The sequence below is a fragment of the Psychrobacter vallis genome (genome assembly GCF_904846715.1).
GTDB classification, from domain to species: Bacteria; Pseudomonadota; Gammaproteobacteria; order Pseudomonadales; family Moraxellaceae; genus Psychrobacter; species Psychrobacter vallis.
The window spans coordinates 1-57,671 of the sequence record NZ_CAJHBU010000015.1 but is presented as its reverse complement, the minus strand read 5'-3'; the positions used below and the strand labels follow the sequence as shown (position 1 = coordinate 57,671).

The window sequence follows — 57,671 nt, the reverse complement described above, 5'->3', positions numbered from 1 at the left end:
ATTCTTATAACTCTGCTCTTTAACTTTTATGATTAATTCAACTGCAACGATCCTTTCGCGTTCATCAGCAGCTCAACCACATCATCACCGCTAATCACCTCAAAGCGCTTGTCGATGGCAGACTCTTCTACGCCATTGTGCTTCATACACGCGCCGCAGACCAATACTTGTCCGCCTTTTTCGATAAAGGCTTCTAACAATTTACCAGCAGGTTCAAATGGCGCGCCAATATCGACATTAGCTAGCGCATTCGGCAGTGCTAAATGTACCGCATCTACCATTAAAATCACAGTAGCAGAATGACCTTTTTTAAGCGCCACGCCAGCCATGGTAAAGGCTAGGGTGATTTTGCTTGGGTTTGATTCACTGTTATCAAATAACGTACCGACATAATCTGTCGTGTTAGCCATATTATTCTCCTTATAAGACTATATTTAGTTGAGTCGAATATGATACTCACTAATATACTAACATTTATTATATATATTTATATAATGACTTGTTATGAAATAGTAGCTATAAGGTTACTTGCTTGTGGCGCGTCTTGAATGAGTGCAAGTCAGTAATGCTTTTAAGCTAAGCGGTTTGATTATCACTCCGTTGGCGGCCACGGACGATCAGCATCACTTACAATCCATTCTGCCACATAGCCAGTTAGCGGTAGTTTCCAATCAGATTGACCTAACGCCGTCAGCACACGTGACGTGTCGATGACTCTGCCGCCTTCGGTGACGCCAGTACGTAGTAGGGCAGAAGAGCACGGCTTACCCTTGACCCACATCGACTGCTCGATATACATCCAGCGCGCATCGATACCGACGATTTTAGTCTTTAGCGTGACTTTTTCAAAGGCACGAATACGCTTGCGGTATTGGATGGTACTGCCAGCGACGACCAACCCCCAACGCTGTTTTAATAGCTGTTTGCCAAGCCCCGTACGTACCGCAAAGTCCATACGTCCCAAATCATATAGCGTAAACACGCGACCATTATTCATCTCCAAGAAATTATCGATATCCGTCAGGCGGCAGCGAAACTTAATTTCACTGGTCTCTTTTAGCGTTAAGGTATTGCCCTTTTTTACTTGCAGCGCGGCGTGAGCGATGGTGCTGGCATAGCGGATAAATGGATACATAGTCGGTCTCTAAATGAAAAAGTAGGGCAGAGGCGAAGGGGGATAAATAACTTATGCAGAGGCCGCTGAGTCATCATCGGTCTTGGTTGCTTCTACAAAAAAACGCATCGCCGTACTCGGTAGCCAACCCAAATCAAATTTACGATTGCGGTAATTGATAAACCCAATATGACCGCCATGCTTGGTATCAATCAAAGTCACATGCTCAGACACGTCGCCACGTGTGGCCGTCGCGCCCAAAAACGGATCATCCTTGGCACTGATGATCAAGGTCGGCTTGGTAATGTGAATCAGATGCGGTAAGGCTGATGCTTGATAGTAATAGTCGTTTTTGGAGCGAAAGCCATGACGCGGCGCGGTGAAAATATCGTCGAACTCGCTGATGCGGTTGGTGGCCTTAATAGCTTTGATTTCATCTTCGGTCAAGTTGTTTTTGATGGCTTTGCTGACAATGGGGTTTAGCAGGTAAGGCGTATAAATACGTCGACCCAAAAACCGCTCCATCGCCTGTGAGGATGAGATCAGATCGACAGGAGCGGACGCTACCACAGCAGCTTGACAAAGCGCCGCCTCACCGTATTCACTCATGTATTTTGCTAGGGCATTGCCGCCTAAAGACACGCCAATACTATAGACCGTTTGGTATTGCTTGTTTAAATATTGCAGTGCGTGTTCAACTTCAATGGTATCGCCCGCTTGATAGAACACTTGCCCTTTGACAGGGACACCGCCGCAGCTGCGAAAATGTACCACCACAAAGTGCCAGCCATTGTGCTGTACGGCATGAGCGAGCGTACGCGCATAGTGGCTGTCGCTACTGCCTTCCATACCGTGGAATAAGACGACTAGGGGCTTTTGGTGTTTTTCCTCAGCCGTCTGCGTCTCGTCAGCATCATAAAAGTCATAAGCAATCTCACTCTCATCGAGTGAGTCTTTGAGCAGTTCGCGCCGATACTCAGGGGCTTTCGCCGCAATAAATCTCGGCAAAATCGTTTGTAGATGCGCATTGGTCAGCCAAAATGGCGGCTTAAAAGGGGCGGGAGAGAAATCTTTGGTCGGTTTCAAAGTGGACATAGCGGGATCTTATTTAATTATCGTTAAAAAGCAATGCCTTATCATAACGTCAGCAATGGTGAAAGCCAACGGTTTTCAGTGAACGCTTGGTTACTCAAATAACGACTACTCAAATAACGAATATTCAAAAAACCCTCTTATGCCTATCTTTTACGTGATTCGACACCAATCCAATTGAAGTACGCACTAACCGTTTCAGGTATCCAATTGATATCAAATCTTGATTTTTTATAAAGATGAGGTGATTTGTCTTTATCAGAGCGATAACGCAAATAACCAATGTGACCACCGTGAGCCGTATCGAGAATGGTGACGCTGTCAGAGACATCATTTGGCGTGGCGGTAAAACCGATAAACGGATCGTCTTTGGCGCTAATGAGCAATAAAGGCTTTGTCACTTTTATCAAATAGGGAAGGGCTGATGAGGCTTGATAGTAGTGATTGTTAGAGCGGTAGCCGTGACGCGGCGCGGTAAAGATATCATCAAAGTCACTGATACGATTGACGGCTTTGATCGAGTCGATCTCATCTTGAGTAATGTCATTGGCTAAGGCTTTTTTGATAATCGGATTGAGCAGGTACGGCGTATAAATTCGATGGCTTAAAAAGTTGTGCATGGTAATGGCCGCCGATGACATATCAACAGGTGCAGAAATCACCACTGCGCCAGCGCATAACGCCTTATCCGCATATTCACCCATATATTTTGCCAGCGCATTGCCGCCAAGTGACACCCCAACTGCATAAATATTGGTGTATTGCTGACTTAAATTTTGTAGCGCATGATGTACTTCATCAGTATCACCCGCATTATAAAAAACTCTACCATTAGCAGGAATGCCGCCACAACTGCGAAAGTGCGCCACGACGAAGTGCCAGCCTTGCGCATGCATCTGATACGCTAAAGCACGGGCATAGTGGCTATCGCTACTGCCTTCCATTCCATGAAACAATACGATAAGGGGCGTTTGTTCCCGTTCACCATTGGCTGCTGTTTCTACTGGATGCGCATCATAAAAATCATAAGCGATATCGCTTTCTTCCAAAGAGTCTTTTTCGACCACACGGCGATAAGTGGGTGCTTTGGGCGCAAAAAACTTGGGCAAAATACTTTGTAGATGCGGATTGGTTAGCCAAAATGGCGGTTTAAAAGGCGTGGGGGAGAAAGGTTTGGTTGAGGTTGACATATTTTGGTCTTATTTAATTTAATCAGTCGGTTTATTTATGACGCAAGTAGATAGTTCTTAACGGCATATAACTTAATCAAACTTAATAGGTACCAAATAAGTTTGGCCATTTTTGTTTTTTGCAAATTGCTCTAAAAGAACATAACATTTTTCACGGTTTGAACTACCAGTTATACGATAGTCAGTATTGGCTCTAGGTATAAACTCCCCTTTTACACTACAATTTGTTTGCGTCGAACCATTATTGCCGCCCATGTTGTATTTAATTTGGATTTGTTCATTAGAATTAATATATCTTTCAACTACATTATAGTGTTCTTTTTCAATGGATTTAGGTTTTGGCATACCTAAGTCCATTGAACTGATTTTCTGTTTATCTTGTTTATTAAATAGTGGATTGGCAAATCTAGTCGCAATTACGCCCTCGGTTTGGCCACTAATTTTCGTATTTTTAGTGTCAGGTGACCCTATAAACATGCCAGAATAATCATTAATGACAAACTGAACCCTAGTTGAACTTTTTTCAGGTAGTTCAGCAACATTGAGTGTGCCACCCACAAAACCATTCAGTAAGCTTTTTGAGGTTTGGCAGCCTGACAAACTAATGACAGAAAGAATGGTTACGCCTAATAAATGTGATGACTTCATAACTTAATCCTAATGTTTAATTCACAGATTTTAAAAAGTTCATTGACACGGTTAGCATCTAGCTAGAGTCAAACCTATTGTCTTTAAACGGCCTAAAGCTAATTTGCTCGCCGTGCTTTGTCTGGAATGGTACTACACTGTCTAATACATCGCCAGATAGTGGAAGGATACCAATAAAGGATCACCCAAAACCGTGATGATTAAAATAGGCTTAGTAATACCATGCAAATGCTGTAGGGCAGAGACTTTAATATATTAGATTACGCTCACAGCACATCTTGTTAGCAACATGATACCGACTACGTAAAACAAAACCTAGAGAATTAGTGTTCAAATAATGACACGCCTTAATCAACATTTAATGCTGATCTAATACCCGCCCAGCCATCGCCAGCCGCTCTTTTAAGCCCTCGATATCTGCCTCAGCCAGCGTCACGGTCAGAGTCACTTGCTTACTATAAGCAACATCATCAATCTTGCCATTTAGACTCTCGACCACATAGCGGCACTGTGCTTCGGTCGCAAACTCCGCCAGTATCTGTACCTGTGTCATCGGTACATAAGGACTTAACGTCATTTCATCGACGGCCGCTTGCGCCGAGCCAGCATAGGCACGAGTGAGACCTCCAGCACCTAATTTGATACCGCCAAAATAACGCACCACGACGATAATGACATTGCCGATAGATTTGTGCTGCAAGACATTCAATATCGGCTTGCCTGCCGTCCCGTTTGGCTCACCGTCATCGTCAAAGCCAGCACTGGTGGTATTATTGGGATCGCCAATGATGTATGCCCAGCAATGATGGCGCGCATCGGCATACTGTTCGCGTAGTTGTTCCACGTGAAACATAGCGTCTTCCCGTGACGCCACGGGATAAGCATAAGCAATGAAATCGGATTTTTTGATTGCTAAGCGCGCGGTGACAGCACGTTTTAACGTTTGATAGCTCATATTTCTTCAGGTCTAGGTTGGATATGGTAAACTGGTCCCACTTTCACTGCCTGCCGTATTTGGCGCAGTGTTCATTTTATTTTTTATTATAGTACCACTTCTCATCTGCAAATATAGCGAACAAGATATGTGCGAGTGCTTGCGACGTTAGACTTTGCAGTAGAGTCGGTATCATAAAACGGATGGTAATAAATAGTATGCGTCTAGATAAATTTATTAGTAAAGCCACTGAGCTGTCGCGCAAAGAATCGAAAAAGATTATGCACGCGGGCGAAGTGACAGTGAACGATCAAGTCATCAAAGATCCCGGCCTACATGTCGATATCGTCAACGATGAGGTGATGTGGGCAGGCGAGCCATTATCGGTTGCGACGGGCAATCGTTATATCTTGCTGCATAAGCCGGAAGGGTTCGAATGTACGTTAAAGGCCAAAGAATACCCCATCGTTACCGAGCTGATAGCCGTACCAGAGCTCGGTAGCTTGCGTATTGCAGGGCGACTCGATGTCGACACCACTGGCGCGCTCCTCATCAGCGATGATGGCGGCTGGCTACACCGTGTCACCAGTCCCAAGCATGAGCATGCCAAAGTCTATGAGCTGACCTTAGCCGATGCAATGGACAGCGATGCCCAAGCAAATGCGGTCAAAGAAGTGGCTGAAGGGATTTTATTAGAAGGCGATCATGAAGAAACCAAGCCCGCGATACTTGAATTCATCGATGACACCCATGCCCGTCTAACTTTGGAGCAAGGTAAGTATCATCAAGTAAAACGCATGATGGGTTACTTTGGTAATAGAGTGACTGAGCTGCATCGCGCCAGTATTGGTCATATCAACTTGGATGGTTTGGATAAAGGCGACAGTCGCTTTTTGACGGCCGATGAAGTCGCCAAGTTTTAAGGCTGCCAATATTTAAATAAGACAGTGTTCAAAATGTCTTAAAGAACTGTCTCAAAACGATCAGCAGCGCCCTTTTAGGGCGCTGCTTTTTATTGCCGAGTATTTCTACTATAGTCAGTTCACGATAAACTCAATACAGTGCCGCTAGAATAATATTTTTGTAGCCTCTGTCTGCGAAGGCACAGCAAGCAAGAAAATATTATTCTAGCAGAACATTAGGGCGTGTCCTCATTTTGAAAATGGTTATAAAAATGAGGTAAATTGAAGCCAAACAAGGAAAATAGTGCTGATAATATCGGGATATTAACCAGCTATTTGACGCAGTTTGGCGAATATTTAGCCATTTTTAACCCATTTAGTCGCTATCGTTCAGATTGAGGACACGCCCTAATAATGGTCGCACCTCTTTCATTTAGAATTAACTATATGGCTATTATTTCTACGGACTATCTGTGTTGCCTGTCTCTTAAAGCTGCGTGGCGATTTTGCAAAGTTGTGCCTTTATTATTCTGCAATATTCAGTCTCATGCTACAGTCTGTTTGTCTTTTTACTCTACATATTTACATAATATTTTTGTTGATATTACAAACCAGATAGGACTGTCTCTGTGAAACTACCCATATTAAAGCCTGCCAGCCTGATCGGCATTTTGCTATTGGCAACCACCGCCTGTGCACAGCCCAATGCTACTGATGCGACGCAAAAAACAATCGGTCAAGCTAGCAAAAGCCCGCAAACCGCTGACACGATAAGCCAGTCTGTTGACCAGCGGTTGCGCCAAGTTTTAGAACAAGCCGGCATAAAAACGCAAATCACCTCTATTGTGCCCTCAAACTTGCCCAATATGTATCAAGTCAGCTTGGCAGGGCAGTTGCCTTTGCACATCACTGCCGACGGAAAATATGTCATTCAAGGGGAGCTACAAAAGAACCCAAGCAAGCGTGTCGTGACTGAAACGCTGCCACGCAGTAACAGCGAGCAAGTAGGTAAGCCAGTCAGTGCGACGGTCAAATCAGCTATGCTGGCCAACATGGGCGCGCTCAAAAACATGAGTACCAAAACACCGTTCTTTTATACCGCCGTACCGGGTGTTATTTGGGGAGCCACCTTAGAAGGTGTACCTTTCTTGCTATCGGACGATGCCCAGTACATCACCGATGGTGAGATATCCGTGATCGAAAATGGTCAGTTTATGGGTCTCGATACAAACTTTGAAAAACGCAAAAACCAGTCTGTATTGGCGACGTTAGATGAGCAGCAACTGATTAATTACCCAGCAACCACTACAGAGATGGCAGTTATTTACGTGGCTGACGATGTGAACTGTACTTATTGTCGTCGCTTGCACCAACAACTACCCATGCTCAATGCAAAAGGTGTGACGGTAAAAGTGATTGGCTATCCGATATATGAGCAGTCACCCGCGCAAATGCGTGGTATTTGGTGTCAAGCCGATACAAGCAGTCGTCGCCAAGCGTTTGACAAAGCCATGTTGCAAGGAGAGATGACGCCCGCACCTGCCAGCTGTAATGTTGACCGTGTCACGCCTAATCGCGAAAAAGCCGCTGGTCTGGCAGTGATGGCGACACCAGCTATCTATCGTGAAGATGGCGTGCTATATCAAGCAAGTTTTGAGAGTCCTGAATTTTTAGAGTTCTTGGGAGTCGAGTAGTCTTATTAACGCATATCAGCATTATTAGATTCAGTAACCAAAAAACCGCTTTATGAACATGGCTCATAAAGCGGTTTTTTATTCAGGTTGATAAAGATTGATAGCAAGGCTTTTACTATTAAAAGCAGATGTTAAGGCAGCACAATATTCACGATTTTCCAGTTAATCAGACCGTCACGCTGCATCTCTATAGTGATAGGATAACCCTTAACTTGACCACTGATATTGAAGCAGTTGATACCGCAATAGCTCAGCTTTGGTTTGTCGCTATCGGTGCCTTGCGCCGCCTGTTGTTCGAGTTCCGCTGCTTGCTTTTGCATGATTTGCTGCATTTGACTTTGCACCACAGCATTCACATCGCCGCGCTGGATGATTAAATTTTGAATCAAGTTTTTTAAGTCAACTTGATTACTGGCGATTGCCCATGCGGCGGCCAACTCTTTGGTTGCTGTATTGGCTTGACCTTGTGTATCGATGACTTTTTCGATGTTTTGTGGCGTAATCGCTCCATCGACTGCCTGTGTTATAAAGCTATTAGCCGCTTGCGTCAATGGCTCGCCGCCCAGTTCAGCGACCAATGGGTACTGAGCCATCGTTGCTGTAAACTGAGTGGTCAATTGGTTTTGGATACTGGGCCTGACTTGGTCATAGTCAATAGCCGCTGCGATAGTAGCGCCATCTTTGGCCTCATAAGCATTTTTGAGCTGATAAGCGCTGTAATAAGGCGAGCCTGCATAGACGGTCACGGCAATGACAATCAATAAAACAATCAGCTTTTTCATAAAAATCGATACCTTATTGCAAACTGAATAACTGTGAATATAAATAGTAATGAAAATATTGGAATACGGCGATAAATATTAGCATGATGGACAATTATTAAGGTATGAAAACCTTTGTCTCTTCCTTAATAAAACCTTTTTTATGCGTACATAACATCGCTTGATTGCCACTTTACCTACCTCGGCGCTTGATAAATCCCTATGCCATCTCCATAAATAGCGCAAACTTTTAATAATTGATTTGGCTAAGCAGCATCCCGCCGTATTCGCTAGTCAGACTTATACAGTCATCTTCTCTTTTTACTTATCATTCGCTTATGTTTCATGTGAAACTTTTGATGGCGATGGCAATAGTATTAAGAGCGTGGTTGACTGGATGTATAAATCGACTGGCCGGTGGACTGTAAAGACGATAGGAGAGCCCATGAGTAAGCGCGATTTTTACGAAGTATTAGGTGTCAGTAAGACCGCTGACAGCAAAGAGATTAAGCGAGCTTACCGCAAGCTGGCGATGAAATACCATCCAGACCGTAACTCTGATGACCCTGATGCTGAAGATAAATTTAAAGAAGCGTCGATGGCTTATGAGGTATTGAGTGATGAAGACAAACGCTCAGCCTATGACCGTATGGGTCACTCTGCCTTTGAAAATGGCATGGGTGGTGGTGGTTTTGGCGGTGCAGGCGGCGGCAACTTCCAAGATATCTTTGGCGATATTTTTGGTAACTTTGGTGATATTTTTGGTCAATCGCGCGGTGGCGGTGGTGGACGTTCGCGCCGTGGTTCAGACCTCCGTTATGTGATTGAACTAACTTTAGAAGAAGCGGTTCGTGGCTGCAAAAAAGAAATCAGCTTTACGGCTCCTGCGCCTTGTGACACTTGTGATGGTAAAGGTGCAAAAAACGCCTCTGATGTTGTGACGTGTCAGATGTGTCATGGTCAAGGCCAAGTGCGTATGCAACAAGGCTTTTTTGCTGTGCAGCAAGCGTGTCCGCAGTGCGGCGGCACTGGTAAACAAATCAAAAACCCTTGTCCTGACTGCCACGGTCATGGCGTTAAAGACAAGTCACGTACCTTAGAAGTGTCTATCCCAGCGGGTGTCGATGATGGTGATCGCGTTCGCTTGGCGGGTGAAGGTGAAGCGGGCGGTGCTGGTGTACAAAACGGTGATTTGTACGTTGAAGTACGGGTCAAAACGCACAATGTTTTCACGCGCCAAGGTGCTGATCTTTATATGGATGTGCCGGTTAGCATTACGGACGCCGCTCTTGGTAAAGAAGTTGAAATTCCAACGCTAGATGGTAAAGTAAAAATCAAAGTAGCGGAAGGCACGCAAAGCGGCAAGTTGCTACGTGTGCGCGGCAAAGGCGTGACGCCAGTACGTACGACGATGAAAGGCGATTTGATCTGCCGTGTCGTTATCGAGACGCCAGTGAACCTAACTCGCGAGCAAAAAGACCTGTTACGTCAGTTCCAAGATACTTTGGATGGTGATAGTAAGCATCAACAGTCGCCTCATAAAAAATCATTCTTCAAAAAGATTGGTGACTTATTTGATTAGGCGTAAGCGTTAATAAAAGCGTACTCTTAATCATATCTAGCCCAACAGTTTCACGTGAAACTGTTGGGCTTTTTATTGGCTGGATAAAAAACCATTCATAGGTGGATATTTGCTAAACTTACGCTAAACGATATCCAAAAATAACTATAGTCGATACTAGATAAAACTGATACACGACATTATAACGAGGGACTGGCAAAAATTTTTCTGGCTTGCTGTGCCTACGCCGACAGAGGCTGCGAAACTTCTCGTTTAAAGATAAGCACACCAGTCCCTCTATATCGTTTTTATACTAAACTAAATATACATCAACTATAAAGCACTTAGGACAAAAATATGAGTCAGCAAGTAAGTAAAAAAATTATCAATGTCGGGGTTATCGGTGCAGGCGGACGCATGGGTCGTATGCTCATTGAAGCGGTCAAAGCCAATCCGCAAACGACGCTCAATGCCGCCATTGAACGTCAAGGATCAAGCCTCGTCGGTGCGGATGCTGGCGAAGTTGCCGCCATCGGACGTTTAGATGTACAAATCGTTGACGAGCTAGAAGCTGTGATTAATGACATCGATGTACTGATTGACTTTAGCTTGCCTGATGCCACTGAGCAAAATATGCAAATTTGCGCTGCAAACAATGTCGCGATGGTTATTGGTACGACAGGTTTTAATGAGCAGCAAGAGCAAGTATTGGCAAAAGCTAGCGAGAAAATAGCAATTGTCTATGCCGGTAACTATTCAACAGGCGTTAATCTGTCATTAAAGTTGCTCGGCATGGCTGCCAAAGCTTTTGGGGCGGAGGCAGATGTAGAAGTCATCGAAGCCCATCACAAACATAAAATCGATGCACCATCAGGCACAGCGTATATGATGGCAGAAGCCGTCGCAGAAGCACGTGGACAGAATCTAAAAGACGTTGCCGTTTATGGCCGTGAAGGACAGACGGGTGAGCGTGAAGCGGGAACCATTGGCATTCATGCGATTCGTGGCGGTGAAATCATTGGCGATCATACCGTCATGTTTATCGCGGATGGTGAAGTGGTTGAGATTACTCATCGAGCACGAGCACGTATGACGTTTGCTGCGGGTGCCGTACGCGCGGCGACTTGGGTGATTGAGCAGCCAACGGGACAGTATAATATGCAAGATGTGCTGGGTTTAAACGATTAAGATTCGAATAGTTAAGGGTTATTGTTAGGAGCGGTGTGGTATGAATTGTTGATAGAGCAGAATTACTTTAGGAGTCGAGTATGGATAAGCTTGTAGATAATTTAATAGTAAGATATCGTCATGCGATGGCTATTATCAAAAGTCAGCACTATGCCTACCAAACAGCGTTTGCCCTAAGCCTCACAATTTTGCCAGTAACGGTGCAAGCGGTTACCTATCAGAATAGCCAGCAGCGCAGTTATGACACCTACGTCATTCATACCTATGGCGGTGATTCATTATTACCGGCTGTGCGCCAGCAACTGAATAACAGTCGTGATGGCGGTACGGTCACTACTTATCAAGATAAGTTAGTCCTATACACAACAGCTGCCAATTATCAAGCAGTGCAGCAGTTATTGACTCAGATTGACCGTCAACCACAAGCGCTAACGGTCGCGGTACGTGTCGGCAATAATAGCAGCGCTCAAGGCAATATCCAGCAAGGGCAGCTCATTATTACCAACCGTGGTATCCAAGGATCAGGAGTCATCAATCAGCGCAGCAGTCAGCAGCAAGGCAGTAGCTTGTATCAAGTTCAAACCTTATCTGGCAGTGCGGCAAGTATTGGTACAAGTACATTGTGGTCATTGGCTCAAAGCTATTATCCCATCACCTCAACATATTCTCGCCCGATAGCACAAATCGTCATTCAGCAGCAGGTATTACTACCAACGACTCAAGGTATTAGCGTGACCCCAAGATTACTACCGAACGGTCAAATCGAAGTGACATTATCACAAGTTGAAGAGAGATTGGTGCGATCCAATTCGTCCTACAATCGACAAAGTATCAGCAATAACCGCATTCAAGGTCAAAGCCTCAATAGCACCATTATTATTCCACGTGGACAGTGGGTGACCATTGGACAAATCTCCCAAAATAGCCAAAACCAACGCTCAAATTATGGTAATTATAATGCCAGTAATAGTACTAACAGCACACCAATTTGGATAATGGTGCAGTAGCATTACATTGATATATAGTTGAAAAACTTTAAAAAGGTTACCGTTTTGCTGGTATGAATTTTTGGCATAAAAAAGCGCGGCACTGTGATTAATATGTGATCAACAGTGCCGCGCTTTTTGAATAATAGGCTATTGCAAATTAGTCAACGTAGATCACTTCTAATGGCGGGAAACCATTGAACTCAACCGACGAATAAGAGTTGGTATAAGCGCCAGTGGTGAGCCAATATATCTTATCACCAATCTCCAGCTCTTCTGGCAACTGATAACCTGCTTCTTCGTACATGATGTCTGTTGAATCACAGGTTGGACCTGCCAATACCACTGTACCTTCGCTGGTAGACGTTTCCATCTTCGGTGTATAAACAGGATATTTGATGGCTTCACCCAAAGTCTCAATTAAGCCTTGGAACAATCCCACATCGGTATATACCCAGCGCGTCAAATCCGTATTTGATTTACGAGAAATCAAGACCACATCACTGACTAGCACGCCTGAACCGCCGACCAATGAGCGCCCTGGCTCAAGAATAATCTCAGGCATGTCTTCGGCATTATAATCATCGGTCAAGTAACGGTTGATCTCTTCTGCATAGACTTTTATGGGGTTGACTTCACTGATATAGTTGGCTGGAAAACCGCCACCCAAATTAATCATTTGCAGTTTAATGCCTTCTTCGTTCTTCATCCAGTCAAACATGTATTTGACCTTGGCCAACGCATCATCCCACGCTGCGACATCTTTTTGCTGACTGCCGACATGGAACGAGATGCCATAAGGCACCAAACCTAACGCTCGCGCTTGAATCAATAACTCAATCGCCATGTCAGGGTGACAACCAAATTTGCGAGACAGTGGCCATTCTGCTGTTTCTGATCCTTGAACTAAGATACGTACAAATATTTTTGAACCTGGGGCGTGCTCAGCAATATTTTTTAAATCGGCTGCTGAGTCGGTTGCATACAAGTCAACGCCTTGATCAAAGGCATATTTGACATGTTCGGCTTTTTTGATGGTGTTGCCATATGAGATGCGTGAAGCCTCTACGCCGCAATCAAGCACGCGATCAAGCTCGTAAATCGATGCGCAGTCAAAGTTTGAACCAAGATCCGCCAATAGATGAATCACTTCGACCGCAGGACTGGCCTTCATTGCATAATGAATTTTGGCATTAGGGAAAAAACCGACCATTTCATGAAACTTTGTTTTGATGCGGTTAAGGTCTACCACCAAGAGTGGCGTTTCACGACCTTCAGCGGCTTTGGTGAATTTCTGCCAACCGGCAGGGTCAAAATATTGGTCGATTTTGATCATGGTCATGGTAGAAAACCTTTAATGGAAAAAATATATAGTAGAGAATCAATAGTGTTATAGCGTTATTGTAGCGTCACATCATTACCCTAGTGAGTCATACAGTGATAAACAGGTAGCTTATTCAACGGTTGGCTTAGAAGGTAAATCAGTAGAACAAGAATCAGTGAATCAGGAGTTGGTCAGCTGTGGTTGCTTATCCGCTGCTTGTTCGCCTTGTTTTTCACGTATTTTGATGATTTTTCGTACTTTGTCACGAGCGCGTGTTTGTTTCAAACGTGATAGATAATCGACGAATATCACACCATTTAAGTGATCCATTTCGTGTTGAATGCACACTGCTAGTAAGCCTTCAACGATTTCATCGATTTTTTCACCATTCTCATCCAAGGCTTCAATACGTACTTTGTTAGGACGCTCAACCTTATCATAGACATCAGGCACCGACAAACACCCTTCTTCGTACGGTTGTTTTTCTTCTACTAGTGGAGTTACCTTTGGATTAATAAACACCCGAGGGTTGTTTTTATCTTCAGATAAATCCATGACGATGAGTTGGATGTGTTGATCAACTTGGCTGGCAGCCAGACCAATACCTTGGGCATCATACATGGTCTCAATCATATCAGCGATTAAGGTTTTGATTTCAGCAGTCACTTCCTTGACAGGCTTTGCAAGGGTGCGCAAACGCGGGTCTGGATAATTTAGGATAGGGAGTAATGCCATAACGCTCACCTCAATGATAAGGACAAAATAGGGTTGATATTATAAGATAAATGGGGACAAAAGTAATGCTTATCAATACTTTCTCCTCTATATCACGCTTTATGATTCAAAAAAACGAAGATGACGAATTTTGGCAGAACCATAAAAAAAGCCCTGCTACTCGCAAGGCTTTCTGTTATCAGTTAGCTAAGACATCGCAAAAATTATACGCGACGTTTGCTCACGATCATCTCATATAAGAAGAGCAATATGATTGCACCAATGACTGAGAATATCAGACCAGTAAAGCCACCATCAGCATCGATACCGATGAGTCCAGCGATAAAACCACCAAGCAAAGCACCGACAATACCCAACACGATGGTCATGATCCAGCCCATAGGGTCACTGCCGGGCTTGATAGCACGTGCCAATAAACCAGCGACTAGACCTACGATAATCATCCAAATAAAGCTCATTTTATTCTCCTAATTTTATTGTGATTCATAATAATTTGCTAATCTTGATAAATACATTGTATGCACTGCATAGGAGTAAAGGTAAGCACAAAATGTTACCAGTGTATGAGCTATGTGAGAAAAACCATCGATTTGCTAATATGCAGGTAGGATAAGTAAATGAAAGGTTACAAAGGTAGCAACAGTTACAAAGCCACTAGTGTAATAAGTTATTTGTGTTTGTATCGGCTTGAGATCGGAGCATGTTGAAACTAATGACAGATATCTGAAGACAAAAAAGCGTGGCTTGTCTATAACAAAGCCACGCTCTCATCTACAATAAGAAAGTTACGTTCTGATTGAAAATATGGTTTAGATCCGTTTTTATTGATGGTTGACGGTATTACGTTGTAGTGCTACTAATAAGCGCTGATGAATACCTTCAAAGCCGCCATTAGACATAATCACAATGGCATCACCTGCATGTGCCTGTGTGCAGACATGCTCGATAATCGCATCGACACTCGACATGACTTGCTGGTTACCGATATTACTATTTGCGGCATTGGCTTGTTCGATGACTTCTTTTAGACCCCATTCTAGAACAGTAGGCTCGTACCATAGCGTATAATCCGCGAGGGCGGCAGACTCAGCTAGGCTGTCTTGGTGAATGCCCATTTTCATGGTATTACTACGTGGTTCAATGATCGCCCAAATGCGTCTGCCCGCCAGTTTCTTTTTGGCCCCATCTAGAGTCGTCATAATGGCAGTCGGATGATGAGCAAAATCATCAAATACTAAAATATCATGTACATTACCGATCAGCTCCATTCGACGTTTTATACCAGCGAAAGCGGATAGCGCTGCACAAGCCGTAGCGACACTGACCCCAACATTATAAGCTGCTGCTACCGCAACCAAGGCATTATTGACGTTATGAGTGCCACTCATCGACCAATCTACAACGGCCGACTCCTCTTTATCAGCAAACACGACTTTGAACTGACCGCCATCTTGACTGATTAGTTCAGCCTGCCAGTCGCTAGGATTGGTTGGATTTTCATTCTGTGTGCTAACGTTGGTCACAGCCGAATCGACAACGGCTGTCCGCCAAATGGGCGTCCAAACCCCTTTTGCCAAGGTATCTTCTAAACTGATGGTCGCGGCTGGCATGATGATTTTGCCCGTACTGGGAATCATACGTACCATGTGATGAAACTGGGTCTGAATCGCGTCGAGATCTGCAAAAATATCAGCGTGATCAAATTCGAGGTTGTTTAAGATAGCGGTACGCGGACGGTAGTGAACGAACTTTGAGCGTTTATCAAAAAATGCAGAGTCGTACTCATCCGCTTCAATGACAAAATAACCAGACGTTGAGCTGTCGGCACTATTTTTTTCTGCGCCTAAATAACTGCTGTGTGCAAAGACTTGCTGAAGATGCTCATCAGTAGTATCCACCAATGGGACACCACCAATCAAAAATCCCGTATCGATACCCGCATAATGCAGTATCCAAGCCAGCATGGTTGTTGTCGTCGTTTTACCGTGAGTGCCGGCTACAGCTATGACATGCCGCGATTGTAGGACTTGCTCAGACAGAAACTGTGGCCCTGAGGTATAGCGTAGGCCAGTATCTAGCATGTATTCGATGACGTCCATGCCACGCTTCATCGCATTGCCAACGACAACCAAATCTGGTGCTGGCTGCAAATGCGATACCAGATAACCTTCTTCGATAGTGACACCGGCATTCTCAAGTTGGGTAGACATGGGTGGATAAACATTGGCATCAGAACCTGTGACCGTATGCCCAAGCGCCCGCGCCAGTAATGCCAGCGAGCCCATAAAAGTACCACAAATACCAAGAATATGAATATGCATAGACGTTCCGTACGAGCTTCAATTAAAAGAATAAAAAATATTATGATGTGTAATTGGTACAATTTTTTTGCTTGTTGTATCTTCGCAGACAGAGGCGACAAAAAATTTATCTCAGTCCCACTGACTTTTTATATTGACTTGACTATATCAGCGTGGCAAATAGGCGTTCATTGTAAAGTAAACACTGTTAGATAACCAATAAAAAACGCCCAACAAAGAGGCGTTTTTTCGCGAATCCAACAGACTGGTATGATTGAATTTTAGCAAAAGTATTTATAAGTTCACTTGCTCAGTATTTTTTGATGAATAAAGTTGGAGGCGCGTCTGATCGTTGGTGTGCTTAGTTATTTACGCGCCAAGATATAGTCATTATCGGGGTTTTTGTGTTCATCCATCAAGATAAGATGATTGTCTTGGATATGATACGTTTCAATGTTTTTTGCCTCATAGACAATCGTGATGGTATTGTTGTCTTGGCGATAAATGCCAGATTCTACCAGTGGTGCCTGCGGTTTTTCAGGCTGATTATAAATGTTGGTTTTTAGTACCGAGCCGTCAGCAAATAAATTTAAGGTGACATCAATATTGTCACAAGATTTACAAGGCACCATACCACCATAATCGCCCATCAAAGTGGCTTGTAGTGCGCTACTACTAGGCGACTCTGAGTTTAACAGCGATTGGCGCGTGTGTAAGTCATTGGTTGATTGAGCGGCGGCAATGAGCGATTGCCCTTCTGCTATGGTATCAAGCTCACTGTCAGGGTTTGATTGAAGGCCACTGTTGTCTTGGAAGTTTCCTGCAAGATTTTGTAAATCGGCATCTGGCAGAGCATCAGCAGGCGCGACCTCGATACGTGCCTCTTCATTATCACTGGATAAGGCGCTGTCACAACCAATCAGTAGCATACACAGCGGCACCATTAGTAAATAGCGACTAAAGCGTCTGACAACAGTAGATGTAGGAGTGCAAGCAGGTGCAAAAGATGTCATGGTCACCTCAAGTAACAAGTTATCAAATAATGCTGCTAAAAAATGTCTATAGTATCGGCAACTTGTTACGATTGTCAAAAGCGAAAGAGAATCATTCTAAAAATAAAAGATGGCAATTATAATTGCCTTGTTTGAAGTTTTTGGGCGAGGGTATAGTGTCAATAACCTGTAGCTTATTGGCGGTCATAAATGAGTGATGCCAAGATCCTATCGGCCAATCAAAAAATCAAATAAACTGTGTCAAGATATCAAAAGTTTAGAATATCTCTGTGGACTTTTTGTTATAGGTGGGATATCTAAAAGATAAACATTGAGGTTTGAGTCGCGATGGACTGGACGATTAATAAAGGTTGTTAGAAGTGTTTGACAGTAGCATAGATCTGCACAGATATGAGGTAACGGACACTCATACCTGTTTAAAGAAAGCTAAAATGAAAAATAACGGCTAAGATAGCCAGCGACTAAGCAAGATTTTTTTGAGCGATAGGTCGGACGATGCGCCATAATATCAGACCATGTACCACGAGCAGTACACTGAATAAAATCAAAGATTGCTCAGGAATACTTAGACCCATAAACGTCCAATCAATAGTAGCACACTCACCAGAACCTGCAAAAACTTCTTTGAACACCTGTAGCATAGGAAGCGTATCTAGCCAATAGTCCAACCCTGGACCACAAGAAGGTACTTGATCGGCAGGCAAGTGCTGTAGCCACACATGACGCGCTGCCACCGCAGTGGCCCAACCAATACCAGCTAAGCTACCAAGCCATAGCAGCAACCTTACCGCCATAGGCTTTGGGTTAAACAGCGCAGCTATCAGAGCAAAACCGCCCATTATCATTAAGCCAATACGCTGAAAAATACAAAGTGGACAAGGTGTAAGGCCTAAATGGCGCTGCAAAAAAAACAGCGCAAAACTCATACCTATCACAGTCATGAGTACTAGAAATATTTGCAAATTACGGTAAGTGGTCAGTTGTAGCATAGGGCCATTACTCTTATAAAGTAGTTATCTATAATGCTAAATAGTCAAAATCTAGCGATACTGTTGCAAGAATTCCATGAAATCGGCCGTTTCTGCTTTTTCGATATCCGCTTGCTGTAGTATCGATTTTTCTGCCAACACTTCATACTGAGCTTGGGTGTTTGGGCTCAACGTCTGTTGCAATAAAGACTTGCGATGCTGCTGTGCCAAGGTAAAGCCGAGCTGCCATAGGCTGCCCAAACGCTTACTATCTGAGTTTACTTGTGCTGAGATGGTCGATTCAGAATGTCCCGCTTTGCCTTGCATCAAAGCAACCGCCGCACGGTAATCGTTGCCGCCATAATGAGCATCCAGCAAAGCAGCAAGTGGCTGCATACGCTCTAAATGCATCAGCATCCAACTTTCGAGTAATTGCTCCTCACCATTATTTATGATGTGTAAGCCTTCACGGCGACCTTCGTTGACCACACGCTCAAGATTGATAGCAAGCGCTTCTTCTTCATCAGGTAGCAAGTCGGGTGAGTCGCTCAGCAAACAGTACAGCGCCATGACTTCTAAGAAACAGGCACTAGAGAGACGGATACCAACATCGCTATAAGGGTCGAGATCGATCGCACGAAACTCAACATAAGCGATACCACGACGCTCAAGTGCTTCGGTTGGCGTCTCGCCGCTCATCGCGATTTGTTTTGGGCGGATAGGGCTATAGTATTCATTTTCTATTTGTAGAATATGGTTATTGATCTGAATAGGATTGCCATCTGCGTCATCTAAGCCAAGCTTGGCGAAGCTTTCATGCGGCGTTTGAATCGCCCGGCGCAAGCCATCGACATACTCTGGTAGATAGTTATAGCGAATATCCAGTTGCTCTTGCACGCTATTGGTGTAGCCAAGCTTGCCCATACGTAGGCTGGTTGCAGCAGGCTTGTAGTAAGTGGAATCATTTAGCAGCTCTAAATCATGCTCACGCCCTGCGACAAAACAAGGACAAACGCTTGGACTGGCACCCAATAAGTAAAGCACGAGGCTGGTCAGACGCTTAAAGTTACGAATAAGCCCCAAGTATTTTTCGTTTTTGAATTCTGTCAGCGTTTGGCTCTGTGCGCTGGATGTCTGTGCTTGCCACGCTTCAAACAATCCATCACCAAAAGATAAGTTGTAGTGTAAACCTGCAATGGTCTGCATGCGGCGGCCATAACGGATACCAAGCCCACTACGATATAAGGTTTTTAGTTTGCCAGTATTAGAGCTGCCATAATCAGCCAATGGAATATCTTCATCCTTAGAGGACAACATACAAGGCATCGATAGCGGCCACATCAGCTCACCTTCAGGCAGACCTTGATACACCAACACGTGCAGTTGACGCAGCATATTTAGTGTTTCTTTTGGTGAGGTCTTGGGATCAGTAATGAGTTCGAGCAGGCTTTCTGAATAATCAGTGGTAATAAAGGGGTGGGTTAATTTTGACCCAAGTTTTGCTGGATGGGGCGTTTGTGCCAAATAACCATCAGGCCTCACGCGCAGGCCCTCTTTTTCGATTCCGCGTAACATGCCGGTTAAATGCTTGTTGTCAAACCAGTTGGGAATGTCAAAGCTGACAAAGCTACTCGCAAAATTACTCATAATAGTCATCTATTGTTATTTATTATGGTGGCTCAAAACACGACTGGCGTTTGACCATAAAAGAGGTAAATATTAGATTCTGAATGCCGTCAGTTTAGCTCAAAGCTGCGGTGAAAACCACGAGCAATTACAAATACGATAAGCTTTACAAGGGTTCAACGGCCTATATTTCAGCGGATATTTAAATTAAAGTTTTTGTAAACAGTGCTTTACTATTACTGTATAAAATAAAAAGCATCTACCGATTGGATAGATGCTTTGAATGCGCTACGTTAAGCCAATCATCATAACGGCATCTATGCTAACCATTCATTTAAATAGAGAATGACGAGCCACAGCCGCAAGTGGTCGTGGCATTTGGGTTGGTCACGATAAAGCGCGCGCCCTCTAGACCTTCGGTATAATCGACGGTAGAGCCTTGCAAGTATTGATAACTGAGCGAATCTACGACCAGCGTGACATCGCCATTATCAAAGTTGGCATCGTCTTCGTTTAAATCATTGGCAAAATTGAAGCCATAAGAAAAACCTGAACAGCCGCCGCCAGTCACATAGACGCGTAGCATAAGGTCGCTATCACCTTCTTCTTCGCGCAGGCGACGCACTTTTTGTGCGGCACTGTCGGTTAGGCTTAATATCGTTGGGTCTACTGGCTGGCTTGAGCTTGGACTAAATTGGTTGGCTGATTCGTTCATATCTACCTCAGTGGCTAGGATCAAATGCGGTCGTCATCCTGTTTGGGTTTGCAATGAATAGGTTGCAAATAAAGATACGCACGGCGTTTGATTCGATTGGGTGCTGTCATTATGGCAATGCTGTCAGGACATTATAAATATTATATGAAAGCCATCACAACGGTTTCATTGATTACTGACACATATCTGGTAGCAGTATATCATAATGGGGATGACGATTCGTTTGTCAAGCGTGCTATGACCAACCAAATCTAACGTCCTGAATTTGACTTTTATTATACTGATAAATGCTTATAACAGATTCAATTTAAAATTTTCGCATGCTATTGGAATAAATTTCTTATAGCCTCTGTCACGCTTGCGAACAGCGAGCAAAAGAAATTTATTCCAATAGCATGCTGATATTAACGTATCGATTTTATTTTGTACTGGCTATATAAAACCAAGCGCTTTTTACCTTAATTAATACTTAGTTTTGAAATAGTTATTTAATCGTTTGCCTATGGGTCAAGCGTTTGAAATAATAGCCGCCATTAACATGCCAGATGTGTGTTTTTCTAATTGCCTGATATTTTATATTACTGTTGAGATGAAGAAATTATATGATCGAATTTAAAGACGTTGGTGTTCGCCGTGATGGTCGTGAATTGTTTGCAGGGGCAAGCTTCCAGCTACATCCGGGCCACAAAGTTGGCTTAACGGGCAATAACGGCACGGGCAAATCTACCTTGTTTGCCTTACTATTGACGCGAATGGGAACAGGCGACACCGAGGTCACGCTTGATAAAGGTGAAGTCAGTATTCCTGATAGCTGGCATGTGGCGCATATGGCACAGGAAGTGGGCGCTACGACACAGACGGCGATTGATTATGTACTCAGTGGTGATGAGCAATGGTATGAGATCAATGCTTCTTTAAATGATTTGAGTAGCGTGAGCGACGAGCAGATTGGGGTATTGCATCAGCAGTTCGATGAGATTGATGGCTATCGTACGCCCACCAAAGCGGCGCAAATCATGGCGGGTCTGGGTTTTAATACCAGCCAGCATGAGCTGCCAGTAGAAGGGTTTTCGGGTGGTTGGCGCATGCGTTTGAATCTTGCCAAAACCTTGATGAGCCGTGCGGATTTAATGTTACTCGATGAGCCAACCAACCATTTGGATTTGGATGCTATCTTGTGGCTTGAGACTTGGATCAATGCATTTACCGGTTTGGTCATCGTCATCTCGCATGACCAAGCATTTTTAGACGCAACCGTCGGTCATATTTTGCATGTCGAACAACAAAAAATCACCCTTTATACGGGTAATTATCAGCAGTTTATCCGTACTCGTCATGAGCGTATGGCGCAGCAGCAACAGGCGTTTGAAAAGCAAGAAGCGACCAAGGCACATTTGGACGACTTTATTCGTCGTTTCCGCGCCAAGGCCAGTAAAGCCAAACAAGCCCAGAGCCGTATCAAGCAGCTTGAGCGTATGGCGGAGCTGTCACCAATGATGGCAGACAATCCTTTTTCTTTCCGCTTTTATGAGCCAGCAAACATGAGCTCACCGCTGATTGAGCTGACCAAAGCAGATATTGGCTATAGCGATACCCCACTTTTATATAATGCCAATGTGCAAGTGACCCCTGACACACGTCTTGGCTTACTGGGCATGAATGGCGCAGGTAAATCAACGCTGATCAAAGCCTTGGTTGGTGAGCTTGGTGTGTTGTCAGGCACGTATCGGGTATCTGATACCATCAAGCTTGGCTACTTCAACCAGCACCAAATGGACGTACTGGATGCTGCTGCGACGCCCTTGCAAATGATGCGTCGTCTGGCTGGAAAAACCTCAGATGCCGAGCTGCGTTCATTCTTAGGTAGTTTTGACTTTCGTGGTGATCGAATCGATACGCCAAGTGAGCTATTTTCTGGTGGCGAACGGGCGCGTTTGACCTTGGCATTGATTGTTTGGCAACGTCCAAACGTCCTGGTACTCGATGAGCCAACCAACCACTTAGATTTACAAATGCGCCAAGCATTGACCATCGCCTTGCAAGGGTTTCAAGGTGCTGTGGTACTGGTCTCGCATGATCGCGAGCTGATTGCCAACGTCTGTGATGAGTTATTTTTGGTGCATGATGGTCAAATCGATGAGTTCGATGGTGACATCAGCGACTATGGTAAATGGCTGGCAGAAAAACGCAAACAAGAGAATTCGACAGATAAAAGTAGCAGTAAGAAAAAGAGCAAAAAAGAGAGTAAGAAATTTGTTTCACGTGAAACAACTGATAGTCAAGCGAGTAATAAAGCGCCTACGGCATCATCGAAAAAAAAAGCCGCTGAACCTGCTCTGAGTAAAGAAGAGCAGCGTAAACAGGCAGCTGAACAACGCAAATTAACTGCACCCGTTCGCCGTGACATTGAAAATACCGAAAAAACCTTGGCTAAGATTGCTGACAAACTGGCCGCACTCGAAGAAAAGCTGGCTGATACTGGTCTATACGAAGAGAGTCGTAAATCTGACTTACTGGTTTTACTAAATGAGCAGACAGCATTACAACAGCAACATAGCGATAATGAAGACACGTTATTGCAATCGATGACGACGTTAGAGGAAATGGAAGCGGGTTTTGAGTAGAGCCTTTTAAATCGCAGGTTTTGATTGTTTTTTGAGCCATGTTTGGTTTATAAAAGCAGTCACAAAAAAGGGAGAGCGCTGGCTCTCCCTTTTTTATTATATTATTCCTTACGATATCTACCATCACCATAAGACAGTATTTCCATTGTGGTGGTACACAATTGGCAGTTTATTTGACCAGCAGCGGCTTTGGATAAATCAAGAATACGACCTCGAATAAACGGCCCTCTGTCTGTGATTTTCACAATGACACTCTGCTTTGTATTTTTGTTCGTCACTTGTACCTTTGTACCAAACGGCAATGTGCGATGCGCCGCGGTCAAAGAATTCATATTAAAAATACTACCACTCGCCGTACGTTTGCCGTGGAACTTACTGCCATAATAGCTGGTATTTCCAGCAAAAACAGTGGTGCTCAGCAATAGTGATAAGGTGACAACCAAAGACTTGATTAAATAAGACATTTAATACCTTTAAGCAATTTATAAAATAGACAGATACACTTGCCTATGTTATTTATACTCCCTATGAGTATGAATAATATGGGTATTTTACAGCGAAGAGCTTGTCATATTCTTACAGCTGTGTAAAAAAACTCTCAAGACCAAATTATTTTTATCGCTTCATTTCACAGGCCCCAAGGTCGAGATTATTCTTAGTAATATTTATATCACTGTCTTTACTTTTTTTATTGCTATCATTGGCAGTAGATAGAGTGCAGTCACAATCTGTTATGTCACAGTCAAAAAACTCCATACCATATCGTTTAAAATTGGCATATCAGTAACATTAACATGCTTTTATTTTGAGGAAAAACAACATGGCAGAGAAAAACTACTATGACATTTTAGGGGTCAAAAAAAACGCCTCAGACGCCGATATCAAAAAAAAGTACCGTAAGCTCGTCCGTCAATACCACCCTGACGTCAGCGATGACCCAGACGCTGATAACAAGATTGCAGAGATCAATAACGCTTACGAAACCATCAGAGATAAAGACAAAAGGGCTGAATATGACGCCATGTTAGACAATCCCTTTGTCGGTCAAAGTGGCGGTTTTGGTGGTCAATCTGCAAGTGGTGGGCAAGGCGGCTACCGCTGGGAAGATATTAAAGATCAGTTCGGTGATGGCGAAGCCTATGGCGATAGTGGTTTTCGCTTCGATGATATTTTTTCGGCATTTGGTCGCGGTGCGCGGGGCTCGACGAATGGGCAGGCAAGTGGCCAATCGCAACGTGGCGGCTTCGATCAGTTTGGGGGTGGTTTTGGGTCGCAAGACAGCAAAGGGCAAGATCAGCATGCAGAGATTACCGTTGATTTGGCCTCGGTTTATGACGGTGATGATTATAGTATTAAGCTGAATGTTCCTGTGCGCCAGCCTAATGGTAGCGTGGAGTATGACAACAAAACGCTTAAAATTAAAATTCCTAAAGGCATCACTGACGGTAAACAAATCCGCCTAGCAGGACAAGGTGCGGCTGGTAATGGCAGTGGCAAAAACGGTGATTTATTCTTAAAAGTTAAAATTCGTCATGCAGACAATATCCGTATCGACGGTGCTGATGTCTATCAAACCGTCAATATAGCGCCATGGGAAGCCGCATTGGGTGAAAAAATTAATGTCAACACGCCAGCCGGCACACTAGCGGTGACGATTCCTAAAAACAGTAAGTCTGGCAACAACTTACGCTTAAAAGGCAAAGGCATCCCTGCCAAACAAGCGGGTGACTTATATTTGACATTAAACATCGTCAACCCTGATATCAGTACTGAGGCAGCAACGCAGGCTTACGAGCAGCTCAAACAAGCCTTTGCTGATACCAATATTAGTCGTTAATGGTCGCCAAAAATTACTCACATTAAAATACTATAGTGAGTTCATTATAAAAATGAGTCAGCAGGACTGGTATGCTTATCTTTAAACGAGAAGTTTCGCCGCATCGAGCTGCGAAGGCACAGCAAGCCAAAAAATTTATACCAGTTCAGCGTTGAAATATAATATGTTCGTTTTATTTAGAATCGACTATATGACAGAGATGAAGACCATACGATAACGATGAAATAACGTGCAAACGAGGACAATCGCTATGAAACATTCGCCTGAATTTACCGACATTATCATGAACTTAGATGAGCTGGTATCCGCCTGCGGCCAAGATCGCCAGTGGGTTATCGAGTTGATTGAAGAAAGTATCATTGAGTATGATGTGCCAGAGCATGAGCAATTTACAGGTTATCAGTTAACGACGGTGCGCCGTGCCTCACGCCTTAGCCGCGACTTTGAAGCCAGCGTTCCTGCTATTGGTTTGATACTTGAGTTATTGGATGAGCTTGAGCAATTACGCCGACTCAAACGTCAGTTAGATATGCAGACACCTGTGATTGAAGTGAATGCCGATAATTTGAAATAGTTAAATTAATCAGTAGAATAGACAACAAAAAGGGCCTTAGCGGCCCTTTGTCTTTTTTATGATGACTATTTTTTTAAATTAACGCGAATACGTAGGATCAGCGGCAGCGGTAAACAGCACATCAGTTGATGAGTTCAACGCTGTTTCTGCCGAGTCTTGTATCACTCCAATGATAAAGCCAATCGCAACCACTTGCATGGCAATGTCGTTTGGGATACTAAATAGGCTCGCCGCCAATGGAATCAGAAGCAAAGAACCACCCGCGACACCAGACGCGCCGCAAGCACTGATGGTCGCCACTAAGCTCAATAAAAGCGCAGAAGCAAATGTCACTTCGATACCGAGCGTATGTGCTGCTGCTAGCGTCAACACGTTAATGGTAATTGCCGCGCCAGCCATATTAATCGTCGCACCGAGTGGAATCGTCACCGAATACGTGTCTTCATGTAAACCCAGTTTGCGGGCGAGGTTCATGTTGACCGGAATATTCGCCGCTGAGCTGCGAGTAAAGAATGCGGTAATGCCTGACTCACGTAAGCAAGTAAACACCAGTGGATAAGGGTTTTTGCGTGTTTTGATAAGTACGATGAGGGGGTTTGCAACTAAGGCAATGAAGAGCATACAACCGACCAGTACCAGCAAAATACGCGCATAACCAGCCAAAGCGGCAAAGCCTGTCTCAGCGACGGTGTTTGCGACCAAACCCAAGATACCAAAAGGCGCTAGCGCAATGATCCATTTGACCACTTGTGAGATGGCATCAGAAAAATCACTGACCACGGCACGCGCGGTATCGCTGGCTTGACGCAGTGCAAAACCGATGATAATTGCCCACGCCAAAATCCCAATATAGTTGGCTTCGGCAAGAGCATTAACAGGGTTTGCGACCAAATTCATGAGCAGGTTGGTCAACACTTCTTTTAGACCTGCTGGTGGTACTTGCTCAATCGTGGCATTGACCAAAACCAGTTCCGTTGGAAACAAAAAGCTTGCGCCGACGGCGGTCAGAGCTGCCAAAAAAGTGCCGAACATGTACATAATAAGCACTGGTTTGACATAAACTTCACTGCCACTGCGGTGTTGGCTAATGGCTGCCATGACCAAAATAAAGACCAAAATCGGTGCAACTGCCTTTAGCGCGCCAACAAACAGCGTCCCCAGTAATCCCAATGCAATACCGACGTTTGGTGCTAACCAACCAATGAGCACTCCCAATATTAGGCCAATAATAATCAGCGGCACCAGCCCTATACGCTGGTACATCGCAATCAATGAACGCATCTATACACCCTCGAATCAGTCAATCAATCAGAAATTTATACTAGGGCGTGTTTGATATTCAATCATGGCACTGACAGCGACTATTTATGAATGTCAAACACGCTCTAATAGTAGAAAATTAATCGAAGGATGGTAGCATTTTTTCAGATAAGCGCCTACCTTTAACCCACATTTGCATAGGTTTAGAGGTTTTGAAAAACACCTAGTAATAGAGAAATTAGAGGATTTTTATTGATAAATATATAGAGATATTAGAGTTTAAAGTAAGTCAACTCATAGCCCAGTTGTTGATAGCTTTTGTACTTTTGACGGCCTTCTTGCACACTGCTAGGATCAGGCTTTATCAGCTCCAGTACGCGAGTGGGATGCGCATTATTGGTGGCAGCCATAAAGGTATTCACCGGATGCTGTGTGGTATTGAGTACGATACCTTTAAAGTCGGCTGGCATATAGCTGCCAAGCAAAACAGGCGCTAAAGATTTACTGTCGATAGGGTGATTGGAGATGTCAGTATCAGTGCCTTTATTATCAGAACCTACAGTCTCGACATCCAAAAGGCGTTGATGCGGTATAAAGCTGACGGCATCGACTGCCCATAGTGCCTCATCGAGCGTCGATAGCAGTTTCTCATCGTCGATAAGAATCAGCACCGACTGAGTGCTCTTATTGAGTGCGGTTTGGGTCAACTGACAAATAAAGCCCAAGAAATCTTGGGCTTTACTCTCACTTAACACATAAAAACTGATATTCATAAAATGGCTTTCATAAAATAATAGTCATAAATGGATTAGATCATATCCGCACTGTTTTTTAAGTATTGCATAAATAGCGGGACAGGACGACCCGTTGCTGCTTTGTCTGTCCCTGAATTCCATGCCGTGCCAGCGATGTCTAAATGCGCCCATGCTTGACCTTCTTCGACAAAGCGCGATAAGAAACATGCAGCGGTGACAGCGCCTGCACCTTTACCACCGATGTTTTGCATATCAGCGATGGGCGAGTCGAGCTGTGCTTGATATTCGTCATCCATTGGCATATGCCAAATGAGATCACCGGATAGATTGCTGGCGTTTTCAAGATCGAACAATACGTCTTCATCATTACTAAAGACGGCTGAACGTACATTACCTAGCGCAACCACACAAGCACCAGTTAATGTGGCAACATCAATGATGGCTTTTGGGTTATAGCGCTGCACGTAGCATAACGTGTCTGCGAGTACCAAGCGACCTTCGGCATCTGTGTTTAAGATTTCAACTGACATGCCGTTCATGGCTTTGACGATATCACCTGGGCGCGTGGCATCCCCTGATGGCATGTTTTCAGCACAAGCGAGCGCACCAACGACGTTGATCGGTAGACGCGCTTCACACAAGGCTTTAATCGTGCCCAGTACTGAGGCTGAACCACCCATGTCAAACTTCATCTCATCCATAGCCGCGCCGGGTTTGATTGAGATACCGCCTGAATCAAAAGTCACGCCTTTTCCGACTAAGACGATAGGGGCATCATCGTTTGCTGTTTGCGCAGCAGCATCGCTATTTTTATCTGCCTTTTTGGCTGCTTTTTTGGTTGGTAGCTTATCAGCCAAGGCTTTTAGACCACCTGTTACTTTTGCGCTGCTAGTGGCGTTAGTACTAAATGCTGATTTACCTTGATATTCCATCAATACCAGCTTGCCTTCTTTGGTAGAGCCTTGTGCCACGGCCAAAAAGCAATTCATACCCAGCGCTGACATCTCTTCTTCGCCCAATACGGTAACTTTTAAAAGATCAGGATAGGCCTTTTCCATTTCTTGCGCTTGTTCTGCCATATAAGCTGGGAAACAAATATTACCCGGCTCATTTGCAACATCGCGAGTGAGGCTCTGACCAGAAAATACCGCTTGAGCAAATGCTAAGGAATCTTGCAACGATTCGTCAGCAAGTAAGTAAATATCGGTTAATACAGGCGTTTTTTGCTCAGACTTATATTTATCAAAACGATAACTTGCTGCCAATAGATTAAGGGCAAACTGACCAAATTGACTCTCTTCTAACGCATCACCCAAAGCAACAGTAATAGAATCGACACGTTTTTGCGTGCTTTGATAAATGGTATTAGCAATTTTTTGCAAGACGCTATGGCTAAGCTTATCAAGGTTACCAACACCTACTAACAATAGTTGTACTGGGTTTTGCTTAGTGGTTTTTTTGTCGCCTGCCAGCGCATAATCAGCCACAGTTTCACAAGCACTGCCGTTAAAGTGTGACACTTCGATCAATTGCTCAATGCGGGTCTGGTAATCGCTCAAGGCCGACTCGGCTACGATGTTTTTCTTATCATCGATCAAAACTACAAGGCATGCCGCATCTTTGCTTTTGGCTTCTTTTTTGAGGATTTTTTGCGTATGGGTTTTTGGTAAGGTTTGGGTTAATTTGATATTCATATAATTATCCTTATTAGCATTATGAAAAATTCAAGTGAGGAAACTACAGGTTTTATTTAATTGGTTATACCTGCCGACATATTTGGCTCTCTAGCCATCGCAATAGTGTAGCATATTGCGAGACGAGTGCGCAGCGAGCAAGGCTTAGGTAATATGTTCGAACAACTTTGCTATAGTCAATCCACTATAAAAGCGTTACAGCGTTAACCTCGCTTGAAGTATGACATATACATCTGCACTCGGTTGCCTTGTACCACTCTTAAATTGGATCAACTATATGCCAGCTTACGCTATCGTCTAAATTGAAGTATGAAAATAAAGGCATTAAAATAAAGGCATGAAAATAAAAGTATTGAAAGGGCGCTAGGCAATCAGCTGTTAACCAACACATCGGTCGATACTAAAGCGGCAAATCTGTCTTGCAGCGCTGCCATCGCTGTATCGTGCATGACCTCGGCGCTGATCGTTGCTTTTTTAGCGCTAGGTAAGTCGCGAGTGGCACAGGCATCATGGCATACAAAACTCTCAAAGCCCAAGTCAAAGGCAGCTCGAACACTTGAGCTGACACACATATGGCTCATAAATCCAGCAAAAATAATCTGCTGCTTTTGCGTTTTTGAGATAAGCGCTTGAAGCTCGGTGTCATAAAAGGCGTTCGGATGTTTTTTGGTGATGACCGTTTCATTGTCATAAGGTTGTAAGACATCGACAGTCTCGACATTGGCTGATAAAGGATCAAACACCTTGCCATTTTCTGCGCCATGATGCGCCATATGAAAGATAGGGATGTTTTGATCGCGCGCTTTGTCAAGTAATCGCCGTGCATTTTTGATGGCATCAGCACCTGCTTGTCCAAGCGGCATCGCGCCATTGACGTATTCGTTTTGGTAATCGATTAGGACGAGTGCACAATTTGACCAATCAAGCGCTTCAAATTCCCCGCCAGCGAGTTGTAGTAGGGTAGAGGGTGTAGACATAGGCTTATTCATCAGTAGAATTCTCCGTTGAGTGGCATTGTTTTAAGTGGCATTGTTTTGAGTGACTATTATTTTAAGCGATATGGTTTTGAATGATATGAATAGAAATCCGAATATTCTTAGTCTAGCAATTAATATCACGGATACACGGTCAATGATACGAATGACAAACAAACCTTTCTAAAGTAAATAAAGCACAAACGTAATAGAAGAAACCTACTTACCCTATAGTGGTTTTATGTTTCATATTTCCTTCGTTGTGTCAGCCATCAGTCGATCTGGCAACGCCAGCAGCAAGAGAGACGCAATGTTTTCAAACACATTTCACAGCCATTTTTGACCAAAATATGCTACGATTAGCCGTTATATTTATCGCTAGTATTTATCAGGTGTGGCTAACTATATAGTCGATACTAAATAAAATAGATACATAACATGATGACGCGAGACTGACACAAATTTTTCTTGCTTGCTGTGCCTGCGCAGCTCGATGCGACAAAAAATTTATCCCAGTCTCGCTGTGTTTGTTTTATATCAACCTAAGTATAGATACGGTTTTTTGATATCTGTTTTTGTGCCTGTTTACTTGTCTGCTTGAGCAGCACTCTGTCGATAATATGCATCTGTCATGTTTGCATCTGTCCATAGCCTGTCCATAATTATGCGAAAAATTGCCCGCATACCAACCCATTAAGAGTGCCTATTGTGATATTACGCCGCTATATGACGCAACAAGTTGCCGCAACGACCGCTTTGGTATTGGGGTTTTTAGTGGTGATGATGCTGGGCGGTCGTTTGATTCGTTACTTTGGTATTGCTGCAGAAGGCAACTTAGATATCAGCTTGTTATTTACCATTATTGGTTATAATTTGCCGTATTTTTTAGAGTTAATCTTGCCATTGGCGTTTTTTATCGCCTTGATGCTGGTGTTTGGGCGCTTGTACGTGGATCAAGAAATGGCGGTGATTAATGCCAGTGGGGTGTCACGTGGTAAGCTTGCGCGGTTGATGACGCCATTGATATTGGCATTGTTTGTGGGTGAAGCTGCGCTATCCATCGTTGGCAAACCATGGGGCGTGCGCTCATCCGAGAGCGTTTGGCAACAGCAAGCGTTGACCAGTGCGTTTGACTTAATTCGTCCCAATGAGTTTATCAGTAGTGGCAATTATCATTTGTATGTGGGCAGTTTGAGCGATGATAAAAAACAATTGCAAGATGTGATACTTATCCAATCAGAGCCTAATACAAAAGGCACCGCTGATAAAAATACTGGCACAGATTTCAATAATCGTATTGATGCAGAAACCGCCGAGCAATTAAATATTCCAGAATTACCCAATGCGCTGGCCAATAATAACGCTATTAGCAAAGACACCATTACGCTAGCCAAACGTGCTGAGCAAGTAGACACGGGCAATAGCGGCGTGACCCAATTGGACTTATTCCAAGGTCGCCGTTATGAAGTAGGTGCAGGCAGTCTGAAATACAATCAAGTTGGCTTTGATCGTTATCGCATCACGCTGACGGAATCTTCCAAAGAAGTCATTACTGAAGACAATATCGAAACCCAAGCGATTGGTCCATTGTGGCAAGCTGCAACGGGTGGTACGCAAGTGGGCAGTGATAATGCGCTGCGTGCGGCACAAGGAGAGCTGGGCTATCGCTTGGCATTGCCGTGGCTCATGATCATTGCGCCTATGCTGGCGGTGCCACTCTCGCAAGTACGCCCGCGCCAAGGCCGTTGGCTGCGTCTGTTTCCTTCTATTTTGTTATTTGTCAGCTGCGCGCTGGGTATTATTTCACTCAAAAATGCGGTCAGTAAAGGCAGCGTCAGTGTATGGGCCTATGCGTGGCTGGTGTTAGGATTTATGATATTGGCGCTTTATATGAATTGGGGAAGTCGTGTGCAGCATCGATTGCGCTTTCGCAAACAAGAGAATAATGCAGCTTTAACAGTGGTCGATACTCAAAATAATGGATCACAAGGAGGGCTGTCTTAATGCGCTCCTTATTTTCAAAATCCTCCAATGCCAACTCGCCACAGGCTACAGCCAAGCTTGCTCAAAAACCTGCCAATTTAAAAGTGCTGAGTCGTTATGTCAAACTCAATGCGCTGCTTGCTATTATCGGTGCGGTCATAGGTTTGTGGGCGTTACAGTTGGTGTTCTCTTATTTGTCAGAGCTTGATTCTTTAGATGACAGCTATACGATGGGTGAAGCCATTAAGTACATTTTTTACCGCTCGCCCTACTTTTTAGAACAGTTCATCCCAACTGGCGCGTTACTTGGCGCGGTAGTCGGTTTGGGGTTGCTTGCAAACAAAAGCGAGCTGGTCGTGATGCGCGCAGCTGGCGTGAGCGTTTATCGTATTGTCAGTTGGGTGCTACAGCCTGCGCTGATTTTTGTGCTATTAGCTTTGGCAATCAATCAGTTTGTATTGCCACAGTCTAACCAATTGGCAAAAGAGATTAACGATGCCGATAGTCGCTCGTTGGTTACCTCGGTACGGGGTTATTGGACGGTGCAGCCGCGTTTTGAGAGTACAGAGGATGGCAGTACCAAGCCAGATGGTAGCGATATTTTGTATATCGATTATGCGGATGTCAAAGGCAATATCGGTGAGGTCAAGCGTTGGCATTTGGATAATGATGGCAATCTACAAACTGCCATTCACGCTGAGGGCGGGCAGTATATCGGTCGCGAACCACTTGATATTGCCAATGAGCAACCAAGCGAGCAGTATCGTTACGAGTGGCAGCTCAATAATATGACCGAACTTAATATCAATCAGGGTTTTGAGAGCAGTCAAGCCATCTCACCGTCAGATACCCTGAGTCTGCCGTTTGCGCCAGAGTCTGTGTACTTGCTCACCCGTAAGGCAGAGGATTTGTCTCTGACCCAGTTGTATGAGCATCGACAGTTCATGCGCCAACAAGGCACGCGCTCTTTGAGTCATGAGCTGGCATTTTGGCAAAAGCTACTATCGCCGTTATCCATCTTATCGCTGGTGATTGTCGCGTGTTCATTCGTCTTTGGTTCGCTGCGGACGCACAGTTTGGGTCTGCGTATCGTGGTGGCATTATTATTTGGTTTGTTGTTCAGTTACGTCCAAGACTTGGTGGGTTTTGTCTCGCTGGCGACCGGCTTTTCGCCCATGCTGATGGTGCTGTTACCGATTATCGGCAGTGCAATATTGGGTTGGTATTTACTTAAACGGCAGATGTAGGCAAAATCACCAGTTCTAAAAAAAGCATCGGACATAAAAAAGCCCGTCAAAACGTTAGTGTTTTGGCGGGTTTTTTGTTTGTTCAGCTTTTAAAGACATAGATTTTTGTAAACTAAACTTAATCTTTGGTCGCCATGGTAATCGTATAGGTCTTGCCTTGTTTGATCTTTTCACTGTTACCAAAGACTTCGGTAAATGAGCGTTTCATAAACTGGCGCAAGCCATTGATCGTCACCACATAAAAACGTCCGCCTTGACGCATGCGTGCATAGGCATCAAGGAAGTATAGATAATGCTGCTCTTTGCCTACCTTCGCGGGCAAGTTTGACATAACAAGGCTAAAGTCCTTGTCCTTTGCCACGTGATTAAAACCATTCGATAAATGCACATCGACATTTTTTAGACCATTTTTTACACAGTTCAGACGCGCATATTCCACTGCCATAAAGTCTTTATCAATCAAGGTATGCAGACCGTTTGGACATTCACGCGCTGCTGTCATGCCGAGCACGCCATAGCCACAGCCCAAATCTATCGAATCATCATCCGCTTGAAAATCTACATAATCGAGTAGCATTAGGCTGCCGTCATCGAGCTTTTGCGGTGAAAAAATACCCCACGTGGTCGCAAAATCAAACGGCTTACCCAACACCTCTTGGCGAAAATTGATGTCTTCGCGCCAGTGTTGGGCGTTTTTTAGCAGGTCAGCAGGTGGTCTATGTTTCATGAGATTCTCGAATAATAGATAAGTAAAAGGTGGTGCGTTGTCCAATCAGACAGTGTGCACATTATGACGAGTATTGTAACGAGAAAAGGGGCGGTTTGCACTCTTACAGAAACTATAAACCATCAAGTGACTCTATAGAGATTTTCTATCTCCCAGCCTGCAAATGTGATGCTGTTATCAGCAAGTACGTTTCTTGGTCTTTCTTCAGTATAATTTGAGCCTACTTTGAAAAGTGCTTCTATTTTCTGCTGCTGTTCTGTGCTTAAAGTATTCCACCAGTCAGGAGAAATGAAAGTATTTTCAGCAGAGCTAAAGAAGAAGTTGACTAAGTAGCTAAACATATCTTTCTTATTTATCTCTAGTAAAGAGTTTATGAATTTATCTATCACCTCTGCCTTTTTGAGCCAACTGAAAACTACAAAACCTTTTCTTTTACTCGTGAATGCGTTAAAAACTAGTTGTTCAGCTACTTCTTCTAAGCTTGCTAAGTCCTGTAGGTGTTCGTCTTTGAAGTTATGTGTGGGATTAGTTATAGATGACACTACAATTGGTAGTGGGCTTGCAGACTCTATGACTAAAAAGTTATAAGAGTCATTACTGTTATTTGATAACTCAGCGTCTAAATTGCTTTTAATTTTGTATAGCTCACTCAGCGCCATCTCCGAACCTAGCTTATAAGGATAAATATCTTTTTGTATTATTATTTGAAAAAAGATAGACTTTCCTCTATCCGCATTTCTTCTCATAAATTTTGCGGCTTCTATAGCCTCTTCCTTAGCATAGATTTCCTTTGCCACAGATCTATAAGTTAAAGCTATACATTGCTCTTTTGTACCTAGGAATGGTTTATCTTCAAAACAAGAAAAAAGTAATTTGTCATGCTTTTTACAAAATCCTTTAAAAGTAGAAGCATTATTAATGCCAATTTTTTCAAACCTAAGATTCTCTTTATTCTTTTGAAAGTTGCTCAGGTTTTGCTTTAATCCTAAGACGTGATTAGTACTATCAGCAATACTTTTTAAGGTACTTGATTTAGAAATAGTGTGAGACTTGATAACCTTATTACAATCTGGCAGTAGGCTTTTAGGTGCGTAGCATGTTTCTCTTTTTGATATATTATTTCCAAAAGCTAGTTTTTCACCTAAAGATAGAGGTTTTTCATGCTCGCGGTCTTTATGACAGCGTTTGAATTTCAGTTTTGAGCCACACCAACATCTATCATTACGACCTAATGCAAGTATGTAATCAATATCAAATATTGGCATAGCTCTTCTCTTAAAAAGTCATTTGTTGATGATTCTGATCGACGGTTTGCTTTATATAACCACTACTTCCCCAAACGCTTCTTTAATAAATAATCAAATATAAACGGCCCAAATGGCAAAAACGAGCCAATGACACCAGCAGGGAGCGCCCACAGCGGCATTTTTATTTTGCTAGCCGTGATAATCAGTACCAAGATATAAGCCACGAATAGCGCCCCATGTGCCATACCGACATAGCTCACCGCTTCAGGAATGCCCAGCATATATTTGAGAGGCATGGCGATACCCAGCAGCAATAAAAAAGAAGTGCCTTCTAAATAACCCATAATGGTCAGTTTTTTGAGGGCAAAGTTTTGTGCTTTGGTTAGGGCTGGCACGGGAGATGGCTGAGCTTGCAACACGGTATAGTCCTTTTACGATTATTAATAAATATTTGGTGTTAACGTTAACCACGTGGATGATGCGCCGCATGCAATTGTTGCAATCTCGCCGTCGCCACATGCGTATAAATTTGCGTCGTTGATAAGTCGCTATGCCCAAGCAATAACTGCACGCTACGCAAGTCCGCACCATGATTGAGCAAATGGGTGGCAAAGGCATGACGTAAGGTATGCGGTGACAATTCCTTGTCGATACAGGCGATTTTCGCGTATTTCTTTAATAGATACCAGAAATTTTGCCGCGTCATATAACCGCCTTGTGCCGTCAAAAACACCGCTTGGCAATTGCCCGATTTTAAATGCGCAATCAAATCACCACGAGCATGCGTCAGATAATCCTCTAGCGCATCGCTTGCATATTCGCCCAGTGGCACCAGCCGCGTTTTATTGCCTTTGCCCGTAATCTGTAGCCAGCCAGAGTTTAAATTCACCTGCTCAAGCGACAGATTAATCAACTCGCTCACACGCAGACCGCAAGCGTAGAGCACTTCGAGCATGGCTTTATCCCGTAGACCCAGCGCGGTGCTGGTATCAGGTGCAGCCAATAAGTTATCGACATCACCTTCGCTCAAATCCTTTGGTAATGGTCGCCCAAGTTTTGGACTTTTGATTCGCTCACAAGGATTGTCTTCCCGCAGATTGCTGGCGATCATCCATAAGTAGAACTGACGCAGGCTTGAGAGCATACGCGCTTGCGTGCGCGGGGTTTTGCCATCTTGAGTGAGAAGGGATAAGCAGTGCAGCACATCGTCAGGCTGCCAGCGTGTCAGGGCGATTGGATTGGTCAACTCACAAGAGCGCAGGTCACGGATATAAGCGTTACGCGTGCGCGTTGCCAGACCACGTGCCAACATAGCTTGACGAAACTCAGTCATATAAGTCGGCTCATCATCGACTGCCAATGCTTTAGGCTGTCGTTGCTGCACGGCGCGATCACGGCTCATAAGACAGTTCTCAATAAGTGGTCAAAGGTTGCTATATAGTCGATACTGAAAAAAATAGATACATGGCATTATGACACGCGACTGGTACAAATGTTCCTTTACACGGTTTTCTTTTTAACCAAGTAACGATAAAGCGTGCCATTTATAGGCGCATCATCATCACTAGCGACCGTGATTTCATCAGGATCAGCATTTAAGCTCACGTTTTCAGCCAGTGTTTCTTGATTCAAGAGTTCATGACCCAAATGACGACAAAAATTAGGGATGTCGCGAGTAGTGGCGGGATCAGTGGCGAGTATTTCAATCACCTCACCGCCTTCTGCTTGACGAATGATTCGGTGTAGCATCATGACAGGCTCAGGACAGATCAGCCCTTGGGTGTCTAAATGATGGTTGATAGTCGTTTGCGTGGTAGAAGTGGTCATAATAGTCATTGTGAATTAAAAAGGTAAATTAAGAGGGTGAGCTAAAATGGTTTTTGCGATGCATTCGTTGATGTGCTTTCATTCATTCGCGTCTTTTATGTTTCTTCAACGGTCTCGGCATCTTCCTGCATTTCTAAAAAGTTAAAAAAGCGCTTAAAAGTTACTTTGAATAAAAAAGCCACGCCCAGCCAGCATGACAATCCTAACCATGCCGTATCCGCAAATAGTAGGCCACCGACCAAGATAATGGTCGATACGCCAATACTCATGGCAATCATCGATGGTTGGTTCAAACGATAACGATAAACCACCAAGGCATCATAAATAGTAATAGGTATCGTGAGGGCGACTAAAGCGTATGGTAAGTTATAAAACAATTGATAGAGTAGCTGGTTGTCATGGAACGCCTTAATGCTGGCAATGGTGCCAAAGACCATAAAGGCGAAAATGGCGGCATAAATGAGATAAATGGCCACTTGGTTTGCACGCTGCGCGCCTTTGATACGGGCAATAGCCAGCGGAGCAAAACCGTGTTGCGAGTTATTTTGCAAGGTGTGGTCTGGGACAGTGGTCATAATATCGGGTATTCCATTTTATTCAGTCTAGTCAGGTCAATATAAAAGGGATACAGCAGGGCTGGGACAAATTTTTTGTAGCATCGAGCTGCGCAGGCACAGCAAGCAAGAAAAACTTTTCCCAGTCCCGCGTCATAATGGCTTGTATCTATTTTGCTTAGTATCGACTATAGCGCTCTAATCAGGCGTGATACCCACACCACACTTATCACGTATTTAATCTGCTTTGATAGCGTCAATCGCGATACTGCTATGAGGATCAGCAAAATAAGTCGACATCAGAATACAAGCAGAGATATCATCAATTGGGTCGCGCTCATTTTTAATCCAACCATTCTCCCACGCTATTTCCCGTGCGGCGACTGAGGTTAGGCGCTCATCACACAGTGACACAGTCACTGGTAGATGCTGCTCCATAATTCTATGCGCTAGGCGACGGGCGAATTTGTGCGCACGCTTGGAGAGCATCGAGCTGCTGCCATCCATATTCAGTGGCAGACCCACTATCACTTGTGCCACGCCCCATACCTTAATGATACCGAGTAGATTGTCCCAATCAGGTTGACCATTGTTCATCACCAAGATATCAAAGGCACGCGCCGTTTCGGTAATGGTATTACCAAGTGCCATGCCCATCTTTTTGACACCGTAATCTAGTGCCAAGATAAGATGCGGTTTGATGGTTGGTTCAGAAACGCTATCGTCAATCGCTTCTATGGCGTCTGTTATAAGCGTGCTATCTACCATAATAAAGGAAGTTTCCTATTGTTAGGTCAATATAAAAGAGAGTCAGCGATACAGGGATACCATGTTAAAAGGTTTTGTCGCATCGAGCTGCACAGGCACAGCAAGCAAGAAAAATTTGTGCCAGTCTCGGATCATAATGTCGTGTATCTATTTTATTTGGTATCGACTATACATGAGATTAGGCATGACCAATATCACTGCTAAGATAGTCAAAATTGACACCAATCTTGTCAGCAGCCATCTGCCAGCGTTCTTCAAATGGCGTATCAAACAATAAATTTAAATCGGCTGGGCACACCAACCAGTCACCATTATCAAGCTCTTGTTCCAATTGTTTTTTACCCCAACTGGCATGACCCAAGCACAGCTGATAATGACCAACGCCTTGACCAGCGGCAATACGTTTAAGAATATCTTGGCTTGTGGTGATACAGACGTTTTCTGAAATGGCAAAAGAAGACGCCCATTCTGGTTGTCCAGTATGCAGCACAAAGCCGACCTCAGGATACATAGGGCCGCCTTCTAATGCCACATCTTCCATCACTTGAGGATCGGTCACCTCAATATCTAGATCTTCTAAGAGTTTACCCACACGAGATTGCTCTAACGGACGATTGACTATGAGACCTAGCGCACCATATTTATCATGGCGACAAATATAAATCAAAGCCTGCTCAAACCTTGGGTCTGACAGCTCTGGTGCCGCAATTAAGAAATGATGGGTCAAATTGGTTTTAGACATAGAAACAAACGCAACCGAATGATAAAAGTGAGACACTACTATATGGCGATAACGAGTACAAAATCAACCAAAGCAATCATTTGCCACTGATTGTCACTCTATTCTTTGTTTATCTAGGCGGCTTATGGCTTATTTGACATCGCTTAATAAACTACGAGCATGGTCACGAGTGACATTGGTGATGGTCACGCCGCCAGACATGCGCGCCAGCTCATCGACTTGCGCCTCATCTGTTAGGATCAACAGCTCGCTTTCTGTCTGCTCTTGGTGATGTTTTTGTACCAAAATATGCTGATGTGCTTGTGCCGCGACTTGTGCTTGGTGAGTAATGGCGAGCAATTGCTGGGTTTGCCCAAGCGCACGTAGCAGCTCACCGACGACTTGTGCCGTACTGCCACTGATACCAACATCCACCTCATCAAACACCAGCATAGGCTTAGCAGCATTGGTATCGGCACTGGTCGCCTGTAGGACTTGCATGACCAGCGCCATTCGCGACAGTTCACCACCTGAGGCGATCTTGTGTAATGGTTGCATCGGCATGCCCACATTGGCACTGAATAATAAATCAATATCGAAGCAGCCTTGCGCACTATATTGGTTAGGATCTGGTTTTTTGGTAAAGACAAACTCACAGCGTGCATTGGGTAGGGCAAGCGGTTGTAATTGCTCAACCAGCTGCTTGCTGACCATCGGGGCAGCTTTTGCGCGCTTTTTATTTAACTGCGTCGCTAGTGCCAGATAGTCTTGCCAAGCTTGCTCAATTTGTGCCGCCATCGCGTCACTGCTTGGCTCGTTTTCTAGCTGCGCTAATTGAGTTTCCCAGCCTTTTGCTTCATGAATCAAATCCGCCGCTGGCAAGCTATGCCTACGTGATAAACGATGTCCTAAGCTGATTAAGTTGTCTAATGCTTGCAAACGTTCAGGGTCAGGCAGTTGTTGTTCGGCATAATCGGACAGTAAAGCGGTCACTTCAGTGATTTGCTGCTGCGCCAGATACAGCTGTTCGGAGGCTTGCTCAAAGGTTTGACTGACACCTATTTGATGGTCGCAAAGTTTGATAGCCTGTCCTAACAGCGTCATGACATCCGGCTCATCCGTATCATTGTCAAGCAAATGCAAACCATGACTGGCCTCGAGCATCAACGCCTCGATATTAGACAGCTCTTCGTGCTCTGCTTCGACCTCCGTATAGTCCACCGCCAATAAAGGCGCAATATCTGCCAGTTGGCTTTGCAAAAGTTGGATACGGTCTTGGCGCTGCGCTTCACGGCTGGCAATATCATCCGCACGGCGTTTGAGCTGTTGATACTGCTGATAGCTGCTCGCTGTTTGTGCCGCAAGAGGCGTTATCTGCGCCATCTCATCAAGCCACTGCACCACAAATTGCGGTTTTAACAAGGCTTGCTGTGCATGTTGGCTATGAATATTAACCAGTAATGATCCCAAGCTTTTTAGTTCAGCCAAACTGACTGGCGAGCCATTTAGCCAAGCCTTTGAGCGTCCTGTATTGCTTAATTGACGACGAATCAATACCTCTGGTTCTTCTAGCGCTCGATCATTTTTTGCAAACCACTCTGCGACGATGTGGTTGTTTTCTACATCAAACTGCGCGTAGATATCTGCATGTGCCGCGCCATGTCTAACCATCGCACTGTCTGCACGCTCGCCTGCACATAACGATAGGGCATCAAGCAATAGCGACTTGCCAGCGCCCGTCTCGCCAGTGATGACATTAAAACCCCCAGCTACGTTCAGCTCATGCTGCGCGATTAATGCAAACTGATGTAAAGTTAATGATACTAGCATCAATGCCTCTCATGACAGACAATGAACCTCACCTATAATACTGGGAAGCCATATCTAAAATAGGATAAATAAAAGAATAAGATAATTCAGTCAACAGAGTGAAATAGAGAACCACGCTTGGCAAATATTATGGTGTGAAATGCACCTAAATACAAATAATAAAGGCAGTAAATACAATAAATTGGTTTGAAAAGAGGCGTATTAAACAGAATTTCCTAGTCGCTTTAACAAACTTTATAGAGATAATGTGGTAGCATAATCTCACATAATGATAAACTATTATGACGACGACTTTGCATGATGACCACGAGTCATCATCTTGTAAAATTAGAGTAATATAGTAAAAAGGTTATGCAACCCAGTCTTCATGTCAAAACCTTTTCATAGAACTTGTCTCTATATTTAGAGCGCAGGTGTCTGATATAAATATAAAAGAATACAGCCATAAAATACATAGTATTTAGGATAGCGCGATTTTCTAAAAGCACTTATGCTAAACGTATTTCGATGCTAACGGTACTTCAATCTGTTACTTATTTTTTAGTTTTGCCATAATTATTTGATAAGGAAGCCACTATGACAGCGGCGCAATTTACTAATGTAACCGTCAATGCCCAAGCGACGATATCTTATGATGGTCGTTGTTCGAGCCATACCATCATGTTTGAGGACGGTCGCCACAAAACATTGGGCGTGATCTTGCCTTGTGACAATTTGGTTGATCACTATCATTTTAGCACCAACACCTCCGAGCGTATCGAAATTATCAGCGGTGAATGTGAGGTAAAAATAAACGGTGATGAAGAGTTTGCTTACTACCGTGCTGGTCAATCATTCGTGGTCGAAGGCAACAGTGGTTTTAATCTACGCACCGAAGAGATTGTTCAGTACGTCTGCCACTTAGAAGGCTAAGTTACTGACAGTACGATGATGTAAGAGTCGTCACTGCGTGATTTATTAATCATAAATAGCTCAAAAAATAAACAATATCAGATTGGTATTGTTTATTTCTTTTTTGGCTGACGTTATTGTTAACCCGTCTTCATTTGGTTGTTACAATCACTGCCATGTCTTTTTTATGCTATCGCCTTGCGCGATATTCACTTTATACTCAGTAGGCTTCTTTATGGCAAAACCCATTTATTTTTATGGCATTCACGCAATCGATGCGTTACTAGAACATCGCCCTCTTGATGGGCTGAGCCTATTTGTCCAGCAAGGACGTGAGAGCGACAGTCATGTACAAGCTATTATGGCGCAAGCGGAAGCCAATGGGATCAGTATTCAACCGACCCAAAAAGACAAACTCACGCAATTGTGTGGTAGCCCGCAACATCAAGGCGTTGTACTGAATGCTCGTCCGCTAGGCTTCGCCGATGCAGGATTGCTTGATACGATTGCTGGGCGTGAACAGTGTCTATTATTGGTGCTTGATCAAATCACCGATGCCCACAATTTTGGTGCTTGCTTGCGTACTGCTGTGGCAATGGGTGTCGATGCGGTGGTTTGCCCCAAACACCATGCAGCCAGCTTAACGCCAACCGTCGCCAAAGTATCGGTTGGCGCCGCAGAGATGATGCCGATTATTAGCGTCACCAATTTGGCACGTACGCTATCACAAATCAAACAGGCCGGCGTATTTGTCTTTGGTACAGCGCTTAATGCCGATGCCAAGCCAATACATGCGGCTGATTTGACTGGCAAAACAGCCATTATTATGGGTTCAGAAGGAGAGGGGATGCGTCGCCTGACTACTGAGAGCTGTGATGAGCTGGTTTATATCCCAATGTCAGGCAATGAGCATGGCAATCTACAAAGCTTGAATGTGAGTGTGGCCACTGGTATGGCACTATATGAGGTCAATCGGCAGCGTACTTTAGCTGCTGGGCAAGCGTAAGATATTCTTGATGTAAGGGCTCAAGCTTGACGTAAAGAGAAGCCAAGTCGCTTTCGTTGAGGATGACATGATCCGCATGACGATTGCGTTCTTCTCGGCTAAGCTGATTGGTCATAATCGCTTTGATTTTTTGTACGCTCTGCTCATCACGTCGGCTGGCGCGTGCCAGCTGAGTTTCTTCAGTGGCATCCATCACCAAAATGCGCTGACATAAATTGGCCAGTCCAGCCTCTGCGCCTTCAATGAGCAGTGGCGCTGACAACACTGCATAAGGAGAGGTGCTGGTTGCCAGTTGTGCTTTTGCCGTTTCGCGTATTGCAGGGTGAGTAATGGCTTCAAGCTCAATCAGCGCTTCAGGATGCGTGAATACGTAGGTTCTGACCGCTGCTCGATTCATCGATCCATCATCGTTCAAGACCCAATCCCCAAATTTTTTCTGTATTTTGCGTAGGGTTGAGCTGCCTTTAACAACGATTTCATGCGCAATCACATCTGCATCAATAATGTCGATGCCTTGTTGAGCGAACCAAGCACTGGCAGCGGACTTACCACTGCCGATACCACCAGTTAAACCGACGACCAACGTCTTGCTTTTTGTTTGCATAATTTGTGGTTGATGTGAATAAGGGGCGTTTGAGGCGGTGTGTTTTGGCATATGAATGGCTTATTTGATTGATATAATAATGAGGGCGGTTACAAACTAAAAAATGATTGGGCTACGGTCATGAATACAGTTGCAGTTTTTGAAAATCGCTAAAATACCGCTATTCATTGATGACATGCCTTAGTAAGTATACATGCCAAGATACCAGCTGACGATATCTGAGCCATATAATAACGCAATGATACCCGCGATAGCGATGTAAGGACCGAAAGCAAACGGTCGACTTTCACCTTGTTTTTTCATCAGAATCAGGCCAACGATTGAGCCCAGTAAAGAAGACAATAAAATAATCAATGGCAACATCAAGGGTCCAAGCCAAGCACCCAGTACAGCCAATAACTTGAAATCGCCTTGTCCCATACCGTGTTTTTTAGTGATTAAATAAAAGACCTTCACCACTATCCACAACGACAAAAATCCAAATAATAAGCCCCAAATTGACTGAGTAGGGGAAACAAACCAACTTTGTGAATTGACTGCCAACCCCAAACCCGCTAACGGAAAGGTAAGGCGATCGGGTAGTAGCTGTGTGTCAAAATCAATACCAGTCAAGGCAATGAGTGTCCATACCAAAATTAAGGCTGACACGCCAGCGGCACTGACACCAAACTGATAAATGACCAATACTGAGAGCAGAGCAGTGACGAGCTCAACCACAGGATAGCGGAGCCCGATAGCGACCTTGCAATCTGAGCAACGTCCGCGCAGTAACAACCAGCTCACCAAAGGAATATTTTCATACCACTTAATCTTATGGGCACAATGCGGGCAGCGTGAGGCAGGTCGACTCAGTGTGATGGGTTGATCGTTTGTTACGATGTTTGCCAGAGGCTGCGTATGTTCGTGCGGCATATCTACCTGATCTGCCATAAACTGGCTGCACTCTTGTCGCCAGCTGTAGATCATCATCAGCGGGATACGGTGGATAACGACATTCAAAAAACTGCCAACGCAAAGACCCAATACACCAAATACGACTAAAGCGAGTACCATATTTTCGTGTAGTAACTGTATAAATTGCATTAAATAATTATCCTACCACTGCGCCCATCTGGAAGATTGGCAAGTACATTGCAATCACTAAGCCACCGATTAACACTCCTAATACTGCCATAATGAGGGGTTCCATTAGGCTGGTTAAGCCATCCACAGCATTGTCGACTTCGTTCTCGTAATAGACTGCTACTTTGTCTAGCATCTCTTCCAAGCTACCAGATTCTTCACCAATACCGACCATTTGAATGGCCAAACTTGGAAAGAGATTGGTTGAGCGTATCGAAAATTGCAATTGTTGCCCAGTAGAGACATCGTTTTTGATTTGCTGAATAGCATTATAAAACACGACATTGTTTGCTGCGCCCGCCGTAGAATCTAAGGCATCAATGAGCGGTACACCCGCAGCAAAAGTAGTCGATAATGTGCGCGCAAAACGAGCAATTACGGCTTGATAAGCAATGTTACCGAATATGGGCGCTTTTAATGCTGCCCGATCTAGAAAATCGCGAAATTTCTTAGAGCGTTTTTTGGCTTCTGAAAAACCGATGATACTACCACCAATAATGATGATTAAAACAAACCACCAAGCTTGCATCCACTCAGACATAGCAACTACCATTTGGGTGAACGCAGGGAGCTCAGCACCAAAAGACTCAAATAGTCCCGAAAAAACAGGAACTACTTTAACAAGTAAGATGATAGTCACGATGATAGCTACAATGACAACAGCAATGGGATATTTCATGGCTTTTTTGATTTTGGCTTTGAGCAACTCGCTTTTTTCTTTATAAGTAGCCACCCGTTCGAGCATGGTTTCTAGCGCCCCTGATTGCTCACCAGACTCAACAAGCGAGCAAAAAAGATCGTCAAAATAACGTGGGTGTTTACGCAGCGCCGAAGCAAACGTACCCCCTGCTTCAATATCTGCTTTGATCTGCAGCACTAAATCTTTCATACTGGGGTTGTCAAGTGAGTCAGCGACAATTTCAAAAGATTGCGTCAGTGGTACGCCTGCTTTCATCATCGTTGCCAATTGACGAGCAAAAATAGCGATATCAATAGCTTTAATGGATTTTTTGAAAGTGTAGAGGGGTTTTGGCTTTTTCTTAATGCCTTTGACCGTAATACCTTGTTTACGCAAGGTCGCTTTGGCCAGCTCTAAACTGCGGCTGGTGGTTTCCCCTTTTATTTTTTGCCCACGCCGGTTTACTCCATCATAGACAAAGTCTAACAGCATATCGGTCTTAGCTTTTGCCATGTTACTACCCTCAAGAATTTTCTCATTAGATATTGCAAAATATAAATGGTGCTTAACCAGCTATATTAATTTTACGTACTTCATTTTAGCGCAAAAAACCAGTGTCCATCTGTTTTATTTTTAAGTTCTTCAGGTAGTGACTATTGCTTGCTAGCAAAAGACGTGACCATAACGCTCGAAGCTTATAAGTAATGCGGTAATTTATACGTTAGAGATTGTTATTCAGAGGTCACGCGCATCATTTCTTGAATACTGGTCACGCCTTGTAATACTTTTAAAACACCAGAGCGCCGCAGATCCCGAAAACCGTTTTTGAGGGCAGCATCTTTGATATCTATGGCGTTACCGTCTTCCATAATAATTCTTGAGATATCAGGGCTGACTTTCATCACTTCATAAATACCCACACGGCCTTTATAGCCTTCACGGCAATCATTACAGCCTACAGGCTCATAAATGGTACTGTCTGGGTTGTCTAAATCCGTATTGGTAAACCCCAACTCAAGCAGACTTTGCCGCGGGATATTGATGGGTTTTTTACAGTTTTTGCATAAGCGCCGTGCCAAGCGCTGGGCGATGACCAAGTTCACTGAAGTTGCAATGTTAAAGGAAGCCACGCCCATGTTACGCAGACGCGTTAAGGTCTCGGGTGCTGAGTTGGTATGCAAGGTTGAAAGCACCATGTGCCCTGTTTGCGCTGCTTTAATGGCGATTTCAGCCGTTTCAAGGTCACGAATCTCACCAACCATCACAATATCAGGATCTTGACGGAGAAAAGACTTCAGCGCATTGGCAAAGGTCAAACCGACCTTGGGGTTCACGTTGACCTGATTGATGCCTTCTAAGTTGATTTCGACGGGATCCTCAGCGGTTGAAATATTTGTCGCCCCAGTATTTAAAATATTAATGCCCGTATAAAGTGAGACCGTTTTACCAGAACCTGTCGGTCCCGTAATGAGTAGCATGCCCTGCGGTTTATGTAAGGCCTCCAAAAACATGTCTTTTTGGTCAGACTCATAACCCAATGCTTCGATACCGAGCATGGCTGAGGACGGATCCAAAATACGCAAAACAATTTTTTCACCAAATAGGGTTGGTAAAGAGTTTACCCGAAAATCAATGGCTTTATTTTTAGACAGCTTAAGTTTGATACGTCCATCTTGCGGTACACGGCGCTCGGAGATGTCCATTTGTGACATGACTTTTAGACGAGCAGCAATCTTGCCGGCGAGTTGCACGGGGGGATTGGCCATTTTTTGCATCACGCCATCGACACGAAAGCGCACGCGATAGGTTTTTTCATATGGCTCAAAATGTAAGTCAGAAGCACCCATACGAATGGCATCAACCAGCATTTTATTGACAAATTTTACAACGGGCGCCTCATCGACGCTATCCGTTAGTTTGGTTTCACCTTCCTCTTCTTCACCCTCATCAAAGCCAACGTTTAAGTCACTGTCTGAGAAACTGTCAAAACTTTGCATGGTATCAGCGTAAATACTTTCAATACGCCTTTTTAACTTGTCTTCTTCGACGACAATGGTTTCAATAGAGAGGCGCGCATTAAAAGCAATGGCATCAATGGCATCTATACGCGTAGGATCACTTAACGCGACAAACAAACGCTGTCCACGTTTAAATAATGGCAAGGCATTAAATTTGCGAACGATTTTTTCGTCTACTAGGTCTTTTGGAATGACCTCAACGTTTAACGCATCAAGGTCAAATAAAGGATCGCCAAAGGCTTTTGACAGCATCTGAGCAAGATGATAAGCATCGGCCAGCTTGTTGTCTACTAAGTATTGCACCAGCCCTATTTGCTGCTGCTGGGCTTGCGTTTGTGCCGTTTTCATATTCGCTTCATTAATGATACCTTCACTAATTAACTGCTGCGCTAAACCACCATACTTATTCGCTGTGACAGACATTACGACTTCTCCTTAAGACCAAATACTCTGCATACTTACCTGACAGGCAGCTACTATTTATCATTTTTAAATAGCGTATGCCATCACCGGCTCAGTTTATTAAATTGTGGATGGTATTCTATTCCTTATTGAGTCAATACTATAGAAATTTACTTGATTTTAAAGGCTTTATACAAACCATTCATCCACAAACAATTACTGCTTAGGGCAATATCAAAAACATGCCAGATTTGAGAGTCTGTTTTGCTTCTGATAGCAGCATACTATAGCACTTGTGAATTATTTGTTATACTGGCGCGCATATTGGCCGAATTGGCATGAATACACGAGACAAGGTAGATGAGAATGCAAGCTTGGGTAATTGGCAATTGGAAGCAGAATCCAGCAACGAGCCACGACGTCAATGTACTGGTGGATGACTTATTGACGGCGATTCATGCTGAAACGCAAACGGATACATCGCTTTCAAATAATCGCTGCACGTTGATGGTAGCACCAAGCTGTATTCATTTGGCTACTGTCAGTGCGCGTTTAAAGGACAGTCCAGTGCTGTGCGCTGCACAAGACATTGGTGGCCATAGTGCAAGTACGGGCGCGTATACAGGGGATTGCTCAGCGCAACAAGTCGTAGATGCTGGGGCAACTTGGACGATACTCGGCCACTCTGAACGCCGTCAATATTATAAAGAGTCTCATGACAGTCTAGTAAAAAAGCTGACCCATGCATTTAGTGAAAACTTGGGCGTGGTACTGTGTATTGGGGAAACTCAAACAGAATATGATAACGAGCAAACGCTGGAAGTCATCGATACGCAATTATCAGTGATTAAAGACTTGCTTGCCGAGCAGCCAGCGTTTATTTCATTGTTATCTGAGCGCTTAATCATCGCTTATGAGCCGGTATGGGCGATTGGCACAGGCAAAGTACCAACTGTGACAGAGGTCAGCAACACGCACCAGCATATTAAGCAAACAGTGGCAGGCTTTGCTGAAACATTAGATGCAATGACGGTCTTGTATGGTGGGAGTGTCAATGCTGATAATGCGGACAGCTTTGCGGCAGATCCTATGGTTGATGGTGCCTTGGTTGGCGGTGCTTCATTAAAAGCAGACAGCTTTCTAGCGATTGCCAATGCCTTTAATCGTGCAAATGCTGAGTTGGTATAAATAAAGCTCAACTATTAAATACGTGCTTTGCCTATAAATTGTCTTTATCAGTTGGCAAAAGTAGATTTAACAGTGCCCTTGCAATCGTGTACAATGCGCCTTATTTATATAATCGATTTGGCATCATCAGATGCTAGTTGTTATCACCCTTAACCTTAGTTTTATTTTCCGTTATCAGTCGTCATTACGCGGCAAAAGAGGCCACCATGTTTACGTTTATATTAGCCCTGCACATTATCGTGGCGATTGCCATGATCGGCTTGATTTTGATACAGCATGGTAAAGGGGCAGATGCTGGGGCTTCTTTTGGTGCTGGCTCTTCAGGCACCGTATTTGGTGCAGCAGGAACTGCTAACTTCTTAACGCGTGCGACGGCCGTATTAACAGTCATATTTTTTATTACCAGTATGACCTTGGCGGTTCATGCTCGTAAGCAGGCTGAAGATCAGTTTCGTTTAGACGCACCTGTTTCCGCACCGCAAACACCGCGTCCATTGACACAAAATCCTCAGTAATCGTTTTTTAAGCAGGCAGCGCTTGCTATTTCACTACGTTAGATTTACAATGCTTTCCTGTTTTCGAAACTCCTACTCTATAGATGCCTACCTTAAGCATCATTTGTTATAGACTGGATGTTAGAGAACAGAGTAGTAAAATGCGATTGTGGTGGAATGGTAGACACGCCATCTTGAGGGGGTGGTGGCGCAAGCTGTGGGGGTTCAAGTCCCCCCAATCGCACCAAGTTTTTATTACGCGGCACAGCGTAAGGTTCTGTTTTATAGTCGTTAATGAGTTCATTTAAATTTATTTAAAATAAACGTTGACACTTCTACTAAACCTACCTATAATGTGCGTTCTAGATTGATGCGGGGTGGAGCAGTCTGGTAGCTCGTCGGGCTCATAACCCGAAGGTCGTTGGTTCAAATCCAGCCCCCGCTACCACTTTTTATACTGATGTTTTGTACACTAAATTTGTCAGTAACGATTAGCCCACCATTATGCTTGTGGGTTTTTTTGTATCTGATGGTCTGTGTTATCGCGGTATCTATCCTACTTGTGCTAAGCTCTAGGCCTATAGAGTACAATACTCTTTGTCACTTGCCGCGACTGGCTTGATTTTCTGAAGCAACACTATCTTTTATTCCTAACTCTTTCATCGATAGTACGGCTTTATGAATAATAAAGGCATTGTCTGGCTGAGCTTGATGTTTTTTGCGCTCATCCCTATATAAAGGCACAACACATAATGATTGTGGTTTAAGATATTGATAGTGACTACCTCTAAGCAAGAAGCAATATCAATAAGAGACAGTTTATAATTAAAAGACAATCAAAAACGTTGATATGGTCTACCAAGTACGATAGACAAGTGAATAGGAAAATATAAATAGATTATGAAGCTTTCGACCAAAGTTGCAGAACTGACTAATATCATTGCCCCTGCCGTAGCTGCTTGTGATGTAGCATTATGGGGTATAGAATTTGCGCCGCAAGGCCGTCGCTCTTTACTACGTATCTATATTGAGGCATTGCCAGAAGAGCAAGCTCAAGATAAACAAGTGACAATTGAAAACTGTGCAGCGGTGAATCACCAAGTCAGCGGTATTCTAGAAGTTCATGATCCTATCGCTGGTGAGTATATTTTAGAAGTGTCTTCACCAGGTTTTGATCGTGCATTTTTCTCAGATGAGCAAATGCATGGATATGTTGGTCAAAAAGTCAGCTTACGTTTGATCCAAGCCATTGGTGAGGGCGATCAAAAACGCCGCAAAGCAACAGGCACTCTAGACAGTATCGATGCACACTCTTTACATCTGACATCAATTGATGGTGAGCAGTTTGAGATTGCATTAAGTAATATTGATAAAGCCAATTTAGTCTATGAAGATGCTTAATTTTATAAAATTAGGGAACCGCTTATAAATAAGAGGTTTGATCTTAAAATAGCTTATATGGCTTATAGTAAAATATAATACCCATACACAAACTATAAAATTTAAGTCAATTAAAAAATGATAGGACAGGTATAGCATGAGTCGTGAAATCTTAACGGTAGTAGAAACTGTCAGTAATGAAAAGGGCTTAAATCCTGAAGATATCTTTGAAGCCATTGAAGACGCTTTAGTGGTATCGACTAAGAAAAAAGTGTACACCGAACAGCCAGAAGTGGCCGTACGAGTTGCTATTGATCGTACAACGGGTGACTACGATACTTATCGTTACTGGACAGTCGTTGCAGACGAAGACCATGAGATGCCTGCTTGTCAGCTTGCGATCACAGATCTTGACCAAGAAGAGTGGTCAATTGGCGATATTAAAGAAGAGCAGATTGAGTCGATTGAATTCGGTCGTATTGCTGCCACACAAGCAAAACAAGTTATTATCCAAAAAATCCGTGAAGCTGAACGTGCGCTAGTCGCTGATGCCTTTGAGCCACGTATTGGTGAGATGATGTACGGCGAGGTCAAAAAACAGACCCGTGATGGTTACATTATCGATTTAGGTGATAACGCAGAAGGTTATCTATCACGTGATCAAATGCTGCCACGTGAGCAACTACGGGCAAAATCACGTATCAATGCTATCTTATATCATGTGAATCGTGAAAACCGTGGCGCACAGTTATTACTCTCTCGCACCCATCCTGAAATGCTCTCAGCCTTGATGCAAAAAGAAGTGCCTGAGATTGCAGAACAAATCATTGAAATTCGTAATGTCGCTCGCTTGCCGGGAACGCGTGCTAAAATAGCAGTGAAGACAAACGATCATCGTATTGATCCGGTAGGTGCTTGTATTGGTATGCGTGGTACGCGTATTCAAGCAGTACAACAAGAGCTGGATGGTGAGCGTATTGATGTGGTGGTTTGGTCAGATGATCCCGCTCAATTTATCATCAGTGCGCTAGAGCCAGCTGACGTTAGCAGTATTATCCTAGATGAAGATATGCAAACTGCTGATATTATTTTTAGCACCAACGATCAGTTGGCACGTGCCATTGGTTCACAAGGTCAAAACGTCCGTCTGGCTTCTGAGCTGACAGGCTATAAGCTAAATATGATGCTAGAAGAAGAGTATCAGCAACGTCAAGAAAACGAATCCAAAGCATTCATTGAGTTATTTTATGAACGCCTAGAAGTGGATAAAGACCTAGCTCAGGCTCTTGTCGATATTGGTTTTACCAGTATTGAAGAAGTGGCTTACGTCCCAGTTGAAACCTTCTATGATATTGAAGGGCTCGACGACGAAGCGATTGAGATGATTCAAGAGCGTGCTAAAGAAGTGGTCATCGCTGATGAGCTGGTCAAACAACAAAACATGAAAGAGCCAAGTCAAGAGCTACAAGAGCTTGAAGGTATGACAGTTAGCTGGGCCTATAAAATGGCACAAAAAGACATCATTACCGTTGACGATTTGGCAGAACAAGCCGTCTTCGATCTCGAAGATATCGAAGGTTTAGACTCTGAAACCGCAGGAAAACTCATCATGAAAGCTCGGGAATCTTGGTTCAATGAATAAGCGGTAACTGCATATCGCTGTCTTTTGGTGATATGCTATCGATAATAAAGTGCCGGTATGAATGCAACACAAATACTGGCCTTACCCCAATCATTTGTAGCCAACAACTGAATTGAACATATAGCAAATAATAGACAGTAGGTGATAATAAATGGCAGATAAGACCGTCAAAGAACTGGCAGATATGGTAGGCAAAACCGCAAGTGCTGTAAAGCAGCAACTGGTAGATGCTGGACTGCCTGCTCGCGCAGAGGATGACCTAGTCACCGAGCTTGAGCAAGAGAAGTTGGTGACGTATTTAAAGCAAAGTCATGGTCAGCAGGAAAAACGTCGTATTAGTCTAAAATCTAAAACGACCAGTACTGCGCGCGTGACAGGCTCTTCAGGTAAATCTAAGAGCGTCAATGTTGAAGTACGTAAAAAGAAAGTATTCGAAAAGCCGGATCCAGAAAAGATGGCTGAAGAATTGGCTGCGCGTGAGCAAGCGATGATTGAATCGCAAGAGCGTGCTGCTAAAGATGCTGAAGAGCGTGCTGCGACTAAGAAAAAATCTGAAGAACGCCAAGCCGCTACCTTAGCAGCGATGCGTGCAAGCTTAGGCTCTAGCAAAAAGTCAGATGACAAGAATGACGACATCTCGACTTCAGTGGTTGTGAAAAAAGGTGGTAAGACCACTGTTGAAGTTAAGCCTAAAGAGCAACCAAAGAAAAAAGTGGCTGCGACAAAACCAAAAGTTGAAACGGCAGCAGAACGTAAAGCTCGCGAAGCGCGTGAGAAAGAAGAAGCCCGTTTACGCGAAATTGAAACAGAAACACGTCGTACTCAAGCTGAAGAAGCGCAAAAACGTACGCTCGAACAAATGCGTAAAATGGCAGGTCAATATACTGACCGTGAGCCAGTTGCTGAAGTTCGCAAAGATGAGCCATTGGCAGAAGGTCTGGTCGGTGACGCATTAGAAGAATCTTTCGAAAAAGAACGCCGTGAAATCAAACGCGGTACCAGCACCACGAGTACTCGTGGTCGTGGTCGTCGTAAAAATCAAGATGAGCGTGAGATCAAAAACCGCAAAAATGGTTTGCGCTCAACGCAAGCATCACAACATAAGTTTGAAAAACCTGTTGAAAAAATCGTTTATGATGTTGAGATTAGCGAGCACATTACTGTAGCTGATCTAGCGCAACGTATGGCGGTTAAAGCTCGTGAAGTGACCAAGTTGCTTATGAAGATGGGCGAGATGGCACGTGAGTCAGATACTATTGATCAAGCGACAGCAAGTTTACTTGTTGAAGAAATGGGTCATAATCCTGTCCCTGTCAGTGATACAAAAGTTGAAGACGATTTACAAGATGCGGTTAATGAGCGCAGCAGTAACGTACAAACACGTCCACCAGTTGTGACGATTATGGGTCATGTTGACCATGGTAAGACCTCACTATTGGACAAAATTCGTGAAACGAAAGTTGCCACGGGTGAAGCGGGCGGTATTACTCAGCATATCGGTGCTTACCATGTAAAAACCGAGCGCGGTGTTATTACCTTCCTTGATACTCCTGGTCACGCCGCTTTTAGTGCGATGCGTTCACGTGGTGCTCAAGCGACGGATATCGTTGTATTAGTCGTTGCCGCTGATGACGGTATGATGCCACAAACCGTAGAAGCGATTGATCATGCACGTGCGGCTGGAACACCAATTATTGTCGCAATTAACAAAATGGATAAGCCAGGCGCTGACCCTGATCGCGTCCTTAATGAGTTGACTTCAAAAGAAGTGATATCAGAAGAGTGGGGCGGCGATACGCCAATGGCTCGTATCTCAGCCAAAACGGGTGAAGGTATTGACGAGTTATTAGAGTTTATCAGTCTGCAAGCTGAACTGATGGAACTAGAAGCACCATTAGATGGTGCTGCACAAGGTGTCGTTATCGAGTCAAGACTTGAGAAAGGCCGTGGCCCAGTGGTTAGTGTCCTAGTGAAAAAGGGTACCTTGAAGCAAGGCGATTTAGTCTTGGCGGGCGAACACTATGGTAAAGTTCGTGCGTTAACAGATGAGCATGGTCAGCGGGTTCAATCAGCGGGTCCTTCTATTCCTGTAGAGATTTTAGGTTTGCCTGAAACTCCAGCAGCTGGTAGCGAGTTCTTGGTCGTGACTGATGAGAAAAAAGCGCGTGAAGTGGCTGACTTTAGAACCAACCGCGAGCGTGAGCGTCAACTTGAACGTCAAAATGCCATGCGTTTAGAGAGCATGTTTGATCAGATGGAACAAGGCAATGTCTCATTCTTGAATATCGTACTGAAAACCGATGTTCGTGGTTCGCTTGAAGCATTATTAGCTGCATTGAATGAGCTATCAACTGATGAAGTTAAAGTCAGAGTGATCAGTTCAGGTGTTGGTCCTATTTCTGAGTCTGATGTGACACTTGCAGAGTCTAGCGAAGCGGTATTGTTAGGTTTCAACGTCCGTGCAGATGCAACGGCACGCCGCAAAGCAGATGCTGCTAATATGGATATTCGCTATTATAGTGTTATCTATGGTTTAATCGATGATGTGAAAGCGGCAATGAGCGGTATGCTTGCTCCTGAACATCGCGAGAAGATTTTGGGTGTGGCAGACGTTCGCGAAGTATTCCGCTCTAGTAAGTTTGGTGCGGCTGCTGGTTGTATGGTAGTTGAAGGTACAATCTATCGTAACAAACCTATCCGCGTATTGCGTGACGACCAAGTTATCTTTACCGGTCAGTTGCAATCATTGCGTCGTTATAAAGAAGACGTTAATGAAGTACGTACTGGTATGGAATGTGGTCTGGCTGTTCGTGGCTATGATGTTGAAGCTGGTGATAAAATCGAAGTCTTTGAAATTCAAGAGTTCGCACGTACTATCTAAAGCTACTATTGGATGTAGAGTAAGAACATCTAATCATACGATACGCTTAATCAGCTGAGTATATTAGACAGTTTTTTCGTATCTAGTTGTACTTAGGCCTAACAGGTACATCCTGCTAGGCCTTTTTTAATAAATATTAGTAATAAACTGCTTAACAAGCAGACTTATATAGTCACTGAAAAGTAAAGTCAATACATCACGTAATGCTGAAATCAATTTTCTTGCTTGCTGTGCCTGCGCAGACAGAGGCTACAAAAACTGATTTCAGTATTATCGTAGCGCTTTCAAGGGTTTTTGACTATATATCAATAAAAATAAGCCATATTTAAATAAAGGTAATAACATGAACCAACGATTACAACGCTTATCCGATCAAATTCAGCGTGAGCTTGCCGTACTCATTCGTGATGCAGTCAATGATCCTCGTTTGACCGGCTTTGTCACCATCTCTAGCGTCAAGGTTAGTCCAGACTTAGGTTATGCTGATATCTATGTCACCATTATGGAGCCTGAACTCAATGATGCCATGACCAAGACCAATCACGAAGAGAGTATCAAAGTATTAAACAAAGCAGCTGGGTTTTTACGTACTGAGCTAAGTCACAGTCTAAAAACACGTACCACGCCGCGCCTACGTTTTCATTATGATGAAGTGACCGCTCGTGGCAATTACATGATGGATCTGATTAATCAAGCTGTCACCAAGACCGAACAAAATGAAAATGACGAGTAAGCGACTATTATGCCTACACCGCCTAAGCAAACCGATAAAATAAAAGTCTCAGGTGTTATCTTAGTGGATAAGCCCAAAGGCATGACCTCGCAACAAGTGGTGTCAAAGGTGAAATATCTGTTTAAATCACCAAATCACGACAGTAAAAAAGCAGGTCATACGGGTACGCTTGATCCAATGGCAACGGGTTTATTGCCTATTTGTATGGGCGAAGCAACCAAATTCAGTCATTATCAACTAGATGCGGACAAATCTTACCAAGCCACTATCTTACTCGGTAGTCAGACAGATACTGGGGATGCAGACGGTAAAATGGTGGCTCAATCACCTATTCCGAAGTTTGATGATAGCCTATTGGTTGACATTGCCCAGCAATTCTTAGGTGCTCAGCAGCAGATACCACCGATGTATTCTGCTCTAAAAAAAGACGGCAAAAAACTGTACGAATATGCCCGTGCTGGTATTGAGGTAGAACGCTCGCCAAGAGATATTGTTATTAAGGCAATTGATATCAGTGCGATTGACGCTGAACAAATCCAAGTGACGGTGACTTGTACGAAAGGCACTTACGTGCGCGTATTGGGCGAGGACATCGCTAAGGCAATGGGTACATTAGGCCATTTGACAGCGCTACGACGTACGCAAGTGGGTAACTTTACTATCGATGATGCGATTCCCTTGTCAGAATTAGAAGAAATAACTTTTGATACTCGGCAGGTGCATTTGATGCCAGTAGATGCTTGCATCGATATCGAAGCTGAGCTGACATTAACGACTGAACAATGCACCCGTGTACATATGGGTCAACGCTTGAATGTGTTTGAACAGCTAACCGATACTCTTAAAGAGTATGTGGCAGATAACATTGCAAATCAATCAGTTATCAGTGAAGATGAGAAGACAGGCAACCAGCAGATCACTCATTTTGATACAGTTGCTAATGATACTTCTGATGCTAATCATTCTGATAAAACACCGTTGGCAGAGCATGAAATACCAGTGGATATACGTTTGGTAGATGAGAACGGTTTATTTCTTGGACTGGGTGCTGTCAGTCTCAATGGTCGATTACAGCCCAAAAAGCTCATTCAACGCTAATCTTTAGTTCACTTACTAACAGTTTACACTAATCACATATCGTCACATTTTATTGCAGGTTTCGCCTATGGTGAAACCTGTTTTTTTTGTATATTAGTTACACCAGCTAGGGAAAGCCAAGGAGAAAAATAATTTAAAAGAGTAATAATAAATAGAATAC

53 protein-coding genes and 2 tRNA genes are annotated in these 57,671 nt (G+C 43.9%); 21 read left to right on the top strand and 34 right to left on the bottom strand.

Annotated elements, in window-relative coordinates:
• Positions 1–32: 32 nt before the first annotated feature.
• From JMY02_RS10040 to JMY02_RS10015, 6 genes are all read right to left on the bottom strand, one after another.
• Positions 33–410, bottom strand: a complete 378-nt coding sequence (locus JMY02_RS10040) for a DsrE family protein (protein ID WP_201597724.1) — start codon at positions 408–410, stop codon at positions 33–35.
• Between the two features lie 182 nt (positions 411–592).
• Positions 593–1,135: an acyl-CoA thioesterase gene (locus JMY02_RS10035; RefSeq protein ID WP_201597717.1), complete on the bottom strand. Its 543-nt coding sequence runs from the start codon at positions 1,133–1,135 to the stop codon at positions 593–595.
• Between the two features lie 51 nt (positions 1,136–1,186).
• On the bottom strand, positions 1,187–2,209 hold the full coding sequence (locus JMY02_RS10030) for a YheT family hydrolase (protein WP_201597715.1): 1,023 nt from the start codon (positions 2,207–2,209) through the stop codon (positions 1,187–1,189).
• A 143-nt stretch (positions 2,210–2,352) separates the two neighbouring features.
• Entirely contained in the window at positions 2,353–3,396 is a 1,044-nt protein-coding gene (locus tag JMY02_RS10025) for a YheT family hydrolase (protein ID WP_201597713.1), read from the bottom strand.
• 72 nt (positions 3,397–3,468) lie between these two features.
• Positions 3,469–4,044, bottom strand: a complete 576-nt coding sequence (locus JMY02_RS10020; protein WP_201597711.1) for a hypothetical protein — start codon at positions 4,042–4,044, stop codon at positions 3,469–3,471.
• A 358-nt stretch (positions 4,045–4,402) separates the two neighbouring features.
• The gene (locus tag JMY02_RS10015; protein ID WP_201597709.1) at positions 4,403–4,999 is read right to left on the bottom strand and encodes a YigZ family protein; all 597 of its coding nucleotides are present in this window, start codon (positions 4,997–4,999) and stop codon (positions 4,403–4,405) included.
• Positions 5,000–5,196: 197 nt separating this feature from the next.
• Here JMY02_RS10015 and JMY02_RS10010 point away from each other — a divergent pair, with 197 nt between their 5' ends.
• On the top strand, positions 5,197–5,901 hold the full coding sequence (locus tag JMY02_RS10010) for a pseudouridine synthase (protein WP_201597707.1): 705 nt from the start codon (positions 5,197–5,199) through the stop codon (positions 5,899–5,901).
• A 608-nt stretch (positions 5,902–6,509) separates the two neighbouring features.
• On the top strand, positions 6,510–7,574 hold the full coding sequence (locus JMY02_RS10005) for a disulfide isomerase DsbC N-terminal domain-containing protein (RefSeq protein WP_201597705.1): 1,065 nt from the start codon (positions 6,510–6,512) through the stop codon (positions 7,572–7,574).
• A gap of 131 nt (positions 7,575–7,705) precedes the next feature.
• On the opposite strand, the gene JMY02_RS10000 is transcribed toward JMY02_RS10005, so the two are convergent.
• On the bottom strand, positions 7,706–8,356 hold the full coding sequence (locus JMY02_RS10000) for a DUF2939 domain-containing protein (protein ID WP_201597703.1): 651 nt from the start codon (positions 8,354–8,356) through the stop codon (positions 7,706–7,708).
• Positions 8,357–8,780: 424 nt separating this feature from the next.
• On the opposite strand from JMY02_RS10000, the gene dnaJ reads away from it, so the two are divergent.
• From dnaJ to JMY02_RS09985, 3 genes are all read left to right on the top strand, one after another.
• A complete protein-coding gene (gene dnaJ, locus JMY02_RS09995; protein WP_201597701.1) occupies positions 8,781–9,917 on the top strand; it encodes a molecular chaperone DnaJ in 1,137 nt (378 codons plus the stop codon).
• 336 nt (positions 9,918–10,253) lie between these two features.
• On the top strand, positions 10,254–11,084 hold the full coding sequence (gene dapB / locus JMY02_RS09990; RefSeq protein WP_201597699.1) for a 4-hydroxy-tetrahydrodipicolinate reductase: 831 nt from the start codon (positions 10,254–10,256) through the stop codon (positions 11,082–11,084).
• 80 nt (positions 11,085–11,164) lie between these two features.
• Positions 11,165–12,091 (top strand): hypothetical protein, encoded by a 927-nt coding sequence (locus JMY02_RS09985; protein WP_201597697.1) that lies wholly within the window; start codon positions 11,165–11,167, stop codon positions 12,089–12,091.
• A gap of 139 nt (positions 12,092–12,230) precedes the next feature.
• Here the strand turns inward: JMY02_RS09985 and JMY02_RS09980 are convergent, their stop codons facing one another.
• From JMY02_RS09980 to erpA, 8 genes are all read right to left on the bottom strand, one after another.
• A complete protein-coding gene (locus JMY02_RS09980) occupies positions 12,231–13,406 on the bottom strand; it encodes a type III PLP-dependent enzyme (protein ID WP_201597755.1) in 1,176 nt (391 codons plus the stop codon).
• A 168-nt stretch (positions 13,407–13,574) separates the two neighbouring features.
• On the bottom strand, positions 13,575–14,129 hold the full coding sequence (def, locus tag JMY02_RS09975) for a peptide deformylase (RefSeq protein WP_201597695.1): 555 nt from the start codon (positions 14,127–14,129) through the stop codon (positions 13,575–13,577).
• 203 nt (positions 14,130–14,332) lie between these two features.
• Positions 14,333–14,587: a GlsB/YeaQ/YmgE family stress response membrane protein gene (locus JMY02_RS09970; protein WP_131656477.1), complete on the bottom strand. Its 255-nt coding sequence runs from the start codon at positions 14,585–14,587 to the stop codon at positions 14,333–14,335.
• Positions 14,588–14,950: 363 nt separating this feature from the next.
• Positions 14,951–16,450, bottom strand: a complete 1,500-nt coding sequence (mpl, locus tag JMY02_RS09965; protein WP_201597693.1) for a UDP-N-acetylmuramate:L-alanyl-gamma-D-glutamyl-meso-diaminopimelate ligase — start codon at positions 16,448–16,450, stop codon at positions 14,951–14,953.
• A 344-nt stretch (positions 16,451–16,794) separates the two neighbouring features.
• Positions 16,795–17,442, bottom strand: coding sequence for a copper resistance protein NlpE N-terminal domain-containing protein (locus JMY02_RS09960; protein ID WP_201597691.1), 648 nt, complete (start codon positions 17,440–17,442; stop codon positions 16,795–16,797).
• A gap of 461 nt (positions 17,443–17,903) precedes the next feature.
• Positions 17,904–18,431: a disulfide bond formation protein B gene (locus JMY02_RS09955; RefSeq protein WP_201597688.1), complete on the bottom strand. Its 528-nt coding sequence runs from the start codon at positions 18,429–18,431 to the stop codon at positions 17,904–17,906.
• Between the two features lie 51 nt (positions 18,432–18,482).
• A complete protein-coding gene (gene gshA / locus JMY02_RS09950; protein ID WP_201597687.1) occupies positions 18,483–20,057 on the bottom strand; it encodes a glutamate--cysteine ligase in 1,575 nt (524 codons plus the stop codon).
• Positions 20,058–20,370: 313 nt separating this feature from the next.
• Entirely contained in the window at positions 20,371–20,751 is a 381-nt protein-coding gene (erpA, locus tag JMY02_RS09945) for an iron-sulfur cluster insertion protein ErpA (RefSeq protein ID WP_021813277.1), read from the bottom strand.
• 602 nt (positions 20,752–21,353) lie between these two features.
• On the opposite strand from erpA, the gene JMY02_RS09940 reads away from it, so the two are divergent.
• Positions 21,354–23,375, top strand: coding sequence for an ATP-binding cassette domain-containing protein (locus tag JMY02_RS09940; protein WP_201597685.1), 2,022 nt, complete (start codon positions 21,354–21,356; stop codon positions 23,373–23,375).
• Positions 23,376–23,476: 101 nt separating this feature from the next.
• Here JMY02_RS09940 and JMY02_RS09935 read toward each other — a convergent pair whose 3' ends face one another.
• Positions 23,477–23,839, bottom strand: a complete 363-nt coding sequence (locus JMY02_RS09935; RefSeq protein ID WP_021813280.1) for a septal ring lytic transglycosylase RlpA family protein — start codon at positions 23,837–23,839, stop codon at positions 23,477–23,479.
• A 356-nt stretch (positions 23,840–24,195) separates the two neighbouring features.
• Between JMY02_RS09935 and JMY02_RS09930 the strand changes: the two genes are divergently transcribed.
• Positions 24,196–25,212, top strand: coding sequence for a DnaJ C-terminal domain-containing protein (locus tag JMY02_RS09930; RefSeq protein ID WP_201597682.1), 1,017 nt, complete (start codon positions 24,196–24,198; stop codon positions 25,210–25,212).
• Positions 25,213–25,462: 250 nt separating this feature from the next.
• A complete protein-coding gene (locus tag JMY02_RS09925; protein WP_201597679.1) occupies positions 25,463–25,786 on the top strand; it encodes a chaperone modulator CbpM in 324 nt (107 codons plus the stop codon).
• 78 nt (positions 25,787–25,864) lie between these two features.
• Here the strand turns inward: JMY02_RS09925 and sstT are convergent, their stop codons facing one another.
• The 4 genes from sstT to JMY02_RS09905 form a co-directional block, all read right to left on the bottom strand.
• A complete protein-coding gene (gene sstT, locus JMY02_RS09920) occupies positions 25,865–27,067 on the bottom strand; it encodes a serine/threonine transporter SstT (RefSeq protein ID WP_201597678.1) in 1,203 nt (400 codons plus the stop codon).
• 251 nt (positions 27,068–27,318) lie between these two features.
• Positions 27,319–27,819: a DNA polymerase III subunit chi gene (locus tag JMY02_RS09915; RefSeq protein WP_201597677.1), complete on the bottom strand. Its 501-nt coding sequence runs from the start codon at positions 27,817–27,819 to the stop codon at positions 27,319–27,321.
• Between the two features lie 35 nt (positions 27,820–27,854).
• On the bottom strand, positions 27,855–29,495 hold the full coding sequence (locus JMY02_RS09910) for a leucyl aminopeptidase (RefSeq protein ID WP_201597671.1): 1,641 nt from the start codon (positions 29,493–29,495) through the stop codon (positions 27,855–27,857).
• A gap of 371 nt (positions 29,496–29,866) precedes the next feature.
• Entirely contained in the window at positions 29,867–30,472 is a 606-nt protein-coding gene (locus JMY02_RS09905) for a cysteine hydrolase family protein (RefSeq protein ID WP_201597754.1), read from the bottom strand.
• 723 nt (positions 30,473–31,195) lie between these two features.
• Between JMY02_RS09905 and JMY02_RS09900 the strand changes: the two genes are divergently transcribed.
• Positions 31,196–32,473 carry an LPS export ABC transporter permease LptF gene (locus JMY02_RS09900; protein WP_201597752.1) on the top strand — a complete coding sequence of 426 codons (1,278 nt, stop codon included), beginning with the start codon at positions 31,196–31,198 and terminating at the stop codon, positions 32,471–32,473.
• Positions 32,473–33,699, top strand: coding sequence for an LPS export ABC transporter permease LptG (lptG, locus tag JMY02_RS09895; protein WP_201597669.1), 1,227 nt, complete (start codon positions 32,473–32,475; stop codon positions 33,697–33,699). Before JMY02_RS09900 ends, lptG begins: the two co-directional genes overlap by 1 nt.
• 118 nt (positions 33,700–33,817) lie before the next feature.
• Here the strand turns inward: lptG and JMY02_RS09890 are convergent, their stop codons facing one another.
• The 9 genes from JMY02_RS09890 to recN all read right to left on the bottom strand — a co-directional run bounded on the left by JMY02_RS09890 (position 33,818) and on the right by recN (position 41,373).
• On the bottom strand, positions 33,818–34,426 hold the full coding sequence (locus JMY02_RS09890) for a class I SAM-dependent methyltransferase (protein ID WP_201597667.1): 609 nt from the start codon (positions 34,424–34,426) through the stop codon (positions 33,818–33,820).
• Positions 34,427–34,548: 122 nt separating this feature from the next.
• Positions 34,549–35,691: a YecA family protein gene (locus tag JMY02_RS09885; RefSeq protein WP_201597665.1), complete on the bottom strand. Its 1,143-nt coding sequence runs from the start codon at positions 35,689–35,691 to the stop codon at positions 34,549–34,551.
• Positions 35,692–35,753: 62 nt separating this feature from the next.
• Positions 35,754–36,092 carry a DUF3817 domain-containing protein gene (locus tag JMY02_RS09880; protein WP_201597664.1) on the bottom strand — a complete coding sequence of 113 codons (339 nt, stop codon included), beginning with the start codon at positions 36,090–36,092 and terminating at the stop codon, positions 35,754–35,756.
• A 44-nt stretch (positions 36,093–36,136) separates the two neighbouring features.
• The gene (xerD, locus tag JMY02_RS09875; RefSeq protein ID WP_201597657.1) at positions 36,137–37,075 is read right to left on the bottom strand and encodes a site-specific tyrosine recombinase XerD; all 939 of its coding nucleotides are present in this window, start codon (positions 37,073–37,075) and stop codon (positions 36,137–36,139) included.
• A 98-nt stretch (positions 37,076–37,173) separates the two neighbouring features.
• Positions 37,174–37,500 carry a sulfurtransferase TusA gene (gene tusA, locus JMY02_RS09870; RefSeq protein ID WP_201597655.1) on the bottom strand — a complete coding sequence of 109 codons (327 nt, stop codon included), beginning with the start codon at positions 37,498–37,500 and terminating at the stop codon, positions 37,174–37,176.
• Between the two features lie 95 nt (positions 37,501–37,595).
• Positions 37,596–38,075 (bottom strand): hypothetical protein, encoded by a 480-nt coding sequence (locus JMY02_RS09865; protein ID WP_201597648.1) that lies wholly within the window; start codon positions 38,073–38,075, stop codon positions 37,596–37,598.
• Between the two features lie 216 nt (positions 38,076–38,291).
• Positions 38,292–38,822, bottom strand: a complete 531-nt coding sequence (gene ruvX / locus JMY02_RS09860; RefSeq protein WP_201597647.1) for a Holliday junction resolvase RuvX — start codon at positions 38,820–38,822, stop codon at positions 38,292–38,294.
• Between the two features lie 178 nt (positions 38,823–39,000).
• A complete protein-coding gene (locus JMY02_RS09855) occupies positions 39,001–39,564 on the bottom strand; it encodes a YqgE/AlgH family protein (RefSeq protein WP_201597645.1) in 564 nt (187 codons plus the stop codon).
• A gap of 129 nt (positions 39,565–39,693) precedes the next feature.
• Positions 39,694–41,373, bottom strand: coding sequence for a DNA repair protein RecN (recN, locus tag JMY02_RS09850; RefSeq protein WP_201597644.1), 1,680 nt, complete (start codon positions 41,371–41,373; stop codon positions 39,694–39,696).
• A 576-nt stretch (positions 41,374–41,949) separates the two neighbouring features.
• Here recN and ppnP point away from each other — a divergent pair.
• Together ppnP and rlmB are read left to right on the top strand one after the other, a co-directional pair.
• The gene (gene ppnP / locus JMY02_RS09845; RefSeq protein WP_021814145.1) at positions 41,950–42,285 is read left to right on the top strand and encodes a pyrimidine/purine nucleoside phosphorylase; all 336 of its coding nucleotides are present in this window, start codon (positions 41,950–41,952) and stop codon (positions 42,283–42,285) included.
• Positions 42,286–42,499: 214 nt separating this feature from the next.
• Positions 42,500–43,270, top strand: a complete 771-nt coding sequence (rlmB, locus tag JMY02_RS09840; protein ID WP_021814144.1) for a 23S rRNA (guanosine(2251)-2'-O)-methyltransferase RlmB — start codon at positions 42,500–42,502, stop codon at positions 43,268–43,270.
• On the opposite strand, the gene coaE is transcribed toward rlmB, so the two are convergent.
• From coaE to pilB, 4 genes are all read right to left on the bottom strand, one after another.
• Complete coding sequence (gene coaE / locus JMY02_RS09835; RefSeq protein WP_201597643.1) at positions 43,233–43,925, bottom strand: dephospho-CoA kinase; 693 nt, start codon at positions 43,923–43,925, stop codon at positions 43,233–43,235. The two genes, rlmB and coaE, sit on opposite strands and share 38 nt — an antisense overlap.
• Before the next feature lie 129 nt (positions 43,926–44,054).
• Positions 44,055–44,957: a prepilin peptidase gene (locus JMY02_RS09830; RefSeq protein ID WP_201597642.1), complete on the bottom strand. Its 903-nt coding sequence runs from the start codon at positions 44,955–44,957 to the stop codon at positions 44,055–44,057.
• Positions 44,958–44,964: 7 nt separating this feature from the next.
• Entirely contained in the window at positions 44,965–46,188 is a 1,224-nt protein-coding gene (locus JMY02_RS09825; RefSeq protein ID WP_201597641.1) for a type II secretion system F family protein, read from the bottom strand.
• Positions 46,189–46,406: 218 nt separating this feature from the next.
• Positions 46,407–48,116: a type IV-A pilus assembly ATPase PilB gene (gene pilB, locus JMY02_RS09820; protein ID WP_201597639.1), complete on the bottom strand. Its 1,710-nt coding sequence runs from the start codon at positions 48,114–48,116 to the stop codon at positions 46,407–46,409.
• 345 nt (positions 48,117–48,461) lie between these two features.
• On the opposite strand from pilB, the gene tpiA reads away from it, so the two are divergent.
• From tpiA to JMY02_RS09800, 4 genes are all read left to right on the top strand, one after another.
• Complete coding sequence (gene tpiA / locus JMY02_RS09815) at positions 48,462–49,283, top strand: triose-phosphate isomerase (RefSeq protein ID WP_201597637.1); 822 nt, start codon at positions 48,462–48,464, stop codon at positions 49,281–49,283.
• Between the two features lie 206 nt (positions 49,284–49,489).
• Positions 49,490–49,798: a preprotein translocase subunit SecG gene (gene secG, locus JMY02_RS09810; protein ID WP_025652589.1), complete on the top strand. Its 309-nt coding sequence runs from the start codon at positions 49,490–49,492 to the stop codon at positions 49,796–49,798.
• Positions 49,799–49,940: 142 nt separating this feature from the next.
• Positions 49,941–50,024: transfer RNA gene (locus tag JMY02_RS09805), tRNA-Leu, on the top strand.
• A gap of 124 nt (positions 50,025–50,148) precedes the next feature.
• A tRNA-Met gene (locus tag JMY02_RS09800) sits at positions 50,149–50,225 on the top strand.
• 152 nt (positions 50,226–50,377) lie between these two features.
• Here the strand turns inward: JMY02_RS09800 and JMY02_RS09795 are convergent.
• Positions 50,378–50,521, bottom strand: a complete 144-nt coding sequence (locus JMY02_RS09795) for a hypothetical protein (RefSeq protein ID WP_201597635.1) — start codon at positions 50,519–50,521, stop codon at positions 50,378–50,380.
• 156 nt (positions 50,522–50,677) lie between these two features.
• On the opposite strand from JMY02_RS09795, the gene rimP reads away from it, so the two are divergent.
• The 5 genes from rimP (at position 50,678) to truB (ending at position 57,511) form a co-directional block, all read left to right on the top strand.
• Positions 50,678–51,178 (top strand): ribosome maturation factor RimP, encoded by a 501-nt coding sequence (gene rimP, locus JMY02_RS09790; protein WP_021814136.1) that lies wholly within the window; start codon positions 50,678–50,680, stop codon positions 51,176–51,178.
• A gap of 136 nt (positions 51,179–51,314) precedes the next feature.
• Entirely contained in the window at positions 51,315–52,799 is a 1,485-nt protein-coding gene (nusA, locus tag JMY02_RS09785) for a transcription termination factor NusA (RefSeq protein ID WP_201597633.1), read from the top strand.
• 151 nt (positions 52,800–52,950) lie between these two features.
• A complete protein-coding gene (gene infB, locus JMY02_RS09780; RefSeq protein WP_201597631.1) occupies positions 52,951–55,680 on the top strand; it encodes a translation initiation factor IF-2 in 2,730 nt (909 codons plus the stop codon).
• Between the two features lie 343 nt (positions 55,681–56,023).
• A complete protein-coding gene (locus tag JMY02_RS09775; RefSeq protein ID WP_131656445.1) occupies positions 56,024–56,413 on the top strand; it encodes a ribosome-binding factor A in 390 nt (129 codons plus the stop codon).
• A 9-nt stretch (positions 56,414–56,422) separates the two neighbouring features.
• Entirely contained in the window at positions 56,423–57,511 is a 1,089-nt protein-coding gene (truB, locus tag JMY02_RS09770) for a tRNA pseudouridine(55) synthase TruB (RefSeq protein ID WP_201597629.1), read from the top strand.
• The last annotated feature ends 160 nt before the right edge of the window (positions 57,512–57,671 follow it).

Coding starts and splice junctions, on each gene's coding strand:
- JMY02_RS10040 (WP_201597724.1), bottom strand. CDS start 410: ATGGCTAACACGACAGATTATGTCGGTACGTTATTTGATAACAGTGAA.
- JMY02_RS10035 (WP_201597717.1), bottom strand. CDS start 1,135: ATGTATCCATTTATCCGCTATGCCAGCACCATCGCTCACGCCGCGCTG.
- JMY02_RS10030 (WP_201597715.1), bottom strand. CDS start 2,209: ATGTCCACTTTGAAACCGACCAAAGATTTCTCTCCCGCCCCTTTTAAG.
- JMY02_RS10025 (WP_201597713.1), bottom strand. CDS start 3,396: ATGTCAACCTCAACCAAACCTTTCTCCCCCACGCCTTTTAAACCGCCA.
- JMY02_RS10020 (WP_201597711.1), bottom strand. CDS start 4,044: ATGAAGTCATCACATTTATTAGGCGTAACCATTCTTTCTGTCATTAGT.
- JMY02_RS10015 (WP_201597709.1), bottom strand. CDS start 4,999: ATGAGCTATCAAACGTTAAAACGTGCTGTCACCGCGCGCTTAGCAATC.
- JMY02_RS10010 (WP_201597707.1), top strand. CDS start 5,197: ATGCGTCTAGATAAATTTATTAGTAAAGCCACTGAGCTGTCGCGCAAA.
- JMY02_RS10000 (WP_201597703.1), bottom strand. CDS start 8,356: ATGAAAAAGCTGATTGTTTTATTGATTGTCATTGCCGTGACCGTCTAT.
- dnaJ (WP_201597701.1), top strand. CDS start 8,781: ATGAGTAAGCGCGATTTTTACGAAGTATTAGGTGTCAGTAAGACCGCT.
- dapB (WP_201597699.1), top strand. CDS start 10,254: ATGAGTCAGCAAGTAAGTAAAAAAATTATCAATGTCGGGGTTATCGGT.
- JMY02_RS09985 (WP_201597697.1), top strand. CDS start 11,165: ATGGATAAGCTTGTAGATAATTTAATAGTAAGATATCGTCATGCGATG.
- JMY02_RS09980 (WP_201597755.1), bottom strand. CDS start 13,406: ATGATCAAAATCGACCAATATTTTGACCCTGCCGGTTGGCAGAAATTC.
- def (WP_201597695.1), bottom strand. CDS start 14,129: ATGGCATTACTCCCTATCCTAAATTATCCAGACCCGCGTTTGCGCACC.
- JMY02_RS09970 (WP_131656477.1), bottom strand. CDS start 14,587: ATGAGCTTTATTTGGATGATTATCGTAGGTCTAGTCGCTGGTTTATTG.
- mpl (WP_201597693.1), bottom strand. CDS start 16,450: ATGCATATTCATATTCTTGGTATTTGTGGTACTTTTATGGGCTCGCTG.
- JMY02_RS09960 (WP_201597691.1), bottom strand. CDS start 17,442: ATGACATCTTTTGCACCTGCTTGCACTCCTACATCTACTGTTGTCAGA.
- JMY02_RS09955 (WP_201597688.1), bottom strand. CDS start 18,431: ATGCTACAACTGACCACTTACCGTAATTTGCAAATATTTCTAGTACTC.
- gshA (WP_201597687.1), bottom strand. CDS start 20,057: ATGAGTAATTTTGCGAGTAGCTTTGTCAGCTTTGACATTCCCAACTGG.
- erpA (WP_021813277.1), bottom strand. CDS start 20,751: ATGAACGAATCAGCCAACCAATTTAGTCCAAGCTCAAGCCAGCCAGTA.
- JMY02_RS09940 (WP_201597685.1), top strand. CDS start 21,354: ATGATCGAATTTAAAGACGTTGGTGTTCGCCGTGATGGTCGTGAATTG.
- JMY02_RS09935 (WP_021813280.1), bottom strand. CDS start 23,839: ATGTCTTATTTAATCAAGTCTTTGGTTGTCACCTTATCACTATTGCTG.
- JMY02_RS09930 (WP_201597682.1), top strand. CDS start 24,196: ATGGCAGAGAAAAACTACTATGACATTTTAGGGGTCAAAAAAAACGCC.
- JMY02_RS09925 (WP_201597679.1), top strand. CDS start 25,463: ATGAAACATTCGCCTGAATTTACCGACATTATCATGAACTTAGATGAG.
- sstT (WP_201597678.1), bottom strand. CDS start 27,067: ATGCGTTCATTGATTGCGATGTACCAGCGTATAGGGCTGGTGCCGCTG.
- JMY02_RS09915 (WP_201597677.1), bottom strand. CDS start 27,819: ATGAATATCAGTTTTTATGTGTTAAGTGAGAGTAAAGCCCAAGATTTC.
- JMY02_RS09910 (WP_201597671.1), bottom strand. CDS start 29,495: ATGAATATCAAATTAACCCAAACCTTACCAAAAACCCATACGCAAAAA.
- JMY02_RS09905 (WP_201597754.1), bottom strand. CDS start 30,472: ATGTCTACACCCTCTACCCTACTACAACTCGCTGGCGGGGAATTTGAA.
- JMY02_RS09900 (WP_201597752.1), top strand. CDS start 31,196: ATGACGCAACAAGTTGCCGCAACGACCGCTTTGGTATTGGGGTTTTTA.
- lptG (WP_201597669.1), top strand. CDS start 32,473: ATGCGCTCCTTATTTTCAAAATCCTCCAATGCCAACTCGCCACAGGCT.
- JMY02_RS09890 (WP_201597667.1), bottom strand. CDS start 34,426: ATGAAACATAGACCACCTGCTGACCTGCTAAAAAACGCCCAACACTGG.
- JMY02_RS09885 (WP_201597665.1), bottom strand. CDS start 35,691: ATGCCAATATTTGATATTGATTACATACTTGCATTAGGTCGTAATGAT.
- xerD (WP_201597657.1), bottom strand. CDS start 37,075: ATGAGCCGTGATCGCGCCGTGCAGCAACGACAGCCTAAAGCATTGGCA.
- tusA (WP_201597655.1), bottom strand. CDS start 37,500: ATGACCACTTCTACCACGCAAACGACTATCAACCATCATTTAGACACC.
- JMY02_RS09865 (WP_201597648.1), bottom strand. CDS start 38,075: ATGACCACTGTCCCAGACCACACCTTGCAAAATAACTCGCAACACGGT.
- ruvX (WP_201597647.1), bottom strand. CDS start 38,822: ATGGTAGATAGCACGCTTATAACAGACGCCATAGAAGCGATTGACGAT.
- JMY02_RS09855 (WP_201597645.1), bottom strand. CDS start 39,564: ATGTCTAAAACCAATTTGACCCATCATTTCTTAATTGCGGCACCAGAG.
- recN (WP_201597644.1), bottom strand. CDS start 41,373: ATGCTAGTATCATTAACTTTACATCAGTTTGCATTAATCGCGCAGCAT.
- ppnP (WP_021814145.1), top strand. CDS start 41,950: ATGACAGCGGCGCAATTTACTAATGTAACCGTCAATGCCCAAGCGACG.
- rlmB (WP_021814144.1), top strand. CDS start 42,500: ATGGCAAAACCCATTTATTTTTATGGCATTCACGCAATCGATGCGTTA.
- coaE (WP_201597643.1), bottom strand. CDS start 43,925: ATGCCAAAACACACCGCCTCAAACGCCCCTTATTCACATCAACCACAA.
- JMY02_RS09830 (WP_201597642.1), bottom strand. CDS start 44,957: ATGCAATTTATACAGTTACTACACGAAAATATGGTACTCGCTTTAGTC.
- JMY02_RS09825 (WP_201597641.1), bottom strand. CDS start 46,188: ATGGCAAAAGCTAAGACCGATATGCTGTTAGACTTTGTCTATGATGGA.
- pilB (WP_201597639.1), bottom strand. CDS start 48,116: ATGTCTGTCACAGCGAATAAGTATGGTGGTTTAGCGCAGCAGTTAATT.
- tpiA (WP_201597637.1), top strand. CDS start 48,462: ATGCAAGCTTGGGTAATTGGCAATTGGAAGCAGAATCCAGCAACGAGC.
- secG (WP_025652589.1), top strand. CDS start 49,490: ATGTTTACGTTTATATTAGCCCTGCACATTATCGTGGCGATTGCCATG.
- rimP (WP_021814136.1), top strand. CDS start 50,678: ATGAAGCTTTCGACCAAAGTTGCAGAACTGACTAATATCATTGCCCCT.
- nusA (WP_201597633.1), top strand. CDS start 51,315: ATGAGTCGTGAAATCTTAACGGTAGTAGAAACTGTCAGTAATGAAAAG.
- infB (WP_201597631.1), top strand. CDS start 52,951: ATGGCAGATAAGACCGTCAAAGAACTGGCAGATATGGTAGGCAAAACC.
- JMY02_RS09775 (WP_131656445.1), top strand. CDS start 56,024: ATGAACCAACGATTACAACGCTTATCCGATCAAATTCAGCGTGAGCTT.
- truB (WP_201597629.1), top strand. CDS start 56,423: ATGCCTACACCGCCTAAGCAAACCGATAAAATAAAAGTCTCAGGTGTT.